This is a genomic window from Streptosporangium sp. NPDC006013, from assembly GCF_040614275.1.
GTDB lineage: Bacteria > Actinomycetota > Actinomycetes > Streptosporangiales > Streptosporangiaceae > Streptosporangium.
Map to the genome: position 1 here is coordinate 1 of NZ_JBEXUE010000021.1, position 45,831 is coordinate 45,831.

39 protein-coding genes and 1 pseudogene are annotated in these 45,831 nt (G+C 71.0%); 11 read left to right on the top strand and 29 right to left on the bottom strand.

What is annotated here, in order from left to right; translation table 11 throughout:
- A pseudogene (locus tag ABZ260_RS05570) lies at positions 1 to 183 on the top strand (hypothetical protein); the annotation flags it as partial.
- On the opposite strand, the gene ABZ260_RS05575 reads toward ABZ260_RS05570, so the two are convergent.
- The 6 genes from ABZ260_RS05575 to ABZ260_RS05600 are packed head-to-tail and all read right to left on the bottom strand — an operon-like array spanning position 122 to position 10,644.
- Positions 122 to 802, bottom strand: coding sequence for a DUF6875 domain-containing protein (locus tag ABZ260_RS05575; RefSeq protein WP_355613329.1), 681 nt, complete (start codon positions 800 to 802; stop codon positions 122 to 124). The pseudogene ABZ260_RS05570 and the gene ABZ260_RS05575 overlap by 62 nt on opposite strands.
- The gene (locus ABZ260_RS05580; protein WP_355613331.1) at positions 796 to 2,199 is read right to left on the bottom strand and encodes an NAD(P)/FAD-dependent oxidoreductase; all 1,404 of its coding nucleotides are present in this window, start codon (positions 2,197 to 2,199) and stop codon (positions 796 to 798) included. The genes ABZ260_RS05575 and ABZ260_RS05580 overlap by 7 nt, the downstream gene beginning before the upstream one ends.
- Positions 2,196 to 3,227, bottom strand: coding sequence for a methyltransferase (locus tag ABZ260_RS05585; protein ID WP_355613333.1), 1,032 nt, complete (start codon positions 3,225 to 3,227; stop codon positions 2,196 to 2,198). Before ABZ260_RS05585 ends, ABZ260_RS05580 begins: the two co-directional genes overlap by 4 nt.
- The gene (locus tag ABZ260_RS05590) at positions 3,205 to 4,656 is read right to left on the bottom strand and encodes an MFS transporter (RefSeq protein ID WP_355613335.1); all 1,452 of its coding nucleotides are present in this window, start codon (positions 4,654 to 4,656) and stop codon (positions 3,205 to 3,207) included. Before ABZ260_RS05590 ends, ABZ260_RS05585 begins: the two co-directional genes overlap by 23 nt.
- Positions 4,649 to 9,145, bottom strand: a complete 4,497-nt coding sequence (locus ABZ260_RS05595; RefSeq protein ID WP_355613337.1) for an amino acid adenylation domain-containing protein — start codon at positions 9,143 to 9,145, stop codon at positions 4,649 to 4,651. The genes ABZ260_RS05590 and ABZ260_RS05595 overlap by 8 nt, the downstream gene beginning before the upstream one ends.
- The gene (locus ABZ260_RS05600) at positions 9,142 to 10,644 is read right to left on the bottom strand and encodes a condensation domain-containing protein (protein WP_355613339.1); all 1,503 of its coding nucleotides are present in this window, start codon (positions 10,642 to 10,644) and stop codon (positions 9,142 to 9,144) included. The genes ABZ260_RS05595 and ABZ260_RS05600 overlap by 4 nt, the downstream gene beginning before the upstream one ends.
- A gap of 180 nt (positions 10,645 to 10,824) precedes the next feature.
- Here ABZ260_RS05600 and ABZ260_RS05605 point away from each other — a divergent pair, with 180 nt between their 5' ends.
- The gene (locus tag ABZ260_RS05605; RefSeq protein WP_355613341.1) at positions 10,825 to 12,345 is read left to right on the top strand and encodes a glycoside hydrolase family 3 N-terminal domain-containing protein; all 1,521 of its coding nucleotides are present in this window, start codon (positions 10,825 to 10,827) and stop codon (positions 12,343 to 12,345) included.
- 134 nt (positions 12,346 to 12,479) lie between these two features.
- On the opposite strand, the gene ABZ260_RS05610 is transcribed toward ABZ260_RS05605, so the two are convergent.
- From ABZ260_RS05610 to ABZ260_RS05620, 3 genes are all read right to left on the bottom strand, one after another.
- On the bottom strand, positions 12,480 to 13,181 hold the full coding sequence (locus ABZ260_RS05610) for a PIG-L family deacetylase (RefSeq protein WP_355613343.1): 702 nt from the start codon (positions 13,179 to 13,181) through the stop codon (positions 12,480 to 12,482).
- Complete coding sequence (locus tag ABZ260_RS05615) at positions 13,178 to 14,332, bottom strand: hypothetical protein (RefSeq protein ID WP_355613345.1); 1,155 nt, start codon at positions 14,330 to 14,332, stop codon at positions 13,178 to 13,180. The genes ABZ260_RS05610 and ABZ260_RS05615 overlap by 4 nt, the downstream gene beginning before the upstream one ends.
- Positions 14,333 to 14,635: 303 nt before the next feature.
- Complete coding sequence (locus ABZ260_RS05620) at positions 14,636 to 15,814, bottom strand: ROK family transcriptional regulator (RefSeq protein WP_350913087.1); 1,179 nt, start codon at positions 15,812 to 15,814, stop codon at positions 14,636 to 14,638.
- A gap of 360 nt (positions 15,815 to 16,174) precedes the next feature.
- Between ABZ260_RS05620 and ABZ260_RS05625 the strand changes: the two genes are divergently transcribed.
- The 3 genes from ABZ260_RS05625 (at position 16,175) to ABZ260_RS05635 (ending at position 19,167) form a co-directional block, all read left to right on the top strand.
- A complete protein-coding gene (locus ABZ260_RS05625; RefSeq protein WP_355613347.1) occupies positions 16,175 to 17,827 on the top strand; it encodes a condensation domain-containing protein in 1,653 nt (550 codons plus the stop codon).
- Between the two features lie 20 nt (positions 17,828 to 17,847).
- Positions 17,848 to 18,297: an Rrf2 family transcriptional regulator gene (locus tag ABZ260_RS05630; RefSeq protein WP_326637143.1), complete on the top strand. Its 450-nt coding sequence runs from the start codon at positions 17,848 to 17,850 to the stop codon at positions 18,295 to 18,297.
- Positions 18,298 to 18,375: 78 nt separating this feature from the next.
- The gene (locus tag ABZ260_RS05635; protein WP_355613349.1) at positions 18,376 to 19,167 is read left to right on the top strand and encodes a DNA-formamidopyrimidine glycosylase family protein; all 792 of its coding nucleotides are present in this window, start codon (positions 18,376 to 18,378) and stop codon (positions 19,165 to 19,167) included.
- Here the strand turns inward: ABZ260_RS05635 and ABZ260_RS05640 are convergent.
- The 6 genes from ABZ260_RS05640 to ABZ260_RS05665 all read right to left on the bottom strand — a co-directional run bounded on the left by ABZ260_RS05640 (position 19,164) and on the right by ABZ260_RS05665 (position 25,859).
- Positions 19,164 to 19,511: a helix-turn-helix transcriptional regulator gene (locus ABZ260_RS05640; RefSeq protein WP_030904158.1), complete on the bottom strand. Its 348-nt coding sequence runs from the start codon at positions 19,509 to 19,511 to the stop codon at positions 19,164 to 19,166. The two genes, ABZ260_RS05635 and ABZ260_RS05640, sit on opposite strands and share 4 nt — an antisense overlap.
- A gap of 207 nt (positions 19,512 to 19,718) precedes the next feature.
- Positions 19,719 to 20,222, bottom strand: a complete 504-nt coding sequence (locus ABZ260_RS05645; protein ID WP_355613351.1) for a nicotinamide-nucleotide amidohydrolase family protein — start codon at positions 20,220 to 20,222, stop codon at positions 19,719 to 19,721.
- Positions 20,219 to 20,824 (bottom strand): CDP-diacylglycerol--glycerol-3-phosphate 3-phosphatidyltransferase, encoded by a 606-nt coding sequence (gene pgsA, locus ABZ260_RS05650; protein ID WP_355613353.1) that lies wholly within the window; start codon positions 20,822 to 20,824, stop codon positions 20,219 to 20,221. Before pgsA ends, ABZ260_RS05645 begins: the two co-directional genes overlap by 4 nt.
- A gap of 25 nt (positions 20,825 to 20,849) precedes the next feature.
- The gene (rimO, locus tag ABZ260_RS05655) at positions 20,850 to 22,259 is read right to left on the bottom strand and encodes a 30S ribosomal protein S12 methylthiotransferase RimO (protein ID WP_350955656.1); all 1,410 of its coding nucleotides are present in this window, start codon (positions 22,257 to 22,259) and stop codon (positions 20,850 to 20,852) included.
- Positions 22,260 to 22,475: 216 nt separating this feature from the next.
- Positions 22,476 to 23,231 carry a helix-turn-helix domain-containing protein gene (locus tag ABZ260_RS05660; protein WP_350913074.1) on the bottom strand — a complete coding sequence of 252 codons (756 nt, stop codon included), beginning with the start codon at positions 23,229 to 23,231 and terminating at the stop codon, positions 22,476 to 22,478.
- A gap of 99 nt (positions 23,232 to 23,330) precedes the next feature.
- On the bottom strand, positions 23,331 to 25,859 hold the full coding sequence (locus tag ABZ260_RS05665) for a DNA translocase FtsK (protein WP_355613355.1): 2,529 nt from the start codon (positions 25,857 to 25,859) through the stop codon (positions 23,331 to 23,333).
- 267 nt (positions 25,860 to 26,126) lie between these two features.
- Here ABZ260_RS05665 and ABZ260_RS05670 point away from each other — a divergent pair, with 267 nt between their 5' ends.
- Complete coding sequence (locus ABZ260_RS05670; RefSeq protein ID WP_355613357.1) at positions 26,127 to 26,369, top strand: hypothetical protein; 243 nt, start codon at positions 26,127 to 26,129, stop codon at positions 26,367 to 26,369.
- Between the two features lie 3 nt (positions 26,370 to 26,372).
- On the opposite strand, the gene ABZ260_RS05675 is transcribed toward ABZ260_RS05670, so the two are convergent.
- Complete coding sequence (locus ABZ260_RS05675) at positions 26,373 to 28,058, bottom strand: ribonuclease J (protein ID WP_355561279.1); 1,686 nt, start codon at positions 28,056 to 28,058, stop codon at positions 26,373 to 26,375.
- Between the two features lie 164 nt (positions 28,059 to 28,222).
- Positions 28,223 to 29,149, bottom strand: a complete 927-nt coding sequence (dapA, locus tag ABZ260_RS05680) for a 4-hydroxy-tetrahydrodipicolinate synthase (protein ID WP_355613359.1) — start codon at positions 29,147 to 29,149, stop codon at positions 28,223 to 28,225.
- A 550-nt stretch (positions 29,150 to 29,699) separates the two neighbouring features.
- On the opposite strand from dapA, the gene ABZ260_RS05685 reads away from it, so the two are divergent.
- Positions 29,700 to 30,425 (top strand): GntR family transcriptional regulator, encoded by a 726-nt coding sequence (locus ABZ260_RS05685; RefSeq protein ID WP_355561283.1) that lies wholly within the window; start codon positions 29,700 to 29,702, stop codon positions 30,423 to 30,425.
- A gap of 51 nt (positions 30,426 to 30,476) precedes the next feature.
- Here the strand turns inward: ABZ260_RS05685 and ABZ260_RS05690 are convergent, their stop codons facing one another.
- The gene (locus ABZ260_RS05690) at positions 30,477 to 30,947 is read right to left on the bottom strand and encodes a peroxiredoxin (RefSeq protein WP_355613376.1); all 471 of its coding nucleotides are present in this window, start codon (positions 30,945 to 30,947) and stop codon (positions 30,477 to 30,479) included.
- A gap of 145 nt (positions 30,948 to 31,092) precedes the next feature.
- The gene (locus ABZ260_RS05695; protein ID WP_355613361.1) at positions 31,093 to 32,058 is read right to left on the bottom strand and encodes a DMT family transporter; all 966 of its coding nucleotides are present in this window, start codon (positions 32,056 to 32,058) and stop codon (positions 31,093 to 31,095) included.
- On the opposite strand from ABZ260_RS05695, the gene ABZ260_RS05700 reads away from it, so the two are divergent.
- The 4 genes from ABZ260_RS05700 to ABZ260_RS05715 all read left to right on the top strand — a co-directional run bounded on the left by ABZ260_RS05700 (position 32,057) and on the right by ABZ260_RS05715 (position 35,723).
- Positions 32,057 to 33,454, top strand: coding sequence for a PLP-dependent aminotransferase family protein (locus ABZ260_RS05700; RefSeq protein ID WP_355613363.1), 1,398 nt, complete (start codon positions 32,057 to 32,059; stop codon positions 33,452 to 33,454). The two genes, ABZ260_RS05695 and ABZ260_RS05700, sit on opposite strands and share 2 nt — an antisense overlap.
- Positions 33,455 to 33,520: 66 nt before the next feature.
- Positions 33,521 to 34,084 (top strand): CGNR zinc finger domain-containing protein, encoded by a 564-nt coding sequence (locus ABZ260_RS05705; protein WP_355613365.1) that lies wholly within the window; start codon positions 33,521 to 33,523, stop codon positions 34,082 to 34,084.
- A 132-nt stretch (positions 34,085 to 34,216) separates the two neighbouring features.
- Positions 34,217 to 34,828: a GNAT family N-acetyltransferase gene (locus tag ABZ260_RS05710; RefSeq protein ID WP_350913053.1), complete on the top strand. Its 612-nt coding sequence runs from the start codon at positions 34,217 to 34,219 to the stop codon at positions 34,826 to 34,828.
- A 25-nt stretch (positions 34,829 to 34,853) separates the two neighbouring features.
- Positions 34,854 to 35,723, top strand: coding sequence for a 1,4-dihydroxy-2-naphthoate polyprenyltransferase (locus ABZ260_RS05715; protein ID WP_350913051.1), 870 nt, complete (start codon positions 34,854 to 34,856; stop codon positions 35,721 to 35,723).
- Positions 35,724 to 35,772: 49 nt separating this feature from the next.
- Here the strand turns inward: ABZ260_RS05715 and ABZ260_RS05720 are convergent, their stop codons facing one another.
- The 10 genes from ABZ260_RS05720 to ABZ260_RS05765 all read right to left on the bottom strand — a co-directional run bounded on the left by ABZ260_RS05720 (position 35,773) and on the right by ABZ260_RS05765 (position 45,741).
- Positions 35,773 to 36,282, bottom strand: a complete 510-nt coding sequence (locus tag ABZ260_RS05720) for a GNAT family N-acetyltransferase (protein WP_355613368.1) — start codon at positions 36,280 to 36,282, stop codon at positions 35,773 to 35,775.
- Between the two features lie 243 nt (positions 36,283 to 36,525).
- Complete coding sequence (gene dapB / locus ABZ260_RS05725) at positions 36,526 to 37,263, bottom strand: 4-hydroxy-tetrahydrodipicolinate reductase (RefSeq protein WP_355613370.1); 738 nt, start codon at positions 37,261 to 37,263, stop codon at positions 36,526 to 36,528.
- Between the two features lie 124 nt (positions 37,264 to 37,387).
- Positions 37,388 to 38,701: a pitrilysin family protein gene (locus tag ABZ260_RS05730; protein ID WP_355613378.1), complete on the bottom strand. Its 1,314-nt coding sequence runs from the start codon at positions 38,699 to 38,701 to the stop codon at positions 37,388 to 37,390.
- Complete coding sequence (locus ABZ260_RS05735) at positions 38,701 to 41,025, bottom strand: polyribonucleotide nucleotidyltransferase (RefSeq protein ID WP_355613372.1); 2,325 nt, start codon at positions 41,023 to 41,025, stop codon at positions 38,701 to 38,703. Before ABZ260_RS05735 ends, ABZ260_RS05730 begins: the two co-directional genes overlap by 1 nt.
- Positions 41,026 to 41,344: 319 nt before the next feature.
- Complete coding sequence (gene rpsO / locus ABZ260_RS05740) at positions 41,345 to 41,614, bottom strand: 30S ribosomal protein S15 (RefSeq protein ID WP_030904195.1); 270 nt, start codon at positions 41,612 to 41,614, stop codon at positions 41,345 to 41,347.
- A gap of 259 nt (positions 41,615 to 41,873) precedes the next feature.
- Positions 41,874 to 42,827, bottom strand: a complete 954-nt coding sequence (locus ABZ260_RS05745) for a bifunctional riboflavin kinase/FAD synthetase (RefSeq protein WP_343973847.1) — start codon at positions 42,825 to 42,827, stop codon at positions 41,874 to 41,876.
- 136 nt (positions 42,828 to 42,963) lie between these two features.
- On the bottom strand, positions 42,964 to 43,863 hold the full coding sequence (gene truB, locus ABZ260_RS05750; RefSeq protein WP_355561306.1) for a tRNA pseudouridine(55) synthase TruB: 900 nt from the start codon (positions 43,861 to 43,863) through the stop codon (positions 42,964 to 42,966).
- 33 nt (positions 43,864 to 43,896) lie between these two features.
- On the bottom strand, positions 43,897 to 44,895 hold the full coding sequence (locus ABZ260_RS05755; protein WP_355613374.1) for a DHH family phosphoesterase: 999 nt from the start codon (positions 44,893 to 44,895) through the stop codon (positions 43,897 to 43,899).
- The gene (gene rbfA, locus ABZ260_RS05760; RefSeq protein ID WP_350913038.1) at positions 44,892 to 45,374 is read right to left on the bottom strand and encodes a 30S ribosome-binding factor RbfA; all 483 of its coding nucleotides are present in this window, start codon (positions 45,372 to 45,374) and stop codon (positions 44,892 to 44,894) included. Before rbfA ends, ABZ260_RS05755 begins: the two co-directional genes overlap by 4 nt.
- A gap of 67 nt (positions 45,375 to 45,441) precedes the next feature.
- Positions 45,442 to 45,741 carry a DUF503 domain-containing protein gene (locus ABZ260_RS05765; RefSeq protein ID WP_030904200.1) on the bottom strand — a complete coding sequence of 100 codons (300 nt, stop codon included), beginning with the start codon at positions 45,739 to 45,741 and terminating at the stop codon, positions 45,442 to 45,444.
- Positions 45,742 to 45,831 lie beyond the last annotated feature (90 nt).

The window sequence follows — 45,831 nt, forward strand, 5'->3', positions numbered from 1 at the left end:
TGGGACCTGATCGTCAACCAGCTCAACCACGAGCGGGTCACGCTCGGCCCGGCGGGCAACATCGCGCACACCTACGACCGGTTCCTGGCCTGGGCGCGGGGGGCGGGCCGCGTCCTCGTTCTCAGGACGCGTTCGCGGGCACCAGTCCGTAGCGGTCGGCGACGGCCTGGATCTCGGCCCTGAGCGCGGCCGGCTGGCGATCACCGAAGCGTTCCAGGTAGGCCGCGACCTGCTCGGGATCGTCGCGCAGGAAAGGGAAGTCGGTGGGGACCATGTGCCGGATCGCCAGCAACGGGACCGGGCTGCCCAGCGGAAGGAAGGAGGGGTTCCACAGTCCCGCCTTGGGCGGCGGGCCAGGGTAGAACTCCCCGATCATCAACCCCTCGGAGACGTAGCGCGACTTGAGCGCCTCCTGGGCGTGGTCGATCACCGCCGCCGCCTCGGTCTCCGGCAGGTCGGGGAAGAGCACCAGGATCGTGCGGTACTGCGGGGACAGCCCATGCGGCACGGGCAGCCCGGGGAACCAGTCGCGGTAGCCGGTGAGCGCCTCGGCCGCCTCGGCCCCGCCGGGCCGCCCGGGGCGGACCGCGAGGTAGAAGGTGCCGCGTTCCAGCGCGGTCTGGGCGTACGGGCAGACGGGGCCCTTCCTGCCCAGTTCCTCATGGGGACGGCAGAGATACTCCCGCGCCCAGGTGACGACCTTTCTGAGCGAGGTGCGGTGGCGCAGGACCAGATCGTGGTCACCGTCCAGATCGGCGGTCTCCAACAGGACGCGGGAGGGGTCCGCGGGATCGGTCAGCATGGTGGTTCGCCCTTCCGGGTGTTTCGCTGTGCGAGGCGTACGAGACGTGCGAGGCCGGTGCGATCCGAGCGGGGTGCGGGGCCCGCACCACGGGCGGCGCGGAGGACCGCCGGCAGCGCGGCGGCCAGCCCGGCGACGGCCGCCGCCACCCCTGCCCGGCGCAGCAGCGTGTCCTGCCGCCGGGCGCGGGCGAGCGCGTCGGCGTACGGGACCGTGGTGTGGGAGATCATCGTGTAGAGCGGGACCCACCGCCCCGGGAGCACCCTGGCGAGCAGCAGGTCCGCTTTCTTGCCCAGGAGGTGCAGCGGGGAGCGGAGCCGGTCGCGCAGTTCCACGAAGTTCTGCTTGGACAGCTCGTCCAGCACGTCGGTGTGCGGTTTGCGCAGCCGCTGGTATTCGGCGAAGGCGGCCCCGAGGTCGGTGGGATGGTCGCCGACACAGCGGTCGAGAACCGTGCAGTCCTCCAGCGCCGAGTTCATGCCCTGGCCGTAGAAGGGGTAGACGGCGTGGCAGGCGTCGCCGATGAGTGCCACCCGGCCCCGATGGTGCCAGGGCGAGGTACGGATCGACACCAGGTGCCCCACCGGGTGCTCCGCGTACTCCTTGGCCAGGTGCGGCATCAGGTCGAGCGTGTCGGGGAACCACTCCCGGAAGAACTCCTCGGGGGCGGTGATCTCATCGAACCGCTCGGCGGGCAGGAAGAGCGTGCCGGTGAGCGAGTTGTCCCGGTTGGGATGGGCGACGATGAGTGCGTTCTCACCCGGCCAGACGTGCAGGGCCTCCAGCCTGGTCCTGGCGGAGCCGTCGTCGGCGGCGGGGATGGTCAGCTCCTTGTACCCCCACTGGAGGAACTCCTGATGGTGGTCGGCCCGCAGCCCGTGCTGCATATGCGCCCGCACCTGCGAGAACGCGCCGTCCGCGCCGATCACCGCGTCCCCGGAGACGCTGCTCGTGGCCCCGGTCTCCTCCTGTACGAGGCGCGCGGTCGCCGTCTCTCGGTCCAGACCGACCAGCCGGTGCCGGAAGTGGAAGGTCACCCCCGGCTGAGCCTCGGCGTGGTCGATGAGCGTGGTGATCAGGTCACGGCGCAGGACGGAGTGGAGGATCTCGCCCTCGTGGGCGCCGTAGGGCTGGAACGGCACCGCGCCGCCGGGCAGGTGGATGGCCCGGCCGCGCATCGGGACGGTGAGCGGCCGTAGCGTGTCCATCAGGCCGATGTCGGTGAGCGCCGCGATGCCCCTGGCGGACAGGCCGAGGTTGATCGACCTGCTCTCGTCCTCGTCGAGCAGCCGGGGATCGGCCCGCCGCTCGTAGACCTCCACCCGGAACCCGCGTCCGGCCAGGTAGCAGGCCAGGAGCGTGCCCGCGGGGCCCGCTCCGACAATGATGATCTTCATGTGGCCTCCAGTCGGGCGACCAGCAGTTCGTTGGGACCGTCGGCGGGGCGCCGCTCGATCCGGCCGAATCCGGCGCCGGACAGCCAGGCGGCGATCTCCGCGAAGGAGTGGATCCTGCCGCCCTGGGTGGCCGCGAGGTTGAGGCTGAAGGCCCGGATGAACGCCTCGGTCGTCGCGGGCGTGCCCTCGGGCAGATCGGCGAAGGTCTCCAGCACGATCACCGCGCCGCCGGGGCTCAACGCGCCCGCCACCCTCTTGAACAGCGCCCGGTTGGCCGCCTCGTCGAAACCGTGGCAGAGGTTGAACAGCAGCGCGGTGTCGTGCCCGGCACCGAGGTCGGCGTCGGCCAGGTCGCCGGGGAGCAGGGTGACGCGGTCGCGCAGCCCGGCCGCATCGATCCTGGCCCGGCCGCCCTCCAGGGCGTTCGGCAGGTCGACGATCGTCGCGGTGAGCCCGGGGTGCGCCTGGCAGAACGCGATGCTGTAGCGGGCGTGCCCGCCGCCGATGTCGAGCAGGCGCTCCCCGGGGTGGGGCGCGCTCGCGGCGACCAGCGGGGCGAGCCCGGCGGCCATCCCGTCCAGCATGGTCTGGAACTCGGCCAGCGTCTGCGGCCGGCCCTCAAGCCAGGCGTAGAAGTCGACCTGAGGGGCGCCGGTGCGGACCGACTCTTCCAGGCCGTCCCAGAGTTCGGCCAGCACGTCCTGCCAGAAGGCCAGGGTGGGGGCGTAGCTCCACGGGTTCCGCCGATCCAGGGTGCTCACCGCCATCGGGCTGTTGGCGTACGCCCGGCCGGGTGCCCGGTCGAGATAGCCGAAGGAGGCGAGCGCCTCCAGCAGCACGGTGAGTCCCGCCAGGTCGGTGCCCGTCCTGGCCGCCAGGTCCACCGCGCCGAGGGGGCCCGGCATGAGCGCCTCGAAGACCCCCAGGCGCTGGGCGGCCCCCGCCGCCCGGAACGCCATCGCGCCGATCAGGTCGAGATGGGGGCCCGGCGCCCCGCGGAGTTCTTCAGGGTCGAGATAGAGCGGCATCGCTGTCTCCTTTCGCGACGTCGGTTTCCAAGTCGGCTTCCAGGCCGGTTCCCGGGCCGCGTTCGGCGGCGGGTTCCGAGCCGGCTTCCGCACCGCTTTCCGTGACGGGTTTCGGGGTGGGTTCCGGAGGGGCGTGCACGTCCTCGGCGTCGGGCAGCTCGGACTCCACCTTCCGCAGGCGGGGCTGGAGATAGGCGAGCGGTGCGAGCAGCACCAGGCACAGGCCCGTGATCAGGAAGATCGCCGCGATGCCCCGCCCCTCGCCCGTGCCGATCATCGCGCCGAGGGTCCCGGAGAGCGCCCCACCGGGGGCGAGCATCGGCTCGAAGACCCGGTCGGCCAGCGGCCCCGCGGCCAGGTAGGTGAGCACCGTGGCGGTCTGGGTGAGCACGCGGACCGTGCTGAGGACCCGGCCCAGGGCCGCGGGGTCGGTCTTGATCTGCAGTACGGTCATCCCGGTGCCCTGCACGAACGGCAGCGTGAACAGGAACGCGGGCGCCACCACCGCGATCAGCCAGGGCGAGGCCGCGAGGCTGTGCAGGGCGAGCAGCGCCCCTCCCACGGCGACGAACACCGCGACGCCGCGCACTCGCCGCCTCGGCCCGCCCCACGCGCTCAGCACGAGTCCCCCGGCGAAGACCCCGGCGCCGCCCGCGAACATCAGCGCCCCCAGCACCGCCGCCGACCCGAACGACAGGATCAGCGGCTGGACCAGCACCCCGGACATCCCGAAGAACAGGTTGTACGCGGCCAGCATCATGACCAGCTGGAACAGCCCTCGCCTGGCCCGCAGGTAGCGCCAGCCGAACAGCAGGTCCCCGCGGAGCGGCTCCGGCGCGGCCGAGGCGCCGGGGCGGGTGACCTCGCGCGGCAGTCGCACGGCGAACATGACGACCCGCGTGACCAGGAAGGTGACCAGGTCGATGACGACCACGCCGGTGACGCCGACGGTCACCAGGAGCGTTCCCGCCAGCAGCGGAGCCGCGATCTTCACCGAGTCTGCCACCTGCATCAGGCCGTTGGCCCGGCCCAGGTGCCGCTGCGGCATGACCAGCGGCATCAGCGCGTGGTACGCGGCCATGTGGAAGGTCCCGAAGACGGCCCCGGCCGCCGTGATCACGTAGACGTGCCATACCTCCAGCGAGCCGTGCGCGAGCAGCACCACGAGGACCACGGTGACCACGGCGGCTCCGGCGTCGGCGGCCATCAGCATCCGCCTGCGGTCCCACCGATCGGCCAGCGCCCCGGCGAGCGGGGAGAGCAACACCTCGGGCAGTACCGCGCACAGCATGATGAGCACGAACTCGGTGGCCGACCCGTTGCGCTGGTAGACCCAGACACCCAGCACGAACCCCGTCAGGCTCGACCCGATGATCGACAGCAGCTGCGCCGCCCAGATGACGGCGAACCGGCGTATCCCGTCATGCACGGCAACCACCCACGAGGACGCCGGTGCGGATGTGGTCGTCCAGGTAGAGATCGAGCAGTTTCCCGTCCGCCGGAGGGCAGACCAGCCCCGCGGCGGCGAGGATCCGCTCGGTGGCCGAGCAGTCGAAGGACGGGCCGGCGAGCGTGTCGTACTCGGCGAAGAACGCCGGGTAGGGGGCGATCGGCAGGTCGTCGCCGACCTCCAGCCGGTCGCGGACCAGCCGCCGCCATCGTCCCGCCGGCATGAGCCGTACCGGGAAGCCGTGCTCGCGCAGGCCCTCGGCCAGCTCTTTCGAGGTCAGCACGCGCGGGTTGTGGTAGTGGAAGTCGCCGACGGCCCGGCTCCGCGCCAGGTGCACGATCGCCGAGGCGACGTGGTCGACCGGGGCCATGTCGATCCGCTCCCCTTCCGGCACCGCGCCAAGGCGGGCACACGTGGCGAAGAACCGGCCGAGGAAGTCGCCCGGCACCGACCTGCCGGTGCGGCTGTCGGCGGAGACCCGGGCCGGGCGATGGACAGTGATCGGCAGCCCGGTCTCCCTGGCGGCGCCCGCGAGCCGGTCGGCGACCCACTTGCTCTGGTCGTAGCCCAGGTGCAGCGGGCCGGGATCCGGCAGCGGATCGCGCTCCCTGACCGTGCGCTCCCCGGGTGTCAGGTGCACGCCGAGCGTCGAGACCAGGTGGACGGGGGTGGTGACGCGGCCGGACGCGGCCAGCCGCAGGATCTCCAGGACGGCGTCCACGTTCGCCCGGCGCAGCCGCCGGTAGGGCAGGGCGAAGTTGACCAGGGCCCCGTTGTGCACGACGAGGTCGGCCGAGTCCGCCAGCTCCGCGAACCGGTCGGCGGGCAGGCCGAGGCCCGGCAGGTCGAGGTCCCCGGCGTGCGGGACGATCCGGCCGCCGAAGCGCTCGTCCCAGAGCCCGTACCTGTCGAGGTTGTCGCGCAGCCGCCCGGCCGGGGTGTCTCCCCTGACCAGGCAGTGGATCTCGGCCTCGGTGGTGCTCAGCAGCCCGGCGAGCAGGTATGCGCCGAGGAAGCCGGTGGCGCCGGTGAGCAGCACCCGGCGCGGCGGCCCCCCGGGGACCGGCGCTCCGGTGTACGCGATGTCGCCGGGCAGGACCGCCTCCGCGTACAGATCCACGGCGGCCGGCGCCCAGCCATCTGTCCGGGCCGCCCCCTCGCCCTCGGCGTGGCCGGGCGCCCCGTCCGGGAGGCCGATCCGCTCGTCCACGGCGGCGGCCAGCTCGGCCAGGTCGGTCGCGGCGAAGAGCGCGGTCATCGGGACCGTCACCCCCAGCTCCGCGGCGATCCTGGAGACGATCCGCGGGGCCAGCAGCGAGTGCCCGCCGAGATCGAAGAAGTTGTCCCCGCGACCGGGGTCCGCCTTGAGCGCGTCGGCCCAGATCGTGGCGATGATCTGCTCGGTACCCTCCCTCGGCGGCTCGTACGGCGGGGCCTCGCCGTCCGCATCCGGCTCGGGCAGCGCCCGGAAGTCGACCTTGCCGTGCGAGGTCAGCGGAAGCTCGGGAAGCATGACGACCGTGCCGGGCATCATGTAGCCGGGAAGCCTCCCGGCGAGGAACGTGCGCAGCTCGGCGACGGTGAGCCGGTCCCCCACCAGATAGGCGATCAGCCGCCGGGCATCGGCGGTGACCACGGCCTCGCGGACGCCTGGGTGGGCCAGGCAGGCCGCCTCGACCTCTCCCGGCTCGATCCGGTTACCGTGGATCTTCACCTGCCGGTCGGTGCGCCCCAGGAACTCCAGGTTCCCGTCGGGCCGGCGTCTGCCCAGGTCACCCGTGGCGTACATCCTCGTCCCCGCCCGGGGCGAGAACGGGTCGGGCAGGAAGCGCTCGGCGGTCTGCCCGGGGCGGCCCAGGTAGCCGTGGGCCAGGCACTCACCGCCGATGTGGATCTCGCCGGGTACCCCGATCGGGGCCGGGTTGCCGTGGCGGTCGAGCACGTGGACGCGGGTGTGCGGAAGCGGGACGCCGATCGGCAGGTGTGTGGCCGCGCCCAACTCGGCGCCGTCGACCGTGCGGTACGAGGTGGCGCAGACGGTCGCCTCGGTCGGGCCGTAGTGGTTGTGGAACGCGACCCGGCCGCCGGTCAGCGCGGCCCAGGCGCGCAGGCGTTCCAGCGGCACGCTCTCGCCGCCGACCATCATCGTGGTGATCGGGGCGGCGACCTCGTCCAGTTCCTCCACCCACTGCTGCCAGAGCGCCGAGGCGGTGTCGACCATGGTGATCGAGTGCTCTGCGCACAGGGCGGCGAGGGCTGGGCCGGTCAGCGAGGCGGGAGCGGGGTGCAGCACCAGCGCGGCACCGCTGATCAGGGCGGGGAAGACGTCCCCCGCCGAGGCATCGAAGCTGAGCGGCGGGACCATCAGCACCCGCTCCCCGGGGCCGAACCCGTGCAGGTCCCTGAACGACGTGGCCAGGTGGGAGAGCGTACGGTGGCCGACGACGACCCCCTTGGGCCGCCCGGTGGACCCGGAGGTGTAGATCACGTAGGCGGCCCGGTCGGGGTGCCCGGCAGTATGCTCGCGAACCACTGCCTTTCCGGCTGTCCTTCCGGCCGCCCAGAAGGCGAGGTCGGTCCGGCTGACGACCGGCCCGGTGAACCCGGCGAGTTCGGCTCCGTCCGCGATCACTGCGGCCGCACCGGAGTCGGCCAGCAGGTACGCCAGCCGCTCGGCGGGCTGCGCCGGGTCGAGCGGCACGTAGGCGGCGCCCGCCTTGAGGACGCCCAGCAGCGCCACGATCGCCTGGGGCCCGGCGGGCAACGCCAGCGCGACCCGCGCCTCCCCGCGCCCGGCGGTGTCATACCTCACCGACCGCTCCAGCAGCGGGCGGAGCCGGTCGGCGACGGCATCCGAGGCGCGGTCGAGCTCACCGTAGGTGAGAACCTCGGTACCGGTCCCGCCTGGAACGGCGGGGGCGATGACGGCGGGAGCGCCGGGGGTACGGGCGGCCTGCCGGGTGATCAGGCGATCGAGGAACGGTTCCGCCGGATCGCCCAGGAACGGGACCGCCGAATTCCGGCCCGGGGTGTCGCCGAGCACGATCGCGAGCTCGTCGGCGGGCAGGATCTCCAGCCGCGACAGGCGGCGGCCCGGATCGGAGACGATCGAGCCGAACAGCGTCTCCAGCTGGGCGCCCATCCGCTCCACCGTGGACCTGTCGAACAGGCCGGTGTTGTAGGCGAACATCAGCTGGACGTGCGTGGGATAGACGATCACGTCCAGCGCGAGGTCGAACTTGGCCACGGCCAGGCCCGACGCCACCGGCTCGGTGCGGATGCCGTCGAGGTTGAGCGATCCGGCGTCCGGATTGCCCAGCATCAGCATCGTCTGGAACACGGGAGTCCTGGCCGGGTCGCGGTCGACGCGCAGCTCGCTCACCACCCGCTCGAACGGCACCTCAGCGTGGCCGTACATGGTGAAGGCGCGCCGACGTACTCGCTTGAGCGTCTCGCGGAAGGTCGGGTCGCCCGCCAGGTCGGCGCGGAGGGCGAGGGTGTTGATGAAGACGCCGAAGACCTGCTCGAACTCCTCCTCCGCGCGACCCGCGATGGGAGTGCCGACGCAGAAGTCCTCCTGACCGGTGTAGCGGGAGAGCAGCACTTGGTAGGCGGCCAGCAGGGCCATGAACGGCGTGCACCGCTCGGCCCGCGCCATCTCGGTGATCTCCCGCCACAGCTCCAGTGGGATCCGGCGGATCACCAGGTCGCCTTCTGTGGTCCGCACGGCCGGGCGCGGCCGGTCGGTGGGCAGTTCCAGCACCGGAACGCCGTCGAGTTCGCGCACCACTGCGGCGACGTCCGCCGGATGCTCGCGCTGCCTGCGCACGTAGGCGGCGTACTGCAGTGCGGGAGGCGGAAGTGGTGACGGCAGCCGGAGGGTGAAGGCCGTGTACAGCGACACCAGCTCCCCGAACATGACCTGCTCGATCGACCAGGCGTCCCCGGCGATGTGGTGCACGACGACCAGCAGGACGTGCTCGTCGGACCCGGTACGCACCAGGCTCGCCCGCAACAGCGGCCCGGCGACCAGGTCGAACGGCCGGTTGCTCCGCTCGGCGAGCAGCACCTCCAGCGCCCGTTCCCGTTCCTGCTCCCGCGACGCTCCCGCGCCCCCGCTCCACGGCTCGCCCGTGCTCCCACCCGGCGAACCGTGCGGCGGCCCGTCCAGGCTGCCGTCCGTTCCTCGCTCAGGCGTCCCGTACGACGGCTCGCCGGTCAGGTCGAGCCTCTCCATGACCAGCGGCGCGGGATCCAGGACCACCGCGGCCGGGGAGCCCCCCACCTCGGGGAAGACGGTTCGCAGCGCCTCGTGCCTGGCCACGACCTCGCCCAGCGCCCGCTCCAGGGCGTCGGCGTCGAGCGGCCCCATGAGCCGCTCGCAGACGATCATGTTGTACGTCCCGTCCCCGGGAGTGAGCCGGTCCAGGAACCACAGGCGCTCCTGGGCGTACGAGAGCGTGCTCACGCGACCTCTCCCCGCAGACGCGTGACCTCCTCGGCGACGCCGGCGATGGTGGGTTTGTCGAAGAAGACGTCCAGGGAGACCTCCACGCCGAGCCTGCGGCGGGTCCTGGCGATGATCTGGGTGATGGTCAGCGAGTGCCCGCCAAGGTCGTAGAGGTCCTCGTCCAGCCCGATGTCGTCGAGGCGGAGGATCTCCTGCCAGATTTCTCGCACCTGCGCGGTGACCGGATCCTCCCCGGCGGAGGACTCCGTCACGTTGCCGGGGGCCGGGACGAACAGGTCGGTCACGGGAGGCTCCTCTTGAGGCTGGGGATGGGGTGGTGGTTCCGCCAGATCCGCGACCTTCACACGGGGTTCCGCGGAGATGGCGCGCAGCAGCGCGCGCAGGTGACCCGCGATCCGGGACACGTCGTCGTGACCGATCGCGGCGGGGTTGAAGCGGAGGCCGATGGTGAGGCTCAGCCCGGCGTCCACGGCCTGGATGTGCAATGCGCCGTGGGCGGCCCCGTTGAAGACCGTCCACTCCACGCCCACCCCGACACCGGGGAACTCGGGGACGGCCGCCCTCCTGCGGTAACTGAGCAGGACCGGCGAGGAGGGCGGCTCCGGGGGCGCGTGCCGGAACCGGTACATCGCGCGGAGCTCAGCCTGAACCGTACGCAGGTAGCCGGGAAACTCCTCGTCGAGGCCGGGGTGCGGGACGAACGGCACCCGCGCCACGAACGGGCCGATGCGATCGCGCGTCTCGCGCGTGCGGGTGCCGAGGTCGAGGGCGAGTGGCGACCCGGAGGTGCCGTACCGGCGCAGCAGCACGCCCACGGCCGCCAGCAGCAGCTCGAACCTGGTCGCGCCGAGCGCTGTGGCGGCCTCGGTGAGGGCCCCGGACTCCGCGCCGCCGAGCACCATCTCGACGATCTCCCCGGGACCGGTGCCGCGCGGGACGGCGCGCAGGCCGGGCAGGACCAGCTCCACGGGCTCGCGGTCGCGCTCCTTCCAGAACTCCTCGGCGCCGTCGGGCGGTGCCTGGGAAGCCCCGCCGTCCACTCCGGAGCCGCCACGACGGCCCATCGGCGCGGACGGCGTGCCCGGCGAGGAGCTGCACGGCGGCGGGATCGGGCCGGACTGCGACGTCGGGCCGGGCAGGGTGGCCCGCGAGAAGTAGGCATCGGCCAGGTCGCGGATCAGGGCGTCCTTGGAGTCCGCGTCGAACACCCGCGCGTGCGCCGTGAAGAGCAGCCTGACGCGCTCAGGTCCCACCGTGACCAGCGTGAACCGGGCGAGCGGGCCGCGCTCCAGGTCGAACGGGCGAGCGGCCTCGGCCATGGCGACCTCGGGGTAACGCTCGGGGGTCGACTCCGTACGGGTGACCCTGACACGGCCGAGCACCGGATGCCTGCCGGCCACGGCGGCGCACGCGCCCAGCAGCGCCGGAACATCGACGGGACCGTTCAGATGAAGTGCCAGCGGGATTCCCCGCAGGTCGAAGGGGGCGTGCGACATCCTGTCCGTCTCCCTCGTGGGTGACTTACTTCGGGCAGGCGCCGGGGCATGACTCACCCTGACAGACAATTCCGACAAGCAACTATTAGGAAAGTTTCCTATTTATTTAGGCAACCCGAATGCTACACATGTGGTACGCCTGAGACAAGCGACTTGCCATGAACCGACCTGGAGGCGTTGATGATCGTTCGCGGTGGCCGGAGGAGCGGGCCGAACGGCGCGAGCCCCGAACTGGCCGAGCTTGCCGACACCGTGCTGCAACCCGGATTCGTGGGCGTGGAGGTGCCCGACTGGCTGCGGAGGCGCCTCGCCGAGGGGCTCGGAGGGGTTGCGCTCTACTCCCGGAATCTTGTGAACAGCGAGCAGACCAGGGCGCTGACCGCCGCACTGCGCGCGGAGAACCCGGACGTGGTGATCGCCACTGACGAGGAGGCGGGCGACGTCACCCGGCTGGAGGCGCTCACCGGCAGCTCGCGTCCTGGAAACCTCGCGCTCGGCGCGGTGGACGATCCCGAGCTGACCAAACGGGTCGCCCGCGAGGTCGGGCTGGACATGGCCGCCGCAGGCATCACTCTCAACTACGCCCCCGTGGTCGACGTCAACTCCGACCTGGACAATCCCGTCGTCGGCACCCGCGCGTTCGGCGCCGACCCCTGGCTGGTCGCCCGGCACGCCGGCGCCTGGGTCACCGGCCTCCAGTCCGCGGGGGTGGCAGCCTGCGCCAAACACTTCCCCGGCCACGGCGCCACCGCCGTCGACTCGCACGATGACCTGCCGACCGTCGCCTACTCGGCCGAGGATCTCGCCGCCACCACGCTCCCGCCCTACCGTGCCGCCATCGAGGCCGGGGTGCGGGCCGTGATGACCGGTCACCTGCTCGTCCCCGCCTACGACCCCGACCTCCCCGCCACCATGAGCGGCCGCATCCTGGTCGGGCTGCTCAGGGAGGAACTGGGCTTCGACGGTCTGATCGTGACCGACGGCGTGGAGATGCCCTCGGTCGCCGAGCGGTACGGCGTGACCGGGGCGGCGGTCCGCGCCCTCGCCGCCGGGGCCGACGCGATCTGCGTGGGCGGCGAGCGTAAGGGACCAGGGGTGGTCGGGTTCATGCGCAACGCCATCATGGGCGCGGTGGCCGACGGGACCCTTCCCGAGGAACGCCTGGCCGAGGCCGCCTCCCGGGTCCGCCGCCTGGCCGCCTGGTCGGCGGAGCAGCGCCAGGCGGCCGGCGAGACGGGCCGGACGGGAGAGCCCGCGGGGCTCGCCGCGGCCAGGCGTGCCCTGCGGGTCCGCGGCGACGGGCTCCCGCTGCCCGCCGCGCCCCAGGTGATCGAATTCGTCTCCGAGACGAACATCGCCGTCGACCGCGCCACCCCGTGGGGCGTCGCCTCACCACTGGCCGCGCTGCTACCGGGTACGACGGCTCTGCGGCTCGGCTCCGGCGACACGGTCCCACCGCCCTCCGACGGGCGTCCGCTGGTGATCGTGGTACGCGACGCCCACCGGCACGCCTGGGTCTCCGACCGCCTGGGCGCCCTGCTGTCACGGCGCCCCGACGCGATCGTGGTGGAGATGGGCCTGCCAGGTCCTGCCACTCCGGGCGCCACCCACATCACCACCCACGGCGCGACCACCGCCTCGGGCCAGGCCGCCGCCGAACTCCTTTCGGGCCGCCTCCCGCTCCCTGCCACCGGCCACTGACCTCTGCGGGAACACCGTCCGCCTCCGGTGCACGGTCGCGCGGAACCCGATTCACCGGGAGGCGTGACCTCCGGTGAGTGCGGCGGGTGCCTCCCGGACGGGACCGACGGATCCTGTCGAGGACCCGAGGCCGGTCAGCGGCCGAGGACCCACACCAGCTCGTGCTGGAGGGGGCCGGGCATCGCAAGGAACTCCCCATAGTCGCAGGCGAGCGGCGCGATCTGCGAGGCGTACGCCAGGACGGCGCGCCGCTTGAGCGTCCACTCGTCCCCGTCCAGACGCAGCCGCGGCCCTTCCCTGAGGCGGTACCGCTCGGCGAGCGCTCGGACCGGCGGCCTGGCCGCCAGGGCCTCCTCGGCCGCCGGGCGCCCCCACTCGCGTACGGCGGCGGCGTAGGGGAGGTCGGCGTAGACCCAGGGCTCCAGGGTTTCGACCTTCTCCAGTACGTCGAGCGCCCGGTCGCGTACGACCTCGTGATCGGCGTTGCCGATCCCCATTGGGACCAGCACGCGCGTGCGCGGGGTGACGTGCTCGATGAGGAACGCCACCAGATCGTCCAGCGGGAGCCGGGCCGCTGGAAGGTCCGGATTGTCCAGAACCACCTGGTCGACCCCGAGGATCTCGCACGCCCGCGCGTCCTCGGCCCGCCGCTCCCGCGCCGTCTCCTCCGCCGAGGCGAACCCGCACAGCCGGTCCCACGCCGAGAGTGCCTCACCGGCCGCGCCGCCCAGAGCCGTGACGATCACCGCGTTCTCCCCACGCCGGGCGAGCAGTCCCGCCACCGACAGCACCGCGTCGTCGAAGTGCGGCGAGACCACGATCGTCTCCCAGCTCATCGCCTCCGCCCCATCCTGGCCAGGACGAGACCACGGCTGCCCCGTTTGCGCAGGTAGGCGAGGCCATCGCAGACGGACTCCAGTGTCGGCGGAGCGAGCTCGACGCGCTCGGCGACCCGCCAGGTGGACTGCTCGCGCAGCCAGGGCCAGACCCGCTCGTTGAGCTGGCCGGTCTCCAGCGCGACGAGGACCAGATCGGTCGGCAGCCGGTCGAGGAGCGCCAGTTCCTGGTCGTAGTAGAGCATCTCGGCAAGCAGGTACGCGGCCGCCGGACGCTCCCCGTGGGCGGCAAGATCCTCCAGGCTGTCCGCGAGCACCTCCACCCCCGGCTCCGCCCGCTCGGCCAGGCGGGCGCGGAAGCCCGCGTTGGGCTCGGTCGCCTGGACCTGGTATCCCTTCGCCGCCAGCCGCCGGGTGAGCTCGCCCTGGCATGCCCCGACCTCCACGATCGGCCCGTCCTGCGGGGAACACCAGCGGGCAGTCCACGCGGCGGTCGCGTCCAGCCGTTCGGCCTCGTAGGCCGAACGCCCGAACTCCCACGGATCGTCGGCCACCGCGGCGTCGTCCCCGAGGCTGGAGATCAGCGCGTAGAGGCGGTTGGCCTGCGCGGCGCTCGCGGTGAAGAACCTCTCGACGGCCGGAACCCGGTCCGTGGTGACGAGCCGGTCGGCCACCCGGCTGCACAGTAGCCCACCGGCGCGCCGGTTGATGAAATCGATCTTCACCTCGGCCTCGGCGCCGGTGATCGCGGTCACCGTACCGGGGATCGTCTGCAGGAACGGATTGTCGCCGACCGAGCAGGTCACGGCCGGTAAGGACAGCGAGGAGACGGCACGGGAGACGATCCAGCCGAACCTGGCCCGGCGGATGCGGTGGTCGGCGGGCGAGTGGGTCCAGATCTCGCCGGGCGCCTCGCCGAGCAGGGCCGCCACGTCGGCGGGAGCGGGCAGATCCGCGGTGTTGCCCCCGGGGTCCACCATGGGTCCGAGCAGTTCCAGGCGCTCCCGCAGGGACAACCCTCCCGGCAGGGTCACGCTCGCCCTCGCCTGCCCGACAACCACCAGGACATCCTGGCCGGCGTGGTCCCGCAGGACGGAGACGAACTCCAGGGCGATGTCCTCGGCATGCAGCACGGCGATGACAGCAGTCATTCGTCCCCATCCCCGATCACGGAAAGATGTCTTTTTCATGACATTTCCGCGCCAGCATAGAGGATCTTGCCCGCCGCGCAACGACCATTCGCCCAGAAGGATCCCCTACCCCACCGGCCCGGGATCCAGGGCTCCGGGATTCCGGGCGGGGACTCGAAGCAGGGAACTTCAAGCCGGAGCTCCGGACTCCGGACCAGGGTCTCCGGGCCGGGGGCTCCGGACCGGGGCCCCCGGCTCAGGCTCAGAACCACGGATTCAGGGCCACGGATTCAGGGCCACGGATCCAGGGCCACGGACCCAGGCTCAGGAGGCGAAGATCTCCTCCCGGGCCTGCTCCAGGGCCGCTATGACGGCCCCGCGCAGCACCGGGTTGCCGGTCACCTCGCTGGCCACCACCTGCGGCCGGACCGGGCAGCTCCTGGCCACCGCCTCCTCGATCCTGAAGGTGAGCGCGTCACCTCCGGCCGTACTGACCTCGCCGGCGAGCACCACGAGCCCGGGGTCGAGCACGACGCACACCGACGCCACGCCCAGCGCCAGCCGCCCGGCGATGTCGTTGATCAGAGGCTCTCCCCGCTCCCCCGCCGCGACCGCCGCCGCGACACACTCGGCGGCGCTCTCCCCCTCGAAGCCGTACGTCGCGGCGAGTTCGGCGACCGCCTCGGCGCTGACCAGGGACTGCAGGCCACCAGCGAGCGACGGCAGCCTGCCGGGCACGGCCCGCACGTCCTCGGCCAGCGGCACGCCGGGCACCGGCAGGTAGCCGATCTCACCCGCGCTGCCGGACCGGCCGCGGTGCAGCCGCCCGCCGAGCACGACACCGAGGCCGATGCCGCGGCCCACCCACAGGAGCACGAAGTCGTCGACCTCGCGGGCGGCACCCAGGGTGCGCTCGGCGATGGCGACGAGGTTCACGTCGTTCTCTATCCTGACGTCACGGCGCAGGTCGCGGGCGAGCGCCTCGTGGATGCCCTCGTGCCAGCCCGGCAGGTCGAAGGAGAACCGCACGTCGCCGGTGCGGGGGTCGACCACGCCCGGAGTGCCGATGACGACCGCGCGCAGCTTGGAGAGCGCGACCTTGGCGGACCGGCAGGCCTTGACCACCCCGCTGTGCACCAGAGCGACCGGATCCTCATGCCCGTTCGGCGCCACCCGCACTTCGGCGACGATCTCCCCATGGATATCCGCGATGGCGGTCGTGACGAATTCCGGGCCGACATCCAGGCCCGCCACATAGGCCGAGGAGGAAATAATCCCATAAAGCGCGGCATTAGGCCCGCGGCCCCCCGCCTGCTCCCCCGCCACCTCCACCAGGCCGCGCCCTTCCAGACGGGCGAGCGTCTGGGACGCCGTCACCTTGGAAAGACCCGTGAGCTCCCCGATCTGCCCCCGCGTCAGCGGCCCGGAGGCGAGCAACAGCTCCAGGGCGGCCCTGTCGTTGATCTCCCTCAATAGCCTGGGCACGCCAGGACGTCGCTCCATACGCATGCTCTCTTGTTCGCCGCTTCCCCGTCGCAATCACATTCAAGCAAGAATAACGGTTCTATTCATTAATAAGACTTCCTGATAGTTTAGCCCGGCGTAGGCCCGGCGGAGGTGCACGAGGGTCCCCCGCCACGCCGCGGCCCCGCCTACCGCCCCGTCCTCCAGGATGGCCCCCTCCGGTTCTCGCGTGCCGCCCGCACACCGTCGCCCAGGAGTCGGCGAACCACCGCGAATCCAGAAAATCAAGGGCTTGCGACGTCGACACGGCGCGTGGAACACTCCCGGAAACGGTAAAGGTTCTTTTCAGTAAGCCCCTGGCCGACCGGTGACGAGGCAGGTCTCGACATGGATACCGTCATGAGCATCGCGGCCGACTACACGGGGCCACAGGCCCGGCAGGGGCCCGTGACCATGGGCCAGGCCAACATGGCGCGTTGCGTGCTCCGCGACCCGCCGCTGCACATGAACTTCCGCGTCACCAGGCGCCTCCCCGGGAGAAGGTCCCTGCCCGCCGTCGCCGAGGCGATCGGGCGGCTGCTCTCCCGGCACGAGGGACTGCGGGCCACCATCCACTCCGGCGTCCAGGTCGTGGCCGGTTCCGGCTCGCTGCCCGTCGGGGTGCACAGTGCCGGGACCGGCCTTGCGGACGAGGTCGCCGAGGATGTGGGCCTGCGAATGCAGGGCACCCGGTTCGATCTGGAGGGCGAGCTTCCGATCCGGGTCGCCGTGATCACCGAGGGCGAGGACCCTCGCCTGGTGGTGTTCGTCCTGCCCCACACCTCGGTCGACGCCATCGGCCTGGCCACCCTCATGAGGGAGTGGGAGCGCCTGATCCGGGGAATCGCCGTACCGGCGCCGTACCCGATGCAACCACTGGACCTCGCGGCCGCCGAGAGCACCCCCGCGGCCCTGCGCCGGACCGAGGCGGCGCTGCGGTACTGGGAGAGCGGCCTGCGGCGGGCACCGCAGTCGATGTTCACGGTCGACGAGAGCGCCGACGCCGACGCGATCCGCCCCCGGTTGCGGGTCCGCTCGGCGCCGGCGGCCAAGGCGCTGGGAGCCATCGCGAGCCGCACGGGGGCCAGCCGCTCGGCGATCACACTCGCCGCGCTGGGCGTCCTGATCGGCCTGTGGAACACGCAGCGAACCTGCGTGATCGCGTCGCTGGCGAGCAACCGGGTACGGCCCGAGCTGCGCGACTACGTCGGGCCGCTGGCCCAGGACGCGCTGATCACCGCGGAGCTGGACGCCCCCACCTTCGACGAGGCCGTCCGCCGCTTCCGCGGCGCCTCCCTCTCCGCGTACCAGCACAGCCGTTTCGACTCCACCGCGCTCTGGGAGGTGATCGAGGCGGTCAACGCCGAGCGGGGTGTGAACTTCGCCCGTGACTGCGTCTTCAACGACATGAGCGGTGTCACCGCCTCCGAGCCGGAACCGGCGCCCGCCGCCGAGGTCGAGTGCGACTGGCTGCCGGAGGCCTCGCTTCCCGCACACCTCGCGCTCTGGGCCAACCGGCTGGAGGAGGTGGTGGATCTGACGCTCTGGATCGATCCGCGAGTGATGAGCCGGGAGCAGGCGGAGGGCTTCGGGACCGGGCTCGCCCGGCTCCTGATCGCGGCCGGAGACGGGGATGTCCAAGCTTGCGACATTACGAATATATCGGGAATTTCGCCTATCGAGCGTGATGCGGACTGGATCTACACCGACTCCTGCTGGGTGAGCCTCCGCGCAGTGGAGCGGCTCGTCGGTGAGGCGGTCCAGGGAAGGCCCCATCTCGTGGCACGCACTCCGGACGGGCTTCTGACCTGCCACGTCACCTCAGGAACCGCCGAGGAGATCCACGCGGCCTGCCTCGCCCTGCTGCCGGGCCGCACCTCCGCGATGGCCCCCCACCGCTACGTCGTGCACGCGCCGGGACCCACCGGCGCGTCGCCGTACGGCCCCGTCCTCACCGAGGGCGACGGACGCCGTTCGACCTCTCAGTGGACCTCGCGCGTAAGTAACCAATAGCAGGCGGGATAATCGGTTACATGCGCCTATCCGCTCGTGTCGACTATGCCCTCCGTGCCGCCGCCGAACTCGCCGCCGCAGGTGATGGCCCCACCACGGTAGGGGAGCTGGCCAAAGAGCAGGACATGCCTCCCAAGTATCTTGAGAACATCCTGCTCCAAATGCGCCGCGCCGGGCTGGTCCGCGGCCAGCGTGGCCCCGAGGGGGGCTACGTGCTGGCCCGCCCGCCCGCCGAGATCAGCCTGGCCGATGTGATCCGTGCCGTTGACGGCCCGCTTGCCAACGTCAGAGGGGAGCGGCCCGAGCACGTCGGCTACCGGGGTCCCGCCGAGTCGCTGCAGCAGGTCTGGATCGCGCTGCGCGCCAGTGAGCGGGCGATCCTGGAAGAGGTCACGCTTGAGAACGTGGCCACCGGGGCCCTTCCCGAGCGGGTTCGCAGCCTGTCCGCCGATCCCGCGGCCTGGGACTGACCGTGCCGCCCGCGACGTCCCCCGTGATCGTGCCGGTACCGCCCAGCCGCGGCCGGCACGTGTCTCCCGGCGGGTGCCATGCCCGAGGGTGACGTCGTCCACCAGGCCGCACTGCGGCTCTGCCGGGCACTCGACGGGCGGACGCTGACCCGCTCGGACTTCCGTGTGCCGCGCCACTCCACGGCCGATCTCACCGGGCGTGCGGTGCTGGAGACCGTCTCACGCGGCAAACACCTGCTCACCCGCGTCGAAGGTGACCTGACCGTCCACACCCATCTGAGGATGGACGGGAGCTGGCAGATCTCGCCCTCGGGACGGGGACTGCCCCGGGGCGACGTCGTCCGCCTGGTGCTGGCCAACGCGGAGTGGCAGGCGGTGGGGTTCCGGCTGGGCATGGTCGACCTGGTCCGAGCCGAGGAGGAGGGGCGACTCGTCGGGCATCTCGGACCCGACCTGCTCGGAGAGGACTGGGACGAGGCCGAAGCCGTACGGCGGCTGGCGCGGCGGCCTGAGACGAGCATCGGGGTCGCGCTGCTCGATCAGCGCAACCTGGCGGGAATCGGCACCATCTATCGCGCCGAGACGCTTTTTCTCACCGGGGTGTGGCCGTGGCGACCGGTGGGTGCGGTAAAGGATCTGGAGGCGATCGTTTCGCTCGCGCGACGGTTGATGGACGCGAACAAGGAGCGCCCGAGCAGGACCACGACGGGCGACCTCCGTCCGGGACGGGGCACCTGGGTCTACGGCAGGGCCGGGCGGCCTTGCCTGCGCTGCGGGCATCGGATCAGTCGCGGGGAGATGGGTGCACAGCCGCAGGAACGGCTGATCGTCTGGTGCCGTCACTGCCAGCCGGAAGAACCGACCGGCTAGGCGGCGACCATGTCGTTGACCTCGGGGAAGACGGAATCAGGCACGGTCTCGGGAATCGGCAGACGCTCCCGCTCGGGGACATCGCCCGCCAGCACCGGAGCGTGCTGGAGTTCGGCCAACGCGAACTGGTCGGAGACCTCACGGAGAACCTGTGAAAGCGGCACGCCCAGGGCACCGCAAATCGACGCGAGCAGCTCTGAAGAGGCCTCCTTCTGCCCACGCTCCACCTCGGACAAGTAGCCAAGAGAAACCCGAGCCAGTGTGGACACCTCACGCAGGGTGCGACTCTGCCGCACCCTCAGCCGCCGCAGCACGTCACCGAGCAGCTGACGCAGCAGGACCATCTGTCGCTCCCTCCCCGGCGCGGATGCCTTCGCGACACTCCGCGCTATCGGTTCGTGCCGCCCGTTCTTCGAACGCGACCCTTGGTACATACTCCTCGCCGTCATCATCGCTTGACCTTTACCTCACTCACAGTTCCACCGTACCTGTATCCACCGACACCGCGGCAGACCATGGGGAGCATGTTCGCTGGGGACGTAACGCGGTAATCACCCGGAATGTTCCCCCACGTTCGCCTCCAGCACACCTCGGAGAAGGTCTACGGCCTCATTCACCGTCGATTCCCGGATCTGCTCACGAGTCCCCGCGAGTTGCAGATCCCGGTGCCATACCCGTCCGTCCGGACCGCTAACGGCGAGATGAACCGTACCGACCGGTTTACCATCCTGTGGTTCGGGACCGGCCACACCGGTGACGGCCAGACCGTAGGTGGAGCCGGCCAGGAGGCGCACCCCGGTCGCCATGGCGGCGGCGACCTGCGGGTGCACGGCGCCCTCGCGGTCGAGCAGGTCCGCGGGGACGTTCAGCAGCCGCTGCTTGAGCTCGCTGGAGTAGGAGATGACCCCTCCCAGGAAGGCCGCGGAGGCTCCCGGCGGCTCTGTGAGGGCCGCTCCGATCAGCCCGGCGGTCAGTGACTCGGCCACCGCCACCGTCTCGCCCCCGCGGACGAGAAGGGAGAGGACCGTGGTCGTCGCGAGCAGGCGGTGGCTCATACGGCCCGCGCCCGCTTCGCGACCTGCCTGAGCTTGATCGCCCGGATCACGTAGTCAAGACCGGTGCCGACGGTGACGACGGCCGCCGCTCCCATGACGACCCAGCGGATCGGGTCGGGCACATCCGGCCAGATGTAGGAGACGATCGCAGCGATCTGCAGGACGGTCTTCACCTTCCCACCGTAACTGGCCGGGATGACGCCGTGCCGGATCACCGCGAACCTCAGCGCGGTGACGCCCAGCTCCCTGCCCAGGATCACGACGGTGACCCACCAGGGCAGTTCCCCCAGCACCGACAGGCTGATCAGTGCGGCACCGATGAGGGCCTTGTCGGCGATCGGATCGGCGATCTTCCCGAAATCGGTGATCAGGCCGTAGCGGCGGGCCAGCTCGCCGTCGAGCAGGTCGGTGAGCGAGGCCACCAAGAAGACCACCAGCGCGGCCACCCTCCAGCCGGATCCCGGCAGGAAGAGGCAGGCCGCGAAGAACGGAACCATCGCCAGTCGTATCACCGTCACGACATTGGCGATGTTCCAGGCGCTCACCTTGGGGCGCGCGGGTGTCGCTGTCGAGTCGGTGCCGGTCTCTGGCGTGTTGGTCATACGCTCTCCCGGCCCGGTGGCGCGTTCATGGGGCCGCCTTGATCCGGGCGATCAGGTCGACCCCCTCCGAGTCGACCACGACGGCCCGGACGATCTGGCCGGGGACCAGCCCGATGCCCTGGACCGTCACCGAGCCGTCGACCTCGGGCCCCTGGTGGGCGGCGCGGCCCTCATAGCCGCCGTCGCCCAGGTCCTCCTCGATCAGGACGTCGACCTCGGTGCCGATCCGCTCCTCGGCCCGCTGGGCCATGAGCTCCTCGGCCAGCTCGGTGAGCGCGGACACCCTGGCGTCGACGATCTCCTGGTCAAGCTTGCCCGGGAGCGAGGCCGCCTCGGTGCCCTCCTCGTCGGAGTAACCGAAGATGCCGATCACGTCGAGCCTGGCCTGCTCCAGGAAGCCCACCAGCTCACCGAACTCCTCCTCGGTCTCGCCGGGGAAGCCCACGATGAAGTTGGAGCGCACGCCCGCCTCGGGGGCGTGGGCGCGGATCGACTCCAGGAGGTCGAGGAAGCGCGCGGGGTCACCGAAGCGGCGCATCCGGCGGAGCACGGGACCGCTGGCGTGCTGGAAGGACAGGTCGAAGTAGGGGGCCACCCCCTCCGTCGAGGAGATGATCTCCAGCAGCCCCGGGCGGAGCTCGGCGGGCTGCAGGTAGCTGACGCGCACCCGTTTGATGCCCTCGGTCGCGGCGAGCGAGGGCAGCAGCTTCTCCAGCGCCCGCAGGTCGCCCAGGTCCTTGCCGTAGGAGGTGGAGTTCTCGCTGACCAGCACCAGTTCCTTGACGCCCTGCTCGGCCAGCCAGGCGGCCTCACCGAGGAGTTCCTCGGAGCGGCGCGAGACGTACGCCCCGCGGAAGGCGGGGATGGCACAGAACGTGCAGCGCCGGTCGCAGCCGGAGGCCAGCTTCAGCGAGGCCACCGGCCCTTCGCCCAGGCGCTTGCGGAGCGGCCGGGGACCACTGGCGGGTGCCAGGCCCTCGGGCAGCTCACCGTGGCCGGGAATGGCGGTCTTGGGGGCGGCGGCACGCTCCACCGGCGAGATGGGCAGCAGGGTCCTGCGGTCACGGGGGCTGTGCGGGACGAGCGGCCTGCCCGCCAGCACGTCGTCGAGGCGGGTGCCGATCTCGGTGTAGTCGTCGAAGGAGATGACCGCCGCGGCCTCGGGCAGCGCCTCGGCGAGCTGGTCACCGTACCGCTCCGCCATGCAACCCGCGGCGACCACCTTGGCCCCGGAGTCGGCCGCGGCGAGCAGCGTGTCGATGGAGTCCTTTTTCGCTGAGTCGATGAAGCCACACGTGTTGACGACGACGACGTCCGGATCGTCGTCGCCCAGCTGCCAGCCGGCAGCCTCAAGACGAGCGGCGAGCTCTTCGGAGTCGACCTCGTTGCGTGCGCAACCAAGTGTGATCAGCGATGCGGTTCGGCGGGATGACATGGTGAACACTACGGTATCGGGAGTTGGCCACTACCCGATGCACCTCCCCCACTCCAGCACCGCCGCATCCCCGTCCGCCCCGGACATCCCGCCGTGAAGACGGGAGTCCGGAAGGTGAGGACCACCGTGCCGACCAGGGACGTTCACCCGACCGGGTGATCCACGAGCCTGGCCGGGGCCGTCGCCGCGACCCCGGCAGAACTCCCGGTCGCCGCGTCAGCGCTCCTTGGCGGCGGGGGCGTCGTAGGAGCGGTTGACGATCTGCCCCGGGCTCCCCGGGGCACCCAGGTTCTTGCCGTTCACCTTCAGGGTGAACGCCCCCCCGTCGCCGAAGGTGACCCTCATCCTGTCCTTCGCCTTCCAGGTCGAGGTCTTGCCCTCCTTGAGCGTTCCGGAGAAGAGCCTCTTGCCGCCCGCGTCCTCCACGTCCAGCCAGGAGGTGCGCTCCGCCCTGACCTGGAGGACGACCATGTCCTTGCGCTTCTTCTCGGCCAGGGACGCCGCCCGGCCCGGTGAGCCGGGAGCACTGCCGGCCGGCGGCGGCAGTGCGGCGGGCACCGGCACGGGGTGGCCGTCCGCTATGGGCGTGTCGCCCCCGCCCATGGTCCGCACCACTCCGAAGATGACCACGATGCCCAGCGCCACCGCCATGGCCGTCGTCCAGTTGGGCGAGCGGCGCTCACGGATCTTCAGTGGCATGTCGGCCTGGAAGACGCTGGAGGCCCGCACCGGCAGCGGGACACCCCCGTGCTGCTCGTCGTAGCGGTGCACCAGCGTCTCCGGATCGAGCCCGACGACCTTGGCGATGTTTCTTATATGGCCCCGCGCGTAAAAATCACCCCCACACTGGGAGAAGTCGTTCCTCTCGATCGCCTGGATGAGCACCTCGCGGATGCGTGTCCGCGCGCTCAACTGCCCAACGGTCATCCCCATCGACCGCCTGGCATCCGCCAGATCGCTTCCAATGCCCATGGCGCACGCCCCTCAGCCCCCGACGTTGCGTAGCGATCCCCATTCAATCAGTAACCGGACGGGAGGTGTGCGGCGGGGGGTCCGTTCCCTCCCGGTGTGTCATCCTCCACGCAGGTCGGTCAGCAGGCCGGGAAGCTCGTCGGGCTTGACCATGACCTCCCGGGCCTTCGAGCCCTCGCTGGGCCCGACGACGTTCCTGCTCTCCAGCAGGTCCATCAGACGGCCCGCCTTGGCGAAACCGACCCTGAGCTTGCGCTGGAGCATCGAGGTCGAACCGAACTGGGTGGTCACGATGAGCTCGGCCGCCTGGATCAGCAGGTCGAGGTCGTCGCCGATGTCCTCGTCGATCTCCTTCTTGGAGGTCGCCACGGCGGCCACGTCGTCGCGGTACTCGGCGGCCATCTGGGCCTTGCAGTGCCCGACGATCTCGCCGATCTCCTTCTCGGAGACGAACGCGTTCTGCAGCCGTATGGGCTTGCTGGCGCCCATCGGCAGGAAGAGCGAGTCGCCCTGGCCGACGAGCTTCTCCGCGCCCGGCTGGTCCAGGATGACCCGGGAGTCGGCCAGCGAGGAGGTGGCGAAGGCCAGCCTGGAGGGGACGTTGGCCTTGATCAACCCGGTGACCACGTCCACCGAGGGGCGCTGGGTCGCGATGACCAGGTGGATGCCGGCCGCGCGGGCGAGCTGGGTGATGCGGACGATGGAGTCCTCGACGTCGCGCGGGGCGACCATCATCAGGTCGGCGAGCTCGTCGACGATCACCAGCAGGTAGGGGTAGGGCTGGTAGACCCGCTCGCTGCCCGGTGGCGGCACCAGCTTGCCGGTACGCACCGCCTTGTTGAAGTCGTCGACGTGCCGGAAGCCGCTGGCGGCCAGGTCGTCGTAGCGGCGGTCCATCTCTCCGACGACCCATTCCAGGGCCTCGGCGGCCTTCTTGGGATTGGTGATGATCGGCGTGATGAGGTGCGGAATGCCCTCGTAGACGCTGAGCTCGACCCGCTTGGGGTCGACCAGGACCATGCGGACCTCGTCGGGGGTGGCCCGCATCAGGATCGAGGTGATCAGACCGTTGACACAGACCGACTTTCCGGCGCCGGTGGCACCCGCGATGAGCAGGTGCGGCATCTTGGCGAGGTTGGCCACTATCGTGCGCCCCTCGACGTCCTTGCCCAGCCCGACGATCATCGGGTGGTGGTCCGCCTGGGCCACCGGGGAGCGCAGGATGTCGCCCAGTGAGACGAGGTCCTTGTCGGTGTTGGGGATCTCGACGCCGATCGCCGACTTGCCGGGGATCGGGGACAGGATCCGGACGTCGGCCGACTTGACCGCGTAGGCGATGTTCTTGGTGAGCGCGGTGACCTTCTCGACCTTGACCGCCGGGCCGAGTTCGATCTCGTAGCGCGTCACCGTCGGCCCCCGGGTGAAGCCGATCACCTGGGCGTCGATGGCGAACTGCTCCATCACGCTGGTCAGCGCGTTGACGACCACCGTGTTGGCCTTCGTCTGCGGCTTGGGGGCGGTGCCGGGGCGCAGGAGCTGCGGCTCGGGCAGGGTGTAGGGGCCCGCCTGCGGGGACAGGACGAGCTGCTCGACCTTGCGCGGTGCCGGGGTCGGGTCGGGAGGCTCGGACGCGTCGGCCCTGACCTGCGCGAGTTCGGCCTCGTCCACCAGGCCGGGCACGATCTCCGGGGAGTGGCCGCCGAGCCCTCCCGGCGACTCGGCGACCACGGGCGTGTCGTAGGGCTTGACGTGGTCGCCCAGCTCGGCCCCGCCGGAGTCCGGCTTCTTGCGGGTGGCGGGCCGCTTCCTGGACGCCCGCGGCGCGCTGGGCAGATCGCGGTTGAAGAGCATGTGCCTGATCTCGGCCAGCCGCTCGGGAACCCGGTGCACCGGGGTGGCGGTGATCACCAGAATGCCGAAGCCCGACAGGATCAGCAGCAGTGGGATGGTGATGAAGGAGGGCAGGATGCTCGCCGGGGGCGCCGAGACGATGAAGCCGATCATGCCTCCGGCGGCCGCCACCTTGTCCATGCCGTCCGAGCCGCCCCCCGAGGGGTACGGCGTGTCGTGAACGACGTGCACGACGCCGAGCACACCGATGGCGAGGGCGGACCACCCGATGATCATCCGGCCGGTGTCGGCGTTCTGGTCGGGGTGACGCAGCAGCCGCCAGGCCAGCAGTACGAGCAGGATCGGGACCAGCCAGGTCAGCGATCCGAAGACGGCGCGCATGACCTCGTCGACCACCGTGGAGACCGTGCCGGTGCTCTCCCGCCAGGTCATGGCCGCCAGCACGATCGCCCCGGCGAACACCGCCAGGCCGAGCCCGTCGCGGCGGTGGACGGGGTCGAGTTCGCGTGCGTTCTGTCCCAGGGCCCGCGCGGCGCTGCCGATGCCTCCCGCGAGGAGCATCCAGATGCCCATGAACAGCTTGCCGATCATGGTGAGAACCCAGCTGATCGGGTCGTGCTGCGGCGAGGCCGGCCTGCGGGCCGCACCCGCACCCCTCCCCCGGTTGGCGGACGCCCGCCGAGCGGGGGCCGTACGGGCCTGGGAGGCGCCCGAGCGGCCGGGGGAGCCCTTGCCGGGGGGCTTTCCTGAGGAGCCTTTAGACGTACGGGTGGCCATGCTAGGGAGGTTAACGAGACGGGTGGTGGATTGCTCGCCGACTCGCCGGAGAGGTGCCCCCCTTGCCCGACCTTTCACAAAATCAGCTGATATCTCGTGAGCAGTTATGACTCGATCCGGGAGGGCATCCGGTAGGGCCCACGCCCCTCCGGCTTGCCGGCGTAGACCGCCTCGTCCCCGCTGTGGTACCCGGACGCGGAGGAGTGGAAGATCAGCAACAGGCTGACCAGGAACCTCGGATTCGACCCGTGCGACCTGAGCAGGCCCGTGGACGGCGGCCGGCGGGCCACGCGGACGGCCGACTACCACGCCCCCGAGTTCCACCGGGGCGAGCAACTGGTGATCTACCGCTCCGCCGGTGCCGCGCGCCGCGCCATGGCCGGCCTGCTCGCCCAGGTCGACAGATGCAAGCGCGTCAAGTCCGGCTCCGTGGTCTTCAAGGCCTCGGCGCGAGGGGAGGGTGGCACTCGCGTCCGTACGACGACCGGTGCGGCCGCCGTACGGAGTTGAGGATCAGACCTCGATGACGACCGGAACGATCATCGGGCGGCGGCGGTAGGTGTCGCTCACCCAGCGCCCCACGGTCCTGCGGACCACGCGGCGGACCTGCTGGATGTCCACCACCCCGTCGGCCGCGTTCTCCTGCAGCGCCCGCTCCACCTGCGGCAGGATGTCGTCGAACATGGCCGGATCGATGCCGGACCCCCTGGCGTGGATCTCCGGGCCTCCGGCGAGCTTGCCGGTGGCGGTGTCCACCACGATGACGATGGAGATGAAGCCCTCCTCGCCCAGGATGCGGCGGTCCTTCAGCGCGAAGTCGGTGACGTCGCCCACCGAGGTGCCGTCCACGTAGACGTAACCGGCGGGAACCGCGCCCACGATCTTGGCCCGGCCGTCGACCAGGTCAACCACGACACCGTCCTCGGCGATCACGATGTGGTCGTCCGGCACCCCGGTCAGCGCGGCGAGCTTGGCGTGCGCCCGCAGGTGGCGCCACTCGCCGTGCACCGGCATGAAGTTGGACGGTCGCGTCAGGTTGAGCACGTACAGCAGCTCGCCCGCGGCGGCGTGCCCTGAGACGTGCACCTTCGCGTTGCCCTTGTGCACCACGCGGGCGCCCCAGCGGGACAGGCCGTTGATCACGTTGTTGACCGCGGTCTCGTTACCCGGCACCAGCGAGGAGGCCAGGAGAACCGTGTCGCCCTCGGCGATCCGGATCGGGTGATCGCGGTTGGCCATCCGCGACAGCGCCGCCATCGGCTCGCCCTGGGACCCGGTGCAGATCAGCACCACGTCCTCCGGCGGCCAGCCCTCGATCTCCTTGGAGTCGACGATCAGCCCCGGCGAGACCCTCAGATAGCCCAGGTCGCGGGCGACGCCCATGTTGCGCACCATCGAGCGACCGACCAGCGCGACCTTGCGACCGTGCTTCTCAGCCGCGTCGATGACCTGCTGGACGCGGTGGATGTGGGAGGCGAAGCTCGCCACGATCACGCGCTTGCCCGCCGTGCGGACGACCTCGTCGATGACCGGCGCGATCTCCCGCTCACTGGTGACGAAGCCCGGCACCTCGGCGTTGGTCGAGTCGGACATCAGCAGGTCGACGCCCTCCGCGCCGAGCCTGGCGAACCCGCCCAGGTCGGTCAGCCGCCCGTCACTGGGTAACTGGTCCATCCTGAAGTCACCGGTGTGCAGGACGATGCCCGCGGGTGTCCTGATCGCGACGGCCAGCGCGTCCGGGATGGAGTGGTTGACGGCGAGGAACTCGCACTCGAACGGCCCGAACCGGTGCCGCTCTCCCTCCACGACCTCGCGCTTGACCGGCTGGATGCGGTGCTCGGTGAGCTTGGCCTCGATCAGCGCCAGCGTCAGCTTGGACCCCACGACCGGGATGTCGCGACGCTCGCGCAGCAGGTACGGCACGGCACCGATGTGGTCCTCGTGCGCGTGGGTCAGGATCACGGCCTCGACGTCGTCCAGGCGGCCCCGGATGTACTCGAAGTCGGGCAGGATCAGGTCGATGCCGGGCTGGTCGGGCTCGGGGAACAGCACCCCGCAGTCGACGATCAGCAGACGGCCCTCGTACTCGAACACGGCCATGTTGCGGCCGATCTCACCGAGGCCGCCCAGCGCGACGATGCGCAGGGCGCCTTCGGGCAGCGTTGGCGGCGGCCCGAGTTCGGGGTGGGGGTGACTCATCAGGCCACACCTCTCTCAGCGGTCTCACATGCGGCAAAGGCCCCCGTGGGCAGCAGGACTACTCCCTCGCCGAGCACCCCGTCCCCGAGCGGACCAGTGTGTCTTCTTTCTCGCAAACTCTCGTTCCTCCCGGATGCGGCCGGTGAGGGCCGCGGTCGTCGCTCTCATGTCACAACTTCGTCGGGCAGCTTCACACCGCCCGTGATCAAGTCTTCGCGCAGCCTGCCGAGCTGCTCAGCGGTTGCCTCCACCAGAGGCGACCGCATCGGTCCCGCGGGCTGTCCCACCAGGTTCAACGCCGCCTTCGCCATGATCGCGCCACCGGCCTGCATCATGATCCCGGAGACCACGGGGAGCAGCCGGCGGTGGATGGCGAGCGCACCCGCCGCGTCCCCGGAGCGGTACGCCTCGATCATCGCGGCGATCTCCGCGCCCGCGACGTGGCCGATCACGCTGACACACCCCACGGCCCCCACCGACAGCCACGGCAGGTTGAGCGTGTCGTCACCCGAGTAGTAGGCGAGGCCGGTGGACGCGATGACCTGCGACCCCTCGAACAGGTCGGCCTTGGCGTCCTTCACCGCGACGATCCGCTCGTGCCCGGCGAGCCGCGTCAGCGTCTCCCTCTGGATCGGCACACCGCTGCGACCTGGGATGTCGTAGAGCATGGCCGGCAGGGCCGTGGCGTCTGCCACTGTACAGAAGTGACGGTAGATCCCCTCCTGGGGGGGCTTGCTGTAGTACGGCGTCACCAGCAGGAGACCATGGGCCCCGGCGCGCTCGGCGGCTCGGGCCACCTCGACACTGTGGTGCGTGTCGTTGGTGCCGGCTCCGGCGACGACCGTGGCGCGGTCACCGACCGCCTCGACGACGGCGCGCAGCAGGCGCTCCTTCTCCTCGTCCGTGGTCGTCGGGGACTCTCCCGTGGTGCCGCTCACGACGAGGCCGTCGTTGCGCTGCTCGTCCACCAGATAGGTGGCCAGACGACGCGCTGTCTCGTAGTCGACCGCTCCGTCACTCGTGAACGGCGTGACCATGGCGGTCAGCATGCGGCCGAAGGGGGCGTCGTAGGTTCCAGTTGGCGCTGCCATAGACCGAACGCTACCTGGATCCGCTGAAACGGTGGACCCCGCCACCCCGCCTGACCTCCGTCCACCGATGGGCCCAAGAGTGAACATCCCCCCGAGGTGCCCGCTGCACACCGTACACGCGGATATACGACACCGTGGCGAGGGACTCCGATCCGCACTCGTCGCGGGGCTTCGGGCCCGCCACGCGACCGGAACCGTCCACATCGATCCAGGCGGAAGCGAGATGACCTGGGGCGATCAGGGGCCGGGAGCGACATCCAGGGCTTCGCGCCCGATTACATGACTAACGATACTTTTGTCCACTTCGGTGGCGACAGGGAATTCCTTGAAGGAAAAAGAGGCCGCCGATATGTGCTCGGGGGTACACACATCGACGACCTCTACCGTTGAATCGGCGTTCCTTACGCGGGTGTTACACGGTCTCTGAGATATTTTTGGGCACTTCTGGGAGCGGCGCGCAAAGTTGGAGTTCCAAATCTCCACCATCACCCTGCGTTGCGCATCGAATACGACAGGATGGGACAACGCCCCAGAACCCAGGGATGGACACGTGGCAAGCTCCGATCCTGTCTACCTGCGCGTCGTCGCCGACATCCGGCGCCAGATCGTCGACGGCTCCCTTCCCCCCGGCTCCCCGATCCCCTCTCGCGCCCAGCTGACCAGGAAGTACGGCGTGGGCGAGACCGCCGCCAGGCACGCGCTGCGCGTGCTCACCGCCGAAGGCCTGATCGTCGGCCGCGTCGGCTCGGGCCACTACGTGCGGGAACAGCCGGCGCTGCTCCCGCTGCACCGCTGGCGCTTCCATGACCACCACGCCCCCTTCGCGGCCGACATCCAGTCACAGGGCACCCGGGCCACCTGGGACTGGCGGGCCGAGCCCGCCGACGCCACCCCCGACATCGCCCACCGCCTCCGGCTGGACGAATCCGCCCCGCTGACCCGCACCCGCTACCTCTTCCGCGGCGACGGCAAGCCGATCCAGCTGGCCACCTCCTACGAGCCCGCCGAGTTCAGCGAGCCCGTCACCGAGGAGAACCCGCGCAGCCTGATCGCCCGCCTGTCCGCCTTCGGCGTCAAGATCACCGAGGTCGTGGAGCAGATCCACACCCGCGTCCCGCAGCCCGCGGAGAGCGACGCCCTCGCCCTGCCCGCGGGCGTCAACGTCCTGCACGTCGAGCGCACCCACTGGGCCGGAGACCGCCCGGTGGAGACCAGTGACATCATCATTCCCGGCGATCGCTTCCGCCTGGTCTACTCCCACCCCCTGCACCCCTGAGAGACCTCGGCCACCGCCCTGCCCGCGCCTTTCGCCCGGACGGACGAGAGGTCAGGGGTGCGGACGGGAACGCAGCACCTCCAGGGCGCGGTCCGCATGGGCCTCCATGTGGGTCTCACTGTGGATCACTTCCAGGAGGCGGTGGTCCTCGTCGATGACGAAGGTCATCCGGCGGGTGAGGAAGGGCCCCACCGCGATGGTACGGCGGGCACCGAGGCGCCTGGCGACCGCGCCGTCCGGGTCGGACAGCAGTGGAAAGCCCAGCTGGTTGGCCTGGGCGAACCTCGCCTGCCGGTCGACCCCGTCACGGCTGATTCCGATCCTGGTCGCCCCCACGGCGGCGAAGTCCGCCGCCAGGTCGCGGAAGTGACAGCTCTCGGCCGTGCACCCCGACGTCATGGCCGCCGGATAGAAGAAGAGCACCACCGGCCCCTTGGCCAGAAACTCACTGAGCCGCCTTCGCGTGCCCGTCTCGTCGAGAAGCTCGAAGTCCTCGACCATGTCTCCCACCGCGAGGTTCATGCCCACGGGTTGTCTCCCTACGCCGTCGGAGGACCTCCGCTCGCACCGCCGGGATCCTCGTACCCGGCCAGAGCGGAAGCCGATGTTCCGCCCCCATTCTCCGGCGAATCACCGACGGCACAACAGGGCCCGCCCACCTCGGTTCTCAGGAGCGGGATCGCTGCGTCAGGGCCACGCACGCGAGGACCACCAGTGCCGCCGCGATCGTGACCGGTCCGACCGACTCGTCGAGCAGCAGCCAGGCCCAGAGCATCGTCAGCAGCGGCTGGGCGAGCTGGGTCTGCCCGGCGCGGGCGATCCCGCCCATGGCCAGACCCGCGTACCAGGGGATGAAGCCGAGGAACATCGAGACCAGGCCGACGTACGCGAACCCGGCCAGCGACGCGGCGCCGGGCCGCACGTCGGTGGTCAGCGCCAGCACCACCGTGATCGGCACGGTCAGCGGGGCGGCGAGGACGAGGGTGTGGGAGATGACCCGCCAGCCGGAGGTCTCCCGGGCCAGTCGCCCGCCCTCGGTGTAGCCGACGGCGGCCGACAGCAGCGCGCCGACGAGCAGCACGTCGGCGCCGGTGATGTGACCGCCCCCCATGCTGAGGGTGAAGACCGTGATCGCCACGGCACCGAGGCCGCAGGAGATCCAGAACAGCGCCCTGGGCCGCTCCCCCGCCCTCAGCACGGCGCAGGCGGCGGTGGCCGCCGGCAGCAACCCGATCACCACGGCGGCGTGCGAGGCGGAGGCCCCGGTGTTGAGGGCCAGGCCGCTGAAGACGGGGAAGCCGAACACCACGCCCACCACGATGACGAGGTAGGACCGAAGCTGGGGCCTGGGTGGCAGCAGCGGCACCCTGGCGGCGAGCAGGAAGGCGGCCGCCGCGACCGCCGCGATGGCGGCCCGTCCGACCGCCACCAGGTAGGGGTCGAAGCCCTCCATCGCGAAGACCGTCGCCGGGAACGACCCGGAGAACGCCAGCACTCCCAGCCCCGCCAGCAGGGTCCCCCGCCACGCCGTGCCTCGCGATTCGGACGGCACCGTTCCCAGTGCCCCGGCCGCTCCGCCGATGTCGTCGACCGCTACTCGATCCGAGACGATAGCGCTACTATTATCCCTCATGAATGACGATAGCAGTATTGCCCGATTGGCCGCCACGCTCCGCGAGGAGATCGGGCGGCTCCGTCCGGGCGACAGGCTGCCGTCGAGCCGCGAGCTGGTCCGGCTGCACAACGTGAGTCCGGTGACCGTGTCGCGCGCGATCGGCAGGCTCTCCGCCGAGGGACGGGTGATCACGAAGCCCGGCAGCGGCGCCTACGTCGCCCCGGCGGTCACCCACGGCGCCGACAGCGCCGACATGTCCTGGCAGACGGTGGCACTCGGCGACCGGGTGGTGGACGACAGCGGGGTCACCGGCCTGCTGACCCCTCCGCCGGACGGGGTCATCCCACTCACCGGCGGCTACCTCAACCCGGCTCTGCGCCCCTCCAGGGCCCTGTCAGCCGCCGCCTCCCGCGCGCTCCGCCGCCCCGACATCTGGGAGATGCCACCGCTGACCGGCTCCGCCGAGCTGCGCAGGTGGTTCGCCCAGGAGCTGGGCGGCGACGTCACCCCTTCGGACGTCCTCGTCGTCAGCGGCGGGCAGGCGGCGCTCACCCACGCCCTCCGCTCCCTCGCCGCCCCCCAGACCCCCGTCCTCGTCGAGACGCCCACCTATCCGGGCGCGCTGGCCGCGGCGCGGGCGGCCGGGCTCCGCGCGACGGCCGTTCCCATGGACCGCGGCGGGGTCCGGCCCGAACTCCTCGCGGAGGCGTTCGCCGTGACCGGCGCGCGGGTCTTCCTCTGCCAGCCGACCCTGCACAACCCCACCGGCGCGACCCTGACCCTCGAACGACGCGAGCAGGTGCTGGCGATCGCCCGCGCCGCCGGGGCGTTCGTGATCGAGGACGACTACGCCCGTTACTTCACCACGGCCCCCGTACCGCCCCCGCTGGTCGCGCTGGACGCCCATGGCACGGTCGTGCACATCAACTCCCTGACCAAGGTCCTGTCTCCCAGCATGCGCCTCGCCGGGGTCGTCGCCCGCGGTCCCGCCGCCCGGCGCCTGAGGGCGAGCCAGCTCGTGGAGTCGTTCTTCGTGGCCAGGCCGCTCCAGGAGACCGCCCTGGAGTTCGTCAGCTCGTCCGCCTGGCGGCGCCACCTGGCCACGCTGAGCACCGAGCTGACGCTCCGCAGGGACACTCTCACCGCCGCCCTGACCGCCCGGATGCCCGCAGCCGAGATTCACCTGGTTCCCCGTGGCGGCCTGCACCTGTGGATACGGCTGCCCGCCGAGAAGGACGAGGACGTCGTGGTGGAGGCCGCCAGGAGGGCGGGCGCCCTGGTGAGCCCCGGGCGCATCTACTACCCGGCCGAGCCTCCCGGCCCCCGCATCAGGGTGACCCACTCGGCGGCCGTCCACCCGGCCGAACTGGTCGAGGGCGTCCGCAGACTGGCCACCGCCCTGGCCGCCTCCTGACCTCTCGCCCCGGTGGGAGAGGCAGGGAATTACAACCCCCTAACGGCGTACAGTGGTTGCGAAGAGGTGAGTGAAGACATGGGCAATCCCGCCGACCTGGTGATCGACTTCGTCAACACCTACGACGTCGAGAGCGACACCGACTCGCTCCCCACCCCCGCGGCGCTGGCCGCCTGGCTCGGCGGACGGGGCCTGATCCGGCCGGGAGAGGTGGCCGACGAGACGGATCTGGCGACGGCCGTCGGCCTTCGCGAGGGTCTCCGCGCGGCGCTCCGGCACGACCATGACCGTCCCGGCGATGCGGACGGCCACGGGGCCGGGCTGCCGCGAGCGTTCGCCGCTCTCCCGCTCAAGGTCACCCTGACCGCCGACGGGCCGGTGCTCGAACCGGTCGTGACGGGAGTGCTCGGCGGGCTGGCCGAGATCGCCGCCGCCGTGATGGGCACCCACGCGGGCGGGATGTGGTCGCGCCTGAAGGTCTGCGCCGAGAGCACCTGCCAGTGGGCGTTCGTCGACTCCTCCAAGAACCGTTCACGCTCGTGGTGCTCCATGAGGGTCTGCGGCAACCGCACAAAGACAAGGGCATATCGGGCCCGTCGGCAGACGGAGCCGGGTTCACGTCATCTCTGAGTCGGATTCCCCGATACGGTGTAAGAGCCTGACTCACGGATCCACCCGCCTGATGCCCGCTCGCGTGGCACGAGATCCGCGAGACAGCGCGTTCCGAGGCGACGGCAGACGGCAGAGAAGGAGCGGGCCGAGATGGCAGACGTAGGCGTGCGGGCGGCTCGGCACGAGGATGTCGCCGCGGTGACGAGCACCCAGATCCGCGCCTGGAAGTACGGCTACCGGGATTTCCTTCCCGAAGGACCGCTGGAGCAGATGACCGGCCCGGCGGCCGAGAACATGTGGCGGCAGCAGTGGGACGACGCGATCACCTCGCCGCCCAGCTCCCGGCACCGCGTGCTGGTGGCCGTGGAGCAGGTGGTCCTCGACACCGACGCCTTCCCCGCGCTCGGCCCCGGCGGCATCGAGGCCATGGCGGCGATGCAGGGCGCCGAGAAGGTCGCGGGCCTGGCCTCGCACGCCCCGGCAGAGGACCCCGACCTCGACCCGACCACCGCCGGCGAGATGCTCACCTTCCTCATCGACCCCGACCACGTCCGGCGCGGTCACGGCAGCCGGCTGCTCAACGCCACCGTCGACTACCTCCGTGACGACGGCTACCACACCATCGTGACCTGGGTGTTCGCCGACAACTACGCGGTGCTCGGCTTCCTGGAGTCCGCCGGCTGGGGTGCCGACGGAGCCGAACGGGTCATCGACATGGGCCGTACGGTGCGGATGATCCGCCTGGCGACCGACATCAGCTAGAGCCGGAGAGGAACACCGCACCCCTATGGCCACCCCGAGCCAGTGGATCGCCGGAGCACGTCCACGCACCCTTCCCGCCGCCGTCGTCCCCGTCGCCATCGGCACCGGAGTCGCGGTCGGATACGGCGGAGGGGTGTGGTGGCGTGCCCTGCTGGCCCTGTTCGTGGCTCTCGCCCTCCAGGTGGGCGTCAACTACGCCAACGACTACAGCGACGGGGTGCGCGGCACCGACGAGGGCCGGGTCGGCCCGATGCGCCTGGTCGGCTCGGGTGCCGCGCCGCCCCGCCAGGTCCTCGCCGCGGCCCTCGGGTGCTTCCTCGCCGCCGCGGTGGCGGGGCTGGTGCTCGTCGTGGCCACCGGGGCGTGGTGGCTGCTGCTGGTCGGCGCCGTGGCGATCGCCGCCGCCTGGTTCTACACCGGCGGCTCCAACCCGTACGGCTACCGCGCGCTCGGCGAGATCTCGGTGTTCGTCTTCTTCGGTCTGGTCGCCGTGACGGGCACCACGTACGTCCAGCTCGAATACCTGCCCCCGCTCGCGGTGGCGGCGGCCGTCCCGGCCGGCCTGCTGGCCTGCGCGATGCTCGTGGTCAACAACCTGCGCGACATCGTGACCGACGGCCCGGCGGGCAAGCGCACCATGGCCGTGGTGCTCGGCGATCGCCGCACCCGCGTCCTCTACACCCTCTGCCTGGTGCTGCCCCTGCTGATCGCCCCCGCACTGGCGCCCTGGCAGCCGTTCGCGGCGCTGGCGCTGCTCGCCGCCCCGCTCGCCGTCGCCCCGGTGAAGGCGGTCCGGGCGGGCGCCACGGGCCCGGCGCTCATCGCGACGCTCCAGCAGACGGGCCGCTTCCAGCTCGGGTACGGGCTGCTGCTGACCATCGGCCTGGCGCTCTGACCCGTTCGGGGATGCCTTCCCTGCTCCTGCCGGAGAGGCAACGGGCGGCTCAGAGGACGCGGCGCATCACGACGCGGGGAGCGATCTCGATGCCCAGCTCCCGCTCGTGGCGCACCAGCTCCGCCATCTCCGGACCCCACTCGGCGGGGTCGAGCACGGCGAAGCCGTGCCGGGCGTACCAGGGGGCGTTCCAGGGCACGTCGCGGTAGGTCGTCAGCGTCACGGCGGCCAGCCCGGTCGAGACCGCGTGGTCGCAGACGGCCTCCAGCAGGCACCCGCCGGCTCCCCGGCGCCCGTGGTCGGGATGGACGGCGAGCTGGTCGAGGTGGAGCTGCCCGTCGACCAGGCCGACCATGGCGAACCCGATCGGCGGGTCACCCGCGACGAGCACCCGACCGGGGTCCTCGGTCTCCTCGATCATCGTGGTCCCCGGCGGGAAGGTGATCCCGACCTCGGCGAAGATCCCGTCGGCCGCGACTTCCACCGCCACCAGCCCGGCCAGCTCCTCCGACCGCGCCCAGCGGACCTCGGTCGCAGTCGAAGATCGAGTGCTTGTCATGGAACCGGAGGATACCGCGGCACCGCGCGCAGACCACAAGGGTTATCCGGTGGGAGATGACGCCTCGGCGGCCGTCGAGCCTGCCCACCTCCTGCCGGAACCCGGTGCCGTGACAGAGCGGTCAGGCAGGCTCGGGTCCCGTCATGGTCGCGCGACGAACGGCCCCCCGGAGCCCCTGGGAGCCCCGGGGGGGCCGAGGAGCGGTGCGGCGAGGACGTGTGGTGACCGGCCTCGTCACACCCGTCAGAGGTCGAGAAGGGGCTCCAGGCCGACGGTCAGGCCGGGGAGCTCGCGGACCCGGCGCACGCCCAGGAGCACGCCGGGGGTGAACGACGAGCGGTTCATCGTGTCGTGGCGGATGGTCAGGATCTCGCCGGCGCCGCCCAGGATGACCTCCTGGTGGGCGATGAGCCCGGCCAGCCGTACCGCGTGCACCCGCACCCCGTCGACGTCTGCGCCGCGGGCCCCGTCCAGCTCCGTGCTGGTGGCGTCGGGCATCGGCGCGGAACCCGCCTTGCGCCGGGCCTCGGCGATCAGCTCGGCGGTGTGGCGGGCGGTGCCCGAGGGCGCGTCCGCCTTGTTGGGGTGGTGCAGCTCGACGATCTCGGCGGACTCGAAGTAGCGGGCGGCCTGCTGGGCGAAGTGCATCATGAGCACCGCCGCGATGCCGAAGTTGGGGGCGATCAGCGCGTTGACGCCCGGGTTGGCGGCCAGCCAGCCCCTGACCGTCGCCAGCCGCCCGGCGTCGAAGCCCGTGGTGCCGACCACCGGGTGGACGCCGTGGGAGATGCACCACTTGAGGTTGTCCATGACGACGTCGGGGTGGGTGAAGTCGACCACCACCTCGGCGCGCTCCAGCTCCTCGATCGGGTCGCCCTGGTCGACCGCCGCGACCAGCTCCAGATCGTCCGCCGCCTCGACGGCCTTGCACACTTCGACACCGACGCGCCCTCGGGCGCCGAGAACTCCAACCCTGATCACGGCCCCAAGGCTATACCGTGCGGGCCCGCCGGATCGTCGCGGACCACCGGGTCCGGAGAGCCGCCCCGAAGACGCGGACGGCCCCGGCGCGGGAACGCGCCGGGGCCGCTCGCAGACGGGGTCGTCAGCCGGCCAGCGCCGCGCTGAAGTCCCTGTCCTCGTCGTAGGGGCCGATGACCGCGAGGGACATCGGACGGTTGAGGACGTCCGCGGCGACCGCGGTGATCTCCTCGGGGGTCACCGCGTCGATCCTGCCGAGCAGGTCGTCGACCGAGAGCGGCTCGTCGAAGACCAGCTCGCCCTTGCCGATCCTGGACATCCGGGAGCCGGTGTCCTCCAGGCCGAGCACGAGACCGCCGCGCATCTGACCCTTGCCCCGGACGATCTCCTCCTCGGTGATGCCGTCGGCGATCACGCGGAGCACCTCCTCGCGGCAGATCTTCAGCACGTCGTCGATCTTCGACGGCAGGCAGCCGACGTAGATGCCGAACTGGCCGGTGTCGGCGAGGGCGGAGGTGTAGGAGTAGGCCGAGTAGGCGAGGCCCCTCTTCTCCCTGATCTCCTGGAACAGCCGCGATGACATGCCGCCGCCGAGCGCCGCGTTGAGCACGCCGAGCGCGAAGCGGCGATCGTCGGTGCGGGTCAGCGCGGTCGTACCGAGGACCAGGTTGGCCTGCTCGGTCGGCCGGTGCACCACCCGGGTACCCGAGCGGGCCTCGACACCGGGCCCCGACACGCGCGGGGGAACCGGCGAGGCGTCCCCGCCCAGGGCCCCCGCCCGCTCGTAGGCCGCGGCGACCAGGGCCACGACCCGCTCGTGGTCGATGTTGCCCGCCACCGACACCACGGTGTGGGTGGGCAGGTAGTAGCGCCGGTAGTACTCGGCGATCCGGTCGCGGGTGACCGCGGTGATCGAGTCGACGGTGCCGAGGATCGGCCTGCCGACGGGCGTGTCACCGTACAGCTCGGCGGAGAACTGCTCGTGCACCACGTCGGAGGGGTCGTCGTCGTGCATGGCGATCTCCTCCAGGATCACGCCACGCTCGGCCTCGACGTCCTCGGGGGTGATGAGCGAGGAGGTCACCACATCGGCGAGCACGTCGATCGCCACCCGCAGGTCCTCGTCGAGGACCCGCGCGTAGTAGCAGGTGTACTCCTTGGCGGTGAAGGCGTTGATCTCGCCGCCGATGCCCTCGATGGCCGCGGAGATCTCCAGCGCGTCCCGCGTGGGGGTCCCCTTGAACAGCAGGTGCTCAAGGAAGTGGGAGGAGCCCATGTGCTGGGGGGACTCGTCTCTCGATCCGATGCCGACCCACATGCCGACCGCGACGGAACGCACGGTCGGCATGGACTCGGTCACCACCCGGAGCCCACCGGGGAGGACGGTGCGCTTCACCACCCCGGAGCCCTCCTTACCGGGGTGCAGAGTGGTGGTGATCACGAGTTGCGGTCTTCCCCTCCGCCACGGCTGCCGCTGCTGCGGGTACGGGTGCGGCGGGGCCGCTCCTCGCGCGGCCGGTCGTCGGCGGGCGCCTCGGCCTGCGGGGCCGCAGAGGTGTCGGAGTCGCCGGCCTCGGCCTTGGCCGCGGCCTCCTTCTCGATGACCTCGACGGGCACCAGGGAGAGCTTGCCGCGCGAGTCGATCTCGGCGATCTCCACCTGGATCTTCTCACCGACGTTCATGACGTCCTCGACGTTCTCGATGCGCTTGCCGCCGTGCAGCTTGCGGATCTGGGAGACGTGCAGGAGGCCGTCCTTGCCCGGCATGAGGGAGATGAAGGCGCCGAAGGCGGCGATCTTGACGACCGTGCCCAGGTAGCGCTCGCCGACCTCCGGCATGTGCGGGTTCGCGATGGCGTTGATCGCCGACCTGGCCGCCTCGGCGGACGGGCCGTCGGTGGCGCCGATGTAGATGGTTCCGTCGTCCTCGAGGGTGATCTCGGCGCCGGTGTCGTCCTGGATCTGGTTGATCATCTTGCCCTTCGGGCCGATGACCTCTCCGATCTTGTCCACCGGAATCTTGATCGTGATGATGCGCGGGGCCGTGACGTTCATCTCCGCCGGGGAGTCGATGGCCTCCTGCATCACGTCGATGATGGCCAGGCGGGCGCCCTTGGCCTGCTTCAGCGCGGCCGCCAGCACGGAGGCCGGAATGCCGTCCAGCTTGGTGTCGAGCTGGAGCGCGGTGATGACGTCCTTGGTGCCGGCGACCTTGAAGTCCATGTCGCCCATGGCGTCCTCGGCCCCGAGGATGTCGGTCAGCGTGACGTACTGGTCGCCCTCGTTGATGAGCCCCATCGCGATGCCCGCGACGATGCCCTTGAGCGGGACACCCGCGTCGAGCAGCGCCATCGTCGAGGCGCAGACCGACCCCATGGAGGTCGAGCCGTTGGAACCCAGCGCCTCGGAGACCTGACGGATCGCGTACGGGAACTCCTCGCGCAGCGGCAGGACGGGCAGCAGCGCCCGCTCGGCGAGCGCGCCGTGGCCGATCTCGCGCCGCTTGGGAGAGCCCACGCGGCCGGTCTCGCCGGTGGAGTAGGGCGGGAAGTTGTAGTTGTGCATGTAGCGCTTGGTGCGCTCGGGGTTGAGCGTGTCGATCATCTGCTCCATGCGCAGCATGTTGAGGGTGGTGATGCCCAGGATCTGGGTCTCACCGCGCTCGAACAGGGCCGAACCGTGCACCCGGGGCACGACGTGGACCTCGGCGCTGAGCTGCCGGATGTCCTTGACGCCGCGGCCGTCGATACGGACGCCCTCGGCGATGACGCGCTCGCGCATGAGCTTCTTGGTCAGCGACCTGAAGGCGGCGCTGATCTCCTTCTCACGGCCCTCGAAGTCGGGTCCGACCTTCTCCAGCGCCAGGGCCTTGACCCGGTCGAGCTCGGTCTCGCGCTCCTGCTTGCCCGCGATGGTCAGCGCGGCGGCGAGCTCGCTCCTGACCGCGCCGGTCACGGCCTCCAGGACGTCGTCCTGGTAGTCGAGGAAGAGCGGGTACTCGGCGGTCTCCTTGGCGGCGACCTTCGCGACCTTGGCCTGCGCCTCGCAGAGCACCTTGATGAACGGCTTGGAAGCCTCCAGGCCCTGCGCCACGGTCTCCTCGGTCGGCGCCATGGCCCCCTCGGCGACGAGCTTGAGCGTGTCGCGGGTGGACTCGGCCTCGACCATCATGATCGCGACGTCGCCGTCGTCGAGCACGCGGCCCGCGACCACCATGTCGAAGGTGGCGTTCGCCAGCTCGGAGTTGGTCGGGAAGGCGACCCACTGGCCCTCGATCAGTGCGACGCGGACGCCGCCGATCGGGCCGGAGAACGGCAGCCCCGCCAGCTGGGTGGAGAGGGACGCCGCGTTGATCGCGACGACGTCGTACAGGTGCTCGGGGTGGAGCGCCATGATGGTGGCGACCACCTGGATCTCGTTGCGCAGGCCCTTGACGAACGAGGGGCGCAGCGGCCGGTCGATCAGGCGGCAGGTGAGGATGGCGTCCTCGGAGGGACGGCCCTCACGCCGGAAGAACGAGCCGGGAATGCGGCCCGCGGCGTACATCCGCTCCTCGACGTCCACCGTGAGGGGGAAGAAGTCGAGGTTCTCCTTGGGATTCTTGGACGCGGTGGTCGCGGAGAGGACCATCGTGTCGTCGTCGAGGTAGACGACGGCGGAACCCGCCGCCTGGCGCGCGAGCCGCCCGGTCTCGAACCGGATGGTACGCGTGCCGAATGAGCCGTTGTCTATAACGGCTTCGCTGCTGTGGACACCCTCCACGGGGGACCTCCTTGTGGGTCGGTCGCCCGCGTCCGGCCAGACGCACGTGTCGCGCCTGGTTCGTCGTGTTGCCGGCTCCCCGTAGGTGCAGCGCCGGTCTTCGATCGAAGCGCCCGGTTCCGTATGGCTTGTGCCAAGATGACCGGGGGCCACTACCGAGGACCGGCCCTCCGACGCCGTGGGGCGCGCTTGCTTGCGGACGCGGGGCACTGTCTCGGCTATTCAGTTTGCTCACTGGAGCGGTGTCTTCATGGCGCGACGCGCCGACACCGGACCATATGAGATGAGGGAGCGGCATGCAGGCCGCTCCCTCATGACTCTATCGGCGCAGGCCGAGCCGCTCGATGAGCGAACGGTAGCGCGCGATGTCCTTGCTCTGCAGGTACTTCAGCAGCCGGCGGCGGCGGCCGACGAGCAGCAGCAGACCGCGACGGCTGTGGTGGTCGTGCTTGTGCACCTTCAGGTGCTCGGTGAGCTCGCTGATGCGCTTGCTCAGCAGCGCGATCTGCACCTCGGGCGAACCGGTGTCGGTCTCACCCTTGGCGTAGTCACCGATGATCTGCTTCTTTGCGGCGGTGTCGAGCGACACTTCTCTCCTTGAACCTCTACGGGCACGCGCAATTCCGGCTCCCCGAACGACCGTGCGTGCCTACAGTCGCCGTGGCGAGATCAGCATCGGGATCACGAGAACACCGATTACAGAGCTGACATGCCAGGTTACCATCGGCCTCGCAGCCCCCGCACATCATGCGGGAGCCCCATGGGTCCGGCCCCCGTGAACCGCCCCTCGCAAGGGGCCCCGCGAGGACGGTGACGGCCCTTGTGGCGCGAGGGTCGTGCGGGAGAGATCAGCCGGTCAGGCGCCGCACCTCGTCCACGTCCGCGTGGATCTGCTCGATGAGCGCCTCGATCGAGTCGAACCTGGTGTTGCCGCGGAGCCTCGGCCCGAAGTCGACGGCCACGTGCGCGCCGTAGAGGTCGAGATCGTCACGGTCGAGCGCGTACGCCTCGACGGTGCGGGGCACGCCCTCGAAGGTCGGATTGGTACCCACGGAGATCGCCGCGGGCCAGCGCTCGCCGCCGTACACGGCGGGCAGGTTGCCGGTCTCGACGCCCTGCAGCCAGCCGGCGTAGACGCCGTCGGCGGGGATCGCGGTGAACTCCGGCGACTCCAGGTTGGCCGTCGGGAAACCGAGCTGCCGGCCGCGCTGGTAGCCGCGGACCACCACACCCTCGACCCGGTGCGGGCGGCCGAGCGTCAGCCTGACCGCCTCCATGTCACCGGAGGCGATCTGCTCGCGGATCAGCGTGGAGGAGATCGTCTCACCATCGCTGACCAGCGGGACCGCCTCGGCCACGAAGTCGTACTTCTCGCCGAGGGTGCGCAGCGTCTCCACGTCACCGGAGGCCTTGTGGCCGAAGCGGAAGTTCTCCCCCACCACGACCCCGGCGGCGTGCAGCCGGTCGACGAGCACGGTCTGCACGAACTCGTCGGGGCTCATCCGGGAGAACTCCAGGGTGAACGGCAGGACGCACACCGCGTCGACCCCCAGCCCGGCCAGCAGCTCGGTGCGGTGCCTGGCCGTCGTCAGCCTCGGAGGGTGCGTGCCGGGCCGCACCACCTCCTCCGGATGCGGGTCGAAGGTCACCACCACCGAGGGCACTCCAAGATCCGCGGCCATCGCGACGGCTCTAGCCACCATCTGCTGATGCCCGCGGTGAACGCCGTCGAAGACGCCGATCGTGACGACGGACCTGCCCCAGTCTTCGGGCACGTCGTCCAATCCGTGCCAGCCTCGCACCGCAGCCTCTTCCCCTTGTAGCGGATCGACCCCTAAAGCCTGCCATGCTCTTGGACCTTCTCCCCAATCGGGGAGCCCCTTGGCGTCGACGTGCCCCCTGACGTCGGTCGAAGGCGCACCCACCACGGTACGGCCGTCAGGGGACGAACACCGCCAGGGACTTGGCGATCTTGCCGTGCTCCTCCACCAGTGCCACCAGCGTGCCGTCGGGGCCGAACACCCCGATGGGCCCGTCCCCCATACCCAGTGCGGGAAGCCGTCCACCGTGCGCGACGGAGCCCGCCTCCGCCGCGGTCACGTCCCGGCGGGGAAAGGCCGCCGCGACGGCATCGGCCATCGGCAGGATCACGCACTCGGCGGCGAGCCCCTCCAGGGTGTGGGCCGCCGACAGGTCGTAGGGGCCCACCCGGGTACGGCGCAGGGCGGTCAGGTGGCCGCCGACGCCCAGACCGGCGCCCAGGTCACGGGCGAGCGCGCGGATGTAGGTGCCGCTGGAGCAGGAGACCGAGGCGTCGACGTCGACGAGGTCGCCGTGCCGTCGCACCGCGGTGATCTCGAAACCCGACACGGTCACCGGGCGTGGCTTGAGCGTGACCTCCTCCCCCGCCCTGGCTCGCTTGTAGGCCCGTTCGCCGTTCACCTTGATGGCGCTGACCTGCGGCGGGATCTGCATGATCGGACCGGTCAGTGCGGCGACCCCCTTGCGGACGTCCTCCTCGGTGACACCCGCCGCCGACGCCGTAGCGATGATCTCCCCCTCGGCGTCGTCGGTGTTGGTGGCCTGGCCGAGGCGGATCGTGGCGTCGTAGCCCTTCTCGGTGAGCGCGAGGTGGCCGAGCAGGCGGGTGGCCTTCTCGACGCCGACCACCAGCACCCCGGTGGCCATCGGGTCGAGGGTGCCCGCGTGGCCGACCTTGCGGGTGCCCGCGATGCCGCGGAGCTTGGCCACGACATCGTGTGAGGTCCACTCGGCGGGCTTGTCGACGATGATCAGCCCGCTCGGCGGCGGGGTGCGCTTGGCGCGAGCCGTGCTCAATGGGATTCCTTTGACAGACGTGTCAGGAGAGTTCTACAGCAGTGCCCGGAGACTGGCGATCGTCTCCTCGACGGGCAGGTGGGAGGTGAAACCCGCCGCCTTGGCGTGCCCGCCGCCGCCCAGTTCGGCACAGACGCGCGAGACGTCCACCCCGCCCTTGGAGCGCGTCGAGACCTGCCAGGCGCCCTCGTCGTCCTCCTTGAGGATCGCGGCGACGTCCGCCTCGTCGGTGCGCCGGACCACGTCGATGATCCCCTCCACCTCGTCGTACGGCAGCCCGTACGCGGCCCGGTCGGCCCGGGTGACGAACGTCCAGACCAGGCCGCCGCCCACCTCGGGCTCCAGCCGAACCCGCTCCAGCGCGGCACCGAGCACCTTCAGGTAGCCGAACGGGGAACGGTCCCACAGCTCACGGGCGATCTGCTCGGGGTCAAGCCCGCATGCCACCAGCCGGGCGGCCATGGCGTGCGCCCGCGGGGTGGTGGAGGAGTGCCGGAACGAGCCGGTGTCGGTGACGAGCCCGACGTACAGGCAGGTCGCGATGGCCCCGTCGATCGGCAGGCCGAGCCTGCGGATCAACTTCTCGGCGAGCACGGCGGTGGCTGCGGCGGCGGGGTCGATCAGGTTGAGCGTGCCGAACCCGGTGTTGGACGGGTGGTGGTCCAGCACGATCAGCTCTCGTGCCCTGACCGCGTTGCCGGCCAGCGTGCCAAGGCGCTCGGCGGTGGGGACGTCGAAGGTGACCATCACCTCGGGTACCGCGGGATAGTGCGCGGGGTCGGTCAGCAGGTCCTGCCCCGGCAGGAAGCGGAGCAGCCTGGGCACATGGAAACTCCGGTCACCGAAGGACGCGGTGACCCGCTTGCCCGCCGCGCGCAGCGCGAGCCCGACGGCCAGCGTGGAGCCGAGCGCGTCACCGTCGGGCGAGACGTGACAGGCCAGCGCGACCTCGTCCGCGGCCGAGATGAGCTCGACGGCCCGGTCCCAGTCCTGGCCGGAGACCGGGCCGCCGGCACGCGGATCGGGCGTCACGTCGCGGAGCGTCCCGCGCGCTCCGAGGATTCGTCCTCTTCGTCCCCGAAGTCGTGATCCCTGTCCTCGGGCTTGCGGTAGGGGTCGGCGTCCCCCGCGTGCAGGGCCCCCTCGGCCCGCTTGGCGATCTCCACGTCCCTGGCCTTCGCCTCGGCGAGCAGGTCCTCCAGGTGACGGGCGGTGTCCGGGAGCGGGTCGTGGGTGAACGTCAGCGTCGGCGTGTGGCGCAGCCCCGTCTGGCGGCCCACCTCCGAACGGATGAGCCCCTTGGCGCTCTCCAGCGCCAGGGCGGAGTCGGCTCGTTCCGCCTCAGAGCCGAAAACGGTGTAGAACACCGTGGCATCGCTCAGGTCGTTGGTGATTCGTGTGTCCGTCACGGTCACGAACCCCAGCCTGGGGTCCTTGATCCGGCGCTCCAGCATCTCCGCCACGACCTGCTGGATCCGGTCGGCGATCTTGCGTGCTCGTGCGGCGTCCATAGCTCCCCCCTTCTTGTGGGAACGGCCGGGGCGGGAGGGGTGCCTCCGCCGCCGGCCGTCTCCACACCTAGTCTTCGTCCTCGTTGTAGAGCCGGTGTCTGGCGGACAGCAACTCGATCTCCGGGCGGAACGCGATCAGCCGCTCGCAGTCGTCCAGCACCGCACCGCAGTTGGCCGCAGTGGCGGAGACGACCGCGATCCCGATCTCGGTACGGCGGTGCAGATCGAGATGACCGGTCTCCGCCACGGCCACACCCGGGAACCGTCGCTGCACCTCGGCGACGATGGGACGCACCACCGAGCGCTTCTGCTTCAGCGAGTGGACCTCGCCGAGCAGGATGTCCAATGTCAGGGCACCTACATACATAGTGGATCACCCGCCACGATCGTCACCGTGCCACCTCAGGGCAACACCGTCGGCCTGACAACCGTGTACCGAGCGTTGTCCTCACTCGTG

Bases quoted from the DNA above. Each gene is read 5' to 3' on its own strand.
- ABZ260_RS05625 (WP_355613347.1), top strand. From the start codon at position 16,175: ATGAGCATCGCGGCCGACTACACGGGGCCACAGGCCCGGCAGGGGCCC.
- dapA (WP_355613359.1), bottom strand. From the start codon at position 29,149: ATGGCAGCGCCAACTGGAACCTACGACGCCCCCTTCGGCCGCATGCTG.
- ABZ260_RS05675 (WP_355561279.1), bottom strand. From the start codon at position 28,058: ATGAGTCACCCCCACCCCGAACTCGGGCCGCCGCCAACGCTGCCCGAA.
- pgsA (WP_355613353.1), bottom strand. From the start codon at position 20,824: ATGACCAACACGCCAGAGACCGGCACCGACTCGACAGCGACACCCGCG.
- ABZ260_RS05700 (WP_355613363.1), top strand. From the start codon at position 32,057: ATGAATGACGATAGCAGTATTGCCCGATTGGCCGCCACGCTCCGCGAG.
- ABZ260_RS05715 (WP_350913051.1), top strand. From the start codon at position 34,854: ATGGCCACCCCGAGCCAGTGGATCGCCGGAGCACGTCCACGCACCCTT.
- ABZ260_RS05575 (WP_355613329.1), bottom strand. From the start codon at position 802: ATGCTGACCGATCCCGCGGACCCCTCCCGCGTCCTGTTGGAGACCGCC.
- ABZ260_RS05620 (WP_350913087.1), bottom strand. From the start codon at position 15,814: ATGGAGCGACGTCCTGGCGTGCCCAGGCTATTGAGGGAGATCAACGAC.
- ABZ260_RS05765 (WP_030904200.1), bottom strand. From the start codon at position 45,741: ATGTATGTAGGTGCCCTGACATTGGACATCCTGCTCGGCGAGGTCCAC.
- ABZ260_RS05635 (WP_355613349.1), top strand. From the start codon at position 18,376: ATGCCCGAGGGTGACGTCGTCCACCAGGCCGCACTGCGGCTCTGCCGG.
- ABZ260_RS05615 (WP_355613345.1), bottom strand. From the start codon at position 14,332: ATGACTGCTGTCATCGCCGTGCTGCATGCCGAGGACATCGCCCTGGAG.
- ABZ260_RS05660 (WP_350913074.1), bottom strand. From the start codon at position 23,231: ATGGGCATTGGAAGCGATCTGGCGGATGCCAGGCGGTCGATGGGGATG.
- ABZ260_RS05720 (WP_355613368.1), bottom strand. From the start codon at position 36,282: ATGACAAGCACTCGATCTTCGACTGCGACCGAGGTCCGCTGGGCGCGG.
- rbfA (WP_350913038.1), bottom strand. From the start codon at position 45,374: ATGGACGCCGCACGAGCACGCAAGATCGCCGACCGGATCCAGCAGGTC.
- ABZ260_RS05605 (WP_355613341.1), top strand. From the start codon at position 10,825: ATGATCGTTCGCGGTGGCCGGAGGAGCGGGCCGAACGGCGCGAGCCCC.
- ABZ260_RS05600 (WP_355613339.1), bottom strand. From the start codon at position 10,644: ATGTCGCACGCCCCCTTCGACCTGCGGGGAATCCCGCTGGCACTTCAT.
- ABZ260_RS05630 (WP_326637143.1), top strand. From the start codon at position 17,848: ATGCGCCTATCCGCTCGTGTCGACTATGCCCTCCGTGCCGCCGCCGAA.
- ABZ260_RS05665 (WP_355613355.1), bottom strand. From the start codon at position 25,859: ATGGCCACCCGTACGTCTAAAGGCTCCTCAGGAAAGCCCCCCGGCAAG.
- ABZ260_RS05585 (WP_355613333.1), bottom strand. From the start codon at position 3,227: ATGCCGCTCTATCTCGACCCTGAAGAACTCCGCGGGGCGCCGGGCCCC.
- ABZ260_RS05695 (WP_355613361.1), bottom strand. From the start codon at position 32,058: ATGAGGGATAATAGTAGCGCTATCGTCTCGGATCGAGTAGCGGTCGAC.
- ABZ260_RS05640 (WP_030904158.1), bottom strand. From the start codon at position 19,511: ATGGTCCTGCTGCGTCAGCTGCTCGGTGACGTGCTGCGGCGGCTGAGG.
- ABZ260_RS05690 (WP_355613376.1), bottom strand. From the start codon at position 30,947: ATGAACCTCGCGGTGGGAGACATGGTCGAGGACTTCGAGCTTCTCGAC.
- rimO (WP_350955656.1), bottom strand. From the start codon at position 22,259: ATGTCATCCCGCCGAACCGCATCGCTGATCACACTTGGTTGCGCACGC.
- ABZ260_RS05610 (WP_355613343.1), bottom strand. From the start codon at position 13,181: ATGAGCTGGGAGACGATCGTGGTCTCGCCGCACTTCGACGACGCGGTG.
- ABZ260_RS05710 (WP_350913053.1), top strand. From the start codon at position 34,217: ATGGCAGACGTAGGCGTGCGGGCGGCTCGGCACGAGGATGTCGCCGCG.
- ABZ260_RS05645 (WP_355613351.1), bottom strand. From the start codon at position 20,222: ATGAGCCACCGCCTGCTCGCGACGACCACGGTCCTCTCCCTTCTCGTC.
- ABZ260_RS05580 (WP_355613331.1), bottom strand. From the start codon at position 2,199: ATGAAGATCATCATTGTCGGAGCGGGCCCCGCGGGCACGCTCCTGGCC.